The 55,847-nt window shown below is 63.2% G+C and carries 55 protein-coding genes, 1 tRNA gene and 1 pseudogene (2 of these 57 running past the window's edge); 18 read left to right on the forward strand and 39 right to left on the reverse strand.

Going from position 1 to position 55,847, the window contains the following annotated elements; translation table 11 throughout:
• The 3 genes in view from ACU5AY_RS14815 to ACU5AY_RS14825 are tightly spaced (at most 35 nt apart) and all read right to left on the reverse strand, a layout consistent with a single transcriptional unit that may run on beyond the window.
• A protein-coding gene (locus tag ACU5AY_RS14815) for an ATP-binding protein (RefSeq protein WP_446826783.1) crosses the window boundary here: on the reverse strand, window positions 1-456 show its 5' portion. Its footprint begins 1,065 nt before the window's first position; 456 of the gene's 1,521 nt are visible here — the first part of the coding sequence; it begins with the start codon at window positions 454-456; its stop codon lies beyond the left edge, outside the window.
• 7 nt (window positions 457-463) lie between these two features.
• Window positions 464-1,885 (reverse strand): dihydrolipoyl dehydrogenase family protein, encoded by a 1,422-nt coding sequence (locus tag ACU5AY_RS14820; protein ID WP_446826784.1) that lies wholly within the window; start codon window positions 1,883-1,885, stop codon window positions 464-466.
• 35 nt (window positions 1,886-1,920) lie between these two features.
• A complete protein-coding gene (locus ACU5AY_RS14825) occupies window positions 1,921-2,700 on the reverse strand; it encodes a TVP38/TMEM64 family protein (RefSeq protein WP_446826785.1) in 780 nt (259 codons plus the stop codon).
• A gap of 328 nt (window positions 2,701-3,028) precedes the next feature.
• Here ACU5AY_RS14825 and rpmH point away from each other — a divergent pair, with 328 nt between their 5' ends.
• From rpmH to yihA, 5 genes are all read left to right on the forward strand, one after another.
• Window positions 3,029-3,163 (forward strand): 50S ribosomal protein L34, encoded by a 135-nt coding sequence (gene rpmH / locus ACU5AY_RS14830; protein WP_261932001.1) that lies wholly within the window; start codon window positions 3,029-3,031, stop codon window positions 3,161-3,163.
• Window positions 3,164-3,191: 28 nt separating this feature from the next.
• Window positions 3,192-3,578, forward strand: a complete 387-nt coding sequence (gene rnpA, locus ACU5AY_RS14835; RefSeq protein WP_446825468.1) for a ribonuclease P protein component — start codon at window positions 3,192-3,194, stop codon at window positions 3,576-3,578.
• Entirely contained in the window at window positions 3,578-5,389 is a 1,812-nt protein-coding gene (gene yidC / locus ACU5AY_RS14840) for a membrane protein insertase YidC (RefSeq protein ID WP_446826786.1), read from the forward strand. The genes rnpA and yidC overlap by 1 nt, the downstream gene beginning before the upstream one ends.
• Before the next feature lie 131 nt (window positions 5,390-5,520).
• Window positions 5,521-6,471, forward strand: coding sequence for a DMT family transporter (locus ACU5AY_RS14845; protein ID WP_446826787.1), 951 nt, complete (start codon window positions 5,521-5,523; stop codon window positions 6,469-6,471).
• 83 nt (window positions 6,472-6,554) lie between these two features.
• On the forward strand, window positions 6,555-7,208 hold the full coding sequence (gene yihA / locus ACU5AY_RS14850; protein ID WP_446825471.1) for a ribosome biogenesis GTP-binding protein YihA/YsxC: 654 nt from the start codon (window positions 6,555-6,557) through the stop codon (window positions 7,206-7,208).
• A 67-nt stretch (window positions 7,209-7,275) separates the two neighbouring features.
• On the opposite strand, the gene ACU5AY_RS14855 is transcribed toward yihA, so the two are convergent.
• From ACU5AY_RS14855 to ACU5AY_RS14865, 3 genes are all read right to left on the reverse strand, one after another.
• Complete coding sequence (locus tag ACU5AY_RS14855; RefSeq protein WP_446826788.1) at window positions 7,276-7,833, reverse strand: fasciclin domain-containing protein; 558 nt, start codon at window positions 7,831-7,833, stop codon at window positions 7,276-7,278.
• 132 nt (window positions 7,834-7,965) lie between these two features.
• Window positions 7,966-8,688 (reverse strand): anti-sigma factor, encoded by a 723-nt coding sequence (locus tag ACU5AY_RS14860; RefSeq protein ID WP_446825473.1) that lies wholly within the window; start codon window positions 8,686-8,688, stop codon window positions 7,966-7,968.
• A complete protein-coding gene (locus ACU5AY_RS14865; protein ID WP_446826789.1) occupies window positions 8,685-9,224 on the reverse strand; it encodes a sigma-70 family RNA polymerase sigma factor in 540 nt (179 codons plus the stop codon). Before ACU5AY_RS14865 ends, ACU5AY_RS14860 begins: the two co-directional genes overlap by 4 nt.
• A gap of 143 nt (window positions 9,225-9,367) precedes the next feature.
• Between ACU5AY_RS14865 and argB the strand changes: the two genes are divergently transcribed.
• Window positions 9,368-10,255 (forward strand): acetylglutamate kinase, encoded by an 888-nt coding sequence (argB, locus tag ACU5AY_RS14870; protein ID WP_446826790.1) that lies wholly within the window; start codon window positions 9,368-9,370, stop codon window positions 10,253-10,255.
• A gap of 13 nt (window positions 10,256-10,268) precedes the next feature.
• Here argB and ACU5AY_RS14875 read toward each other — a convergent pair whose 3' ends face one another.
• From ACU5AY_RS14875 to ACU5AY_RS14890, 4 genes are all read right to left on the reverse strand, one after another.
• On the reverse strand, window positions 10,269-11,741 hold the full coding sequence (locus ACU5AY_RS14875; RefSeq protein ID WP_446826791.1) for an MFS transporter: 1,473 nt from the start codon (window positions 11,739-11,741) through the stop codon (window positions 10,269-10,271).
• Window positions 11,734-12,357, reverse strand: a complete 624-nt coding sequence (locus ACU5AY_RS14880; RefSeq protein WP_446826792.1) for a TetR/AcrR family transcriptional regulator — start codon at window positions 12,355-12,357, stop codon at window positions 11,734-11,736. Before ACU5AY_RS14880 ends, ACU5AY_RS14875 begins: the two co-directional genes overlap by 8 nt.
• A 78-nt stretch (window positions 12,358-12,435) precedes the next feature.
• Entirely contained in the window at window positions 12,436-13,350 is a 915-nt protein-coding gene (locus ACU5AY_RS14885; protein ID WP_446826793.1) for an EamA family transporter, read from the reverse strand.
• Between the two features lie 84 nt (window positions 13,351-13,434).
• Window positions 13,435-13,557, reverse strand: a complete 123-nt coding sequence (locus tag ACU5AY_RS14890; protein ID WP_446826794.1) for a hypothetical protein — start codon at window positions 13,555-13,557, stop codon at window positions 13,435-13,437.
• Between the two features lie 128 nt (window positions 13,558-13,685).
• On the opposite strand from ACU5AY_RS14890, the gene ACU5AY_RS14895 reads away from it, so the two are divergent.
• Both ACU5AY_RS14895 and ACU5AY_RS14900 read left to right on the forward strand, forming a co-directional pair.
• Window positions 13,686-14,408, forward strand: coding sequence for a pyrimidine 5'-nucleotidase (locus ACU5AY_RS14895; RefSeq protein WP_446826795.1), 723 nt, complete (start codon window positions 13,686-13,688; stop codon window positions 14,406-14,408).
• Between the two features lie 138 nt (window positions 14,409-14,546).
• Complete coding sequence (locus ACU5AY_RS14900; RefSeq protein ID WP_446826796.1) at window positions 14,547-15,281, forward strand: calcium-binding protein; 735 nt, start codon at window positions 14,547-14,549, stop codon at window positions 15,279-15,281.
• 77 nt (window positions 15,282-15,358) lie between these two features.
• On the opposite strand, the gene ACU5AY_RS14905 is transcribed toward ACU5AY_RS14900, so the two are convergent.
• Window positions 15,359-16,222 (reverse strand): LOG family protein, encoded by an 864-nt coding sequence (locus tag ACU5AY_RS14905; RefSeq protein ID WP_446825950.1) that lies wholly within the window; start codon window positions 16,220-16,222, stop codon window positions 15,359-15,361.
• A 160-nt stretch (window positions 16,223-16,382) separates the two neighbouring features.
• Between ACU5AY_RS14905 and dapD the strand changes: the two genes are divergently transcribed.
• The 3 genes from dapD to ACU5AY_RS14920 all read left to right on the forward strand — a co-directional run bounded on the left by dapD (window position 16,383) and on the right by ACU5AY_RS14920 (window position 19,214).
• Window positions 16,383-17,237, forward strand: coding sequence for a 2,3,4,5-tetrahydropyridine-2,6-dicarboxylate N-succinyltransferase (gene dapD, locus ACU5AY_RS14910; RefSeq protein ID WP_261931362.1), 855 nt, complete (start codon window positions 16,383-16,385; stop codon window positions 17,235-17,237).
• Window positions 17,238-17,397: 160 nt separating this feature from the next.
• A complete protein-coding gene (gene dapE, locus ACU5AY_RS14915) occupies window positions 17,398-18,588 on the forward strand; it encodes a succinyl-diaminopimelate desuccinylase (RefSeq protein ID WP_446826797.1) in 1,191 nt (396 codons plus the stop codon).
• Between the two features lie 26 nt (window positions 18,589-18,614).
• Window positions 18,615-19,214 (forward strand): hypothetical protein, encoded by a 600-nt coding sequence (locus ACU5AY_RS14920; RefSeq protein WP_446825483.1) that lies wholly within the window; start codon window positions 18,615-18,617, stop codon window positions 19,212-19,214.
• A gap of 23 nt (window positions 19,215-19,237) precedes the next feature.
• On the opposite strand, the pseudogene ACU5AY_RS14925 reads toward ACU5AY_RS14920, so the two are convergent.
• A pseudogene (locus ACU5AY_RS14925) lies at window positions 19,238-20,140 on the reverse strand (IS1 family transposase).
• Between the two features lie 110 nt (window positions 20,141-20,250).
• A tRNA-Ser gene (locus tag ACU5AY_RS14930) sits at window positions 20,251-20,326 on the reverse strand.
• A 285-nt stretch (window positions 20,327-20,611) separates the two neighbouring features.
• On the opposite strand from ACU5AY_RS14930, the gene ACU5AY_RS14935 reads away from it, so the two are divergent.
• Entirely contained in the window at window positions 20,612-21,457 is an 846-nt protein-coding gene (locus tag ACU5AY_RS14935; RefSeq protein WP_446826798.1) for a hypothetical protein, read from the forward strand.
• Here ACU5AY_RS14935 and ACU5AY_RS14940 read toward each other — a convergent pair.
• From ACU5AY_RS14940 to ACU5AY_RS14965, 6 genes are all read right to left on the reverse strand, one after another.
• Window positions 21,454-21,690: an RNA-binding protein gene (locus ACU5AY_RS14940; protein ID WP_446826799.1), complete on the reverse strand. Its 237-nt coding sequence runs from the start codon at window positions 21,688-21,690 to the stop codon at window positions 21,454-21,456. The two genes, ACU5AY_RS14935 and ACU5AY_RS14940, sit on opposite strands and share 4 nt — an antisense overlap.
• 392 nt (window positions 21,691-22,082) lie before the next feature.
• A complete protein-coding gene (locus ACU5AY_RS14945; RefSeq protein WP_261931369.1) occupies window positions 22,083-22,274 on the reverse strand; it encodes a CsbD family protein in 192 nt (63 codons plus the stop codon).
• A gap of 384 nt (window positions 22,275-22,658) precedes the next feature.
• On the reverse strand, window positions 22,659-23,408 hold the full coding sequence (gene truA, locus ACU5AY_RS14950; protein ID WP_446826800.1) for a tRNA pseudouridine(38-40) synthase TruA: 750 nt from the start codon (window positions 23,406-23,408) through the stop codon (window positions 22,659-22,661).
• Window positions 23,408-24,343: a methionyl-tRNA formyltransferase gene (fmt, locus tag ACU5AY_RS14955; protein ID WP_446826801.1), complete on the reverse strand. Its 936-nt coding sequence runs from the start codon at window positions 24,341-24,343 to the stop codon at window positions 23,408-23,410. Before fmt ends, truA begins: the two co-directional genes overlap by 1 nt.
• Before the next feature lie 66 nt (window positions 24,344-24,409).
• The gene (gene def, locus ACU5AY_RS14960; protein ID WP_446825488.1) at window positions 24,410-24,928 is read right to left on the reverse strand and encodes a peptide deformylase; all 519 of its coding nucleotides are present in this window, start codon (window positions 24,926-24,928) and stop codon (window positions 24,410-24,412) included.
• Window positions 24,929-25,017: 89 nt separating this feature from the next.
• The gene (locus tag ACU5AY_RS14965) at window positions 25,018-26,532 is read right to left on the reverse strand and encodes a methyl-accepting chemotaxis protein (RefSeq protein ID WP_446826802.1); all 1,515 of its coding nucleotides are present in this window, start codon (window positions 26,530-26,532) and stop codon (window positions 25,018-25,020) included.
• A gap of 294 nt (window positions 26,533-26,826) precedes the next feature.
• Between ACU5AY_RS14965 and ACU5AY_RS14970 the strand changes: the two genes are divergently transcribed.
• Together ACU5AY_RS14970 and ACU5AY_RS14975 are read left to right on the forward strand one after the other, a co-directional pair.
• The gene (locus ACU5AY_RS14970; RefSeq protein WP_446826803.1) at window positions 26,827-28,020 is read left to right on the forward strand and encodes a DNA recombination protein RmuC; all 1,194 of its coding nucleotides are present in this window, start codon (window positions 26,827-26,829) and stop codon (window positions 28,018-28,020) included.
• Between the two features lie 46 nt (window positions 28,021-28,066).
• Window positions 28,067-28,966, forward strand: coding sequence for a ribokinase (locus ACU5AY_RS14975; protein WP_446826804.1), 900 nt, complete (start codon window positions 28,067-28,069; stop codon window positions 28,964-28,966).
• 4 nt (window positions 28,967-28,970) lie between these two features.
• Here the strand turns inward: ACU5AY_RS14975 and ACU5AY_RS14980 are convergent, their stop codons facing one another.
• The gene (locus ACU5AY_RS14980; protein ID WP_446826805.1) at window positions 28,971-29,915 is read right to left on the reverse strand and encodes a nucleoside hydrolase; all 945 of its coding nucleotides are present in this window, start codon (window positions 29,913-29,915) and stop codon (window positions 28,971-28,973) included.
• 261 nt (window positions 29,916-30,176) lie between these two features.
• On the opposite strand from ACU5AY_RS14980, the gene ACU5AY_RS14985 reads away from it, so the two are divergent.
• On the forward strand, window positions 30,177-30,608 hold the full coding sequence (locus ACU5AY_RS14985; protein WP_446825493.1) for an Hsp20 family protein: 432 nt from the start codon (window positions 30,177-30,179) through the stop codon (window positions 30,606-30,608).
• A gap of 44 nt (window positions 30,609-30,652) precedes the next feature.
• Entirely contained in the window at window positions 30,653-30,910 is a 258-nt protein-coding gene (locus ACU5AY_RS14990) for a BQ00720 family protein (RefSeq protein WP_446825494.1), read from the forward strand.
• 37 nt (window positions 30,911-30,947) lie between these two features.
• Here the strand turns inward: ACU5AY_RS14990 and trmB are convergent, their stop codons facing one another.
• The 18 genes from trmB to mutS all read right to left on the reverse strand — a co-directional run bounded on the left by trmB (window position 30,948) and on the right by mutS (window position 51,818).
• Complete coding sequence (gene trmB, locus ACU5AY_RS14995; protein WP_446826806.1) at window positions 30,948-31,649, reverse strand: tRNA (guanosine(46)-N7)-methyltransferase TrmB; 702 nt, start codon at window positions 31,647-31,649, stop codon at window positions 30,948-30,950.
• A gap of 5 nt (window positions 31,650-31,654) precedes the next feature.
• Window positions 31,655-32,896, reverse strand: a complete 1,242-nt coding sequence (gene metK, locus ACU5AY_RS15000) for a methionine adenosyltransferase (protein WP_446825496.1) — start codon at window positions 32,894-32,896, stop codon at window positions 31,655-31,657.
• 172 nt (window positions 32,897-33,068) lie between these two features.
• Window positions 33,069-33,488 (reverse strand): helix-turn-helix domain-containing protein, encoded by a 420-nt coding sequence (locus ACU5AY_RS15005; RefSeq protein ID WP_446825497.1) that lies wholly within the window; start codon window positions 33,486-33,488, stop codon window positions 33,069-33,071.
• A 139-nt stretch (window positions 33,489-33,627) separates the two neighbouring features.
• Entirely contained in the window at window positions 33,628-35,217 is a 1,590-nt protein-coding gene (gene lnt / locus ACU5AY_RS15010; RefSeq protein ID WP_446826807.1) for an apolipoprotein N-acyltransferase, read from the reverse strand.
• A 172-nt stretch (window positions 35,218-35,389) separates the two neighbouring features.
• On the reverse strand, window positions 35,390-36,559 hold the full coding sequence (locus ACU5AY_RS15015; RefSeq protein ID WP_446825499.1) for a hemolysin family protein: 1,170 nt from the start codon (window positions 36,557-36,559) through the stop codon (window positions 35,390-35,392).
• Between the two features lie 12 nt (window positions 36,560-36,571).
• Window positions 36,572-37,096: an rRNA maturation RNase YbeY gene (gene ybeY, locus ACU5AY_RS15020; protein ID WP_446826808.1), complete on the reverse strand. Its 525-nt coding sequence runs from the start codon at window positions 37,094-37,096 to the stop codon at window positions 36,572-36,574.
• Window positions 37,096-38,151, reverse strand: coding sequence for a PhoH family protein (locus ACU5AY_RS15025; RefSeq protein ID WP_261931383.1), 1,056 nt, complete (start codon window positions 38,149-38,151; stop codon window positions 37,096-37,098). The genes ybeY and ACU5AY_RS15025 overlap by 1 nt, the downstream gene beginning before the upstream one ends.
• A 27-nt stretch (window positions 38,152-38,178) precedes the next feature.
• Window positions 38,179-39,582, reverse strand: coding sequence for a tRNA (N6-isopentenyl adenosine(37)-C2)-methylthiotransferase MiaB (miaB, locus tag ACU5AY_RS15030; protein WP_446826809.1), 1,404 nt, complete (start codon window positions 39,580-39,582; stop codon window positions 38,179-38,181).
• A gap of 60 nt (window positions 39,583-39,642) precedes the next feature.
• Window positions 39,643-40,440 carry a lysophospholipid acyltransferase family protein gene (locus tag ACU5AY_RS15035; protein WP_446826810.1) on the reverse strand — a complete coding sequence of 266 codons (798 nt, stop codon included), beginning with the start codon at window positions 40,438-40,440 and terminating at the stop codon, window positions 39,643-39,645.
• A 46-nt stretch (window positions 40,441-40,486) separates the two neighbouring features.
• A complete protein-coding gene (rimI, locus tag ACU5AY_RS15040) occupies window positions 40,487-40,981 on the reverse strand; it encodes a ribosomal protein S18-alanine N-acetyltransferase (protein WP_446825503.1) in 495 nt (164 codons plus the stop codon).
• 5 nt (window positions 40,982-40,986) lie between these two features.
• Window positions 40,987-41,646: a tRNA (adenosine(37)-N6)-threonylcarbamoyltransferase complex dimerization subunit type 1 TsaB gene (gene tsaB, locus ACU5AY_RS15045; RefSeq protein ID WP_446826811.1), complete on the reverse strand. Its 660-nt coding sequence runs from the start codon at window positions 41,644-41,646 to the stop codon at window positions 40,987-40,989.
• Between the two features lie 25 nt (window positions 41,647-41,671).
• The gene (locus ACU5AY_RS15050; protein ID WP_446825505.1) at window positions 41,672-42,232 is read right to left on the reverse strand and encodes a NifU family protein; all 561 of its coding nucleotides are present in this window, start codon (window positions 42,230-42,232) and stop codon (window positions 41,672-41,674) included.
• Between the two features lie 175 nt (window positions 42,233-42,407).
• A complete protein-coding gene (locus ACU5AY_RS15055; protein WP_446825506.1) occupies window positions 42,408-42,899 on the reverse strand; it encodes a universal stress protein in 492 nt (163 codons plus the stop codon).
• A 93-nt stretch (window positions 42,900-42,992) separates the two neighbouring features.
• Window positions 42,993-44,054: a tryptophan--tRNA ligase gene (trpS, locus tag ACU5AY_RS15060; protein WP_446826812.1), complete on the reverse strand. Its 1,062-nt coding sequence runs from the start codon at window positions 44,052-44,054 to the stop codon at window positions 42,993-42,995.
• A 164-nt stretch (window positions 44,055-44,218) separates the two neighbouring features.
• Window positions 44,219-44,611, reverse strand: a complete 393-nt coding sequence (locus ACU5AY_RS15065) for a VOC family protein (protein WP_446826813.1) — start codon at window positions 44,609-44,611, stop codon at window positions 44,219-44,221.
• Window positions 44,608-46,209, reverse strand: a complete 1,602-nt coding sequence (murJ, locus tag ACU5AY_RS15070) for a murein biosynthesis integral membrane protein MurJ (RefSeq protein ID WP_446826814.1) — start codon at window positions 46,207-46,209, stop codon at window positions 44,608-44,610. The genes ACU5AY_RS15065 and murJ overlap by 4 nt, the downstream gene beginning before the upstream one ends.
• A 13-nt stretch (window positions 46,210-46,222) precedes the next feature.
• Window positions 46,223-49,054, reverse strand: coding sequence for a [protein-PII] uridylyltransferase (locus tag ACU5AY_RS15075; RefSeq protein ID WP_446829026.1), 2,832 nt, complete (start codon window positions 49,052-49,054; stop codon window positions 46,223-46,225).
• 112 nt (window positions 49,055-49,166) lie between these two features.
• Window positions 49,167-51,818, reverse strand: coding sequence for a DNA mismatch repair protein MutS (mutS, locus tag ACU5AY_RS15080; protein ID WP_446829027.1), 2,652 nt, complete (start codon window positions 51,816-51,818; stop codon window positions 49,167-49,169).
• Window positions 51,819-52,030: 212 nt separating this feature from the next.
• Here mutS and ACU5AY_RS15085 point away from each other — a divergent pair, with 212 nt between their 5' ends.
• Both ACU5AY_RS15085 and ACU5AY_RS15090 read left to right on the forward strand, forming a co-directional pair.
• Entirely contained in the window at window positions 52,031-54,316 is a 2,286-nt protein-coding gene (locus ACU5AY_RS15085; protein ID WP_446826815.1) for an NADP-dependent malic enzyme, read from the forward strand.
• Between the two features lie 186 nt (window positions 54,317-54,502).
• Window positions 54,503-55,516 (forward strand): glutathione S-transferase family protein, encoded by a 1,014-nt coding sequence (locus ACU5AY_RS15090; RefSeq protein ID WP_446829028.1) that lies wholly within the window; start codon window positions 54,503-54,505, stop codon window positions 55,514-55,516.
• Between the two features lie 9 nt (window positions 55,517-55,525).
• On the opposite strand, the gene ACU5AY_RS15095 is transcribed toward ACU5AY_RS15090, so the two are convergent.
• Window positions 55,526-55,847: the final stretch of a GNAT family N-acetyltransferase gene (locus ACU5AY_RS15095; RefSeq protein WP_446826816.1), read on the reverse strand. It continues 557 nt past the right edge of the window; the window shows 322 of its 879 coding nt (coding positions 558-879); its start codon lies off the right edge, out of view; it ends in the stop codon at window positions 55,526-55,528.

Raw genomic sequence — 55,847 nt, forward strand, 5'->3', positions numbered from 1 at the left:
CATCGAACTGTCGCCGATCGGACCCGAGGCGCGGATGATCCGTCCGCCGCCGAAGATCAGCGTGTCGAGCGCGTCGCGAATCGCCACGAAGGCCGAGACGTCGGAGAGATCGTACTGCTTGTCGACCTTCGGCGGCATGTCGGAAATCGCCAGCAGGTTCGACACACCGTCCTTGCGCAGGACGATCGCCTTGGTGCCCGTCGCCATCAGCGCTTCGTCCTGAACGGCACGGGGCAATGTCACGGGCTGCAGGCTGTCGATCACCACGCCGGCGGCAGCCGCCGTGTTCAGCCGGTCGCGCAGCCAGTTCAGCCGCATGTTCGCGACCGACGGCACGAAGATCAGGATTTCGGCCATCATCACGAAGGCCACCGTCAGCAGCAGAAGCTTGCCGGACAATCCCGTCATCAGTCCCGGCATCCGCGGCACGGGCGTCTGGGGTGTGGTGTCGCTCATTTCTTTCTCAGCCGAACCGCGCCAGCAGGCGCACAATGCGCCGGATCAGCGGCTTGCGCGTCAGCGGCTGATAATAGGTGATGGCGGCCCGTTTTCCAATCTCGGAGAAGGTCGGATAGGGAGAGACGAAAGACGCCATGTCCTTGACCTTCAATCCGCGGGCGAGCGCCAGCGACCACATGTTGATCATTTCGCCGGCTTCCGCCCCGACGATCGACGCGCCGAGGATGGTGCCGTCGCGCCGCGCCACGATCTTGATCAGCCCCTCGGTCCGCCCTTCCGCCTGCGCCCGGTCGTTCTCGCTGTAGGGCCATCGGAGCACGTGAATCCTGCCATAACGCTTCGCCGCCGCCACCTCGCCGAGCCCCACATGCGCCAGTTCCGGATCGGTGAAGGTTACGCGCGGAATTATCTCCTCGCGCACCCTGGCGGGAAGCCGGAAGAGTATCTGGCGGACGACCGTTTCGGCATGATGGCCGGCGGCGTGGGTGAACTGCATGCCGCCCGCCGCATCGCCGACGACATAGATGCGCCGGTTGGACGTGCGGTAGCCGGCGGATTTGCGAACCTTGCCGCGGGTCGTTCTTACACCGGCCGCCTGCAGGTCGAGCGATTGCAGCGACGGCGTGCGGCCGGCGGCCACCAGCAGGTTGCTGCCCTCGACGTGGAACGCACCGCCCTTCGCCATGCAGGAGAGCCTGACGCCACCCGGCACCTTCTCGACGCCCGTTGCCGAAGTCGCCTCATGGATGACGATGCCTTCCGCTTTCAGCCGCGCGCGGACGACAGCCGTCAGCTCCGGGTCTTCCTTCGCCAGGATCGACCCGCTTTCGATCAGCGTGACGGCCGAGCCGAGGCGGCGATAGGCCTGGGCCATTTCGACGCCCACCGGACCGCCGCCGATGACCAGCAGGTGCGCCGGCAGGTAGGAGAGATTGAGGAGCGTCTCGTTGGTCAGAAAATTGATGGAAAAGATGCCGGAAATCGACGGCACGAAGGGCGTCGATCCCGTCGCGATCACAAAGCGACGGGCGCGCAGCGTCTCACTGCCGACCTGCAGCGTCTTGCGGTCGATGAACTTTGCCTCTCCGCGGATCACTCTTATGCCGAGTGCCGTCATGCGTTCGACAGAATCGTTCGGCGCGATGGCGGCGATCGTCTCGCGGACATGCTCGCGGACCTTGCCGTAATCGACCACCGGCTCTTCGCCGGCAACACCGAAGCCGCCGTCGCGGACGGTCGCCGCCCTGCGGGCCGCGGCCAGCAGGGCCTTGGAGGGGACGCAGCCGTAGTTCAGGCAGTCGCCGCCCATCCTGCCCTTCTCGACAAGCACCACGGAAGCGCCGAACGCGGCGGCGGCCACCGCCACGGACAATCCGCCCGCCCCTGCCCCGATCACGCAGACATCCGTCTTCATGTGTGCCGCCATGCCCCGAACTTTCTCCAATCCATCCGCATCGATGCTCAGGCCGTTTTCTCACCCTTTATGCGATGCAATACAATCGGTATGGCGGCAAATATCGCCAGACCGGCAAGCGCCAGGGTGATTTGCGGGGTCAGGAAGTCGGACAGTGATGGCGCATGGCCGCTCGCGGCCGCTTTCGCCAGCACCTCATCGAAGCCCGTTCCGAGCCAGGCGTAGATGGCGGTGCCAGGGATGATGCCGATCAACGTCGCCAGGGCGAAGGTCTTGAGACTGATATCGAGGAAGGCCGGCGCGATGGTGACGGCGAAGAAGGGGAAGATCGGCGCCAGGCGCAGGACAAGCAGATAGGCGAAGGCTTCCCGCCTGATGCCGTCGGCCAGATGGCGAACGGCCGGGCCGGCCCTGCGGCGCAGCAGGTCCCCGAAGGCGTAGCGCGCCGCGAGAAACAGAAGGCTCGCGCCCGTCGTCGCCGCCAGCACGGCAAGCGGCACGGCGACGGCAAAGCCGAACAGGAAGCCGGCAACCACCGTCAAGATGGCAGCCGACGGAAAGGACACGGCCACCAGTGTTGCATAGACCAGGAAATACAGCGCGACGGAGGTCACCGGGTGCGCGGCCACAAGTGCCTTCATGTCGCTCCGGTAGGCCACGAGCTCGTCGAAGCTGACATAGCGGTAGGCTCCGGACAGATAGAATGCGGCGAGGCACGCGATGATGACCAGCAAGGGGCCGTACCTTGCAGGCGACCGTCGTCTGGCCATGGGTGCCGTCGGCGGTGTTTCGTCGGTCGCGCTGGCGGGAATGTCGGATTCGTTCATGCCGGCACGCTAACCCGGAGGCCGCAGGCAAGCCAATGACATCTTCTCCCATTTCGCATACATCTGTGTGAACGCGATTTCCGACGGCAGCAATGGACGTCGCTGGAATCGCAAAACCCCGCCTCAAATGCCGGAAACGAAGGCTTTCGGGCCGTTTCCGGCCGGCTTGGCGATTGACTTCCGGAAAACCTGTCCGTATAAGCCGCGCACGTTCGGAGGCCTTTTGCCGCTTTTTGGCGGGGCTTTGCCGTACGAATAAAAACCAAACGCTCCTTGCAAATTGCAAAGCTCAAAGAAGGGCCGCACTCCGCGGTAATTAAATAACATGGTGAAGCGTACCTACCAACCGTCCAAGCTTGTCCGCAAGCGCCGCCACGGCTTCCGTGCCCGCATGGCCACCAAGGGTGGTCGTCTGGTTCTCGGCGCACGTCGCAACCGCGGCCGCAAGCGCCTTTCGGCCTAAAGCCGATGTGCCCGGGAACAAGCGGGCGATGACGTCTGAGACGAAAGATATGACTGTCGGGCGGCTGAAAAGCCGGCCGCAGTTTCTTGCTGTTCGCAACGGAGAGAAGCGCAAGGGCAAATACGTCCTGCTCGAAGTGCTCGACCGCAAGGATAATGACGAGCCGCGCGTCGGCTTCACAGTGACCAAGAAGCACGGCAACGCCGTGGAGCGCAACCGCATGCGGCGGCGTCTGAAGGAAGCCGTGCGACTTTCTGCACGGTTTGCAATGGAGCCCGGGCACGACTATGTGATTGTCGCGCGGCGGGAAGCGCTTTCCGCGCCCTTTATTGAGCTGGCCGACCACCTGCGAACGCGCATCGGTGGCAAGCCGGGGGAAAAACGGACCAAGGGGCCACGCTCCGGGAAAGACTGATGGAAAAAAACCGCAACTATCTGTTGGCAATCGTGCTGTCGGTGGCGATCATCGCCGTCTGGCAGATTTTCTATATGAACCCGCGGCTTGAAGCCCAGCGCGCCGCGCAGGAAGCCCAGCAGGCCCAGATTGCCGAACAGCAGAAGGCAGCCGCCTCCAGCGACGCCACCCCGGCCGCCGGAACGGACAAGCCCGTCGCCGGCGCCCTGCCCGCAGGCGCTGCAGGCAGCGAAAAGCTGAGCCGCGAAGCGGCTCTGACCACCGCGCCCCGCGTCGAAATCGACACGCCGGACCTCAAGGGCTCCATCAATCTCGTCGGCGCCCGCCTCGACGACCTTGAGCTCAAGGGCTACCACGAGACGGTCGACAAGAGCAGCCCGATCATCACGCTCTTGAGCCCCGCCAATACCAAGGACGGCTATTTCGCCGAACTCGGCTACATCGCCGACAGCGCCGCCGGCAAGATGCCCGGCCCGACGACCGAGTGGACGCTTTCCAAGGGCGACAAGCTCACCCCCACCACGCCCGTCGAGCTGACCTACACCAATGACGCCGGGATCACCTTCCTGCGCACCATTTCGGTCGACGACCACTACATGTTCACGGTGAAGGACAAGATCGACAATGCCGGTTCGGCACCTGTCTCGATCGCCGGCTACGGCCGCATCACCCGCAACAACAAGCCGGACGACCACTCGACCTACGTCCTGCACGAAGGCTTCCTCGGCGTCATCGGCACCGATGGCAGCCTTGTCGAGGAAAAGTACACCGCCATCGAGAAGGAAAACTACGTCAATCCGAAGGCGACCGGCGGCTGGATCGGCATCACCGACAAGTACTGGGCGACAGCCATCGTGCCGCCGCAGACGATCGCGTTTGATTCCCGCTTCTCGCATTTCACCGACGGCGAGCCGCGCTTCCAGGCCGACTACAAGGATGACGGCGTCACCATCGCGCCCGGCCAGTCGACCGAAGTCACCAACATGGTGTTTGCCGGCGCCAAGGAAGTGCCCGTCGTCAACTCCTATGCCGACAACCTGCACATCACCAAGTTCGACAAGCTGATCGACTGGGGCTGGTTCTACTTCCTCACCAAGCCGATGTTCGCCGTCATGGACTTCTTCTACAAGTTCTTCGGCAATTTCGGCGTCGCCATCCTGATGACGACCATCGTCGTCAAGGCGCTGTTCTTCCCGCTCGCCTCCAAGCAGTACGCTTCCATGGCCAACATGAAGCGCATGCAGCCGAAGATGGAAGAGCTGAAGAAGAAGTTCGGCGACGACCGCATGGGCCTGCAGCAGGCGACGATGCAGCTCTACAAGGAAGAGAAGATCAACCCGGTGGCCGGCTGCTGGCCGGTTCTCCTGCAGATCCCGGTGTTCTTCTCCCTCTACAAGGTGATCTACGTCACCATCGAGATGCGTCATGCGCCGTTCTTCGGCTGGATCCAGGACCTTTCGGCTCCCGATCCGACGTCCTTCGTCAACCTCTTCGGTCTTCTGCCGTTCGAGGCTCCGACCGCCCTGCATCTCGGCATCTGGCCGATCATCATGGGCATCACCATGTTCCTGCAGATGCGCATGAACCCGACGCCGCCGGATCCGGCACAGAAGATGATCTTCACCTGGATGCCGGTCGTGTTCACCTTCATGCTCGGCAGCTTCCCGGCCGGCCTCGTCATCTACTGGGCCTGGAACAACACGCTCTCGATCATCCAGCAGTCGATCATCATGCGCCGCCACGGCGTGAAGGTCGAACTGTTCGACAACATGAAGTCACTCTTCCGGCGCAAGCCAAAGCCCGCCGAATAAGAGATCAAAGAAGCCCCGGACCTGATCCGGGGCTTCTTTTTTGTGGTCACGATCCGCGACATGCGGACGTCGCTTGCCGGCCTCCAAACTTCCCTCTATTTGGCGCATAGTCGCGCCATCGGGGAGGCCATATGACAAGCAATTCCATCCAGACCGGCGCCGGCGCGACGCCGGAGAACGAACAGGTCACCGGCATCGTCCTCATCATCAGCGCCGCCGTCGCCTGGAGCTTCGCCGGCACCGTCTCGCGCTTCATCCATGTCGAGGATGTCTGGACGATCGTTTTCTGGCGCTCCCTGTTTGCCGCCCTTTTCCTGTTTGCCTTTCTGATCCTGCGCGACGGTCCGCGCGGCACCGTTCGCCTATTCCGCGACATGGGCATTCCCGGCGCCGTCACCGGTCTCTGCCTTGGGGTCACGGCAATCGGCTATGTGGTGGCCCTGCACTACACCACGGTCGCCAAGGTGGTGTTGTTCCTCGCCACCGTGCCGCTGATGACGGCGCTGTTCAGCTGGCTGATCTTCCGCCAGCGCATTTCCGCAACGACATGGGCGGCCATCGCCATCGTCATTCTCGGCGTCACGCTGATGGTCTGGGATTCGCTCTCCGCTCCCGGATCGGCGATCGGGCTCGCCGCCGCCTTCATCATCGCCGTCGCCTTCGCCGCGTCGGCCTTGATGACCCGGCGCTATCCGCATATCCGCATGATGCCGGCCGTCGTCTTCGGCCTCATCGCCGCGACCGCGGTTGCCGCCTTCCCGGCAGGCTATTTCCTCATCCCCGCGCGCGAATACGGGCTGATCGCGATTTTCGGCTGCTTCAACCTGGCGCTCGGCATGGCCTTCTTCGTCACTGGCGCCCGCCGACTTGCACCCGCCCTGACGACCCTGCTCGCCACGCTCGAGACCGTTCTGGCGCCGCTCTGGGTCGCGCTCGTGCACGGCGAAATCCCGAGCCGCAACACCTTCATCGGCGGCGGACTGATCATCGTCGCCCTCGCCTTCCACCTGACGCTTGAATGGCGCGAGCAGCGCAAGGGCCGGCGCATCCCGCCGGGACCGATACCGCCGCCGATGCCGTAAATCCGGCCGCCAAGCCCCCGAGACTTGACTTTACCCGGCAAAACCCGGAAGCAGGCGGCAACAACAGCAGTCAGGACACCCGCATGACCGGCGAAACGCCAATTTCGGACACGCTCATTTTTGCGCGCCCGTGGATCTTCATCCGCGGCGTGCCGTCGATGAAATTCCTGCCGCCGGAAGGTCCGCCGGAAATCGCATTCGCGGGCCGGTCCAATGTCGGCAAGTCGTCGCTGATCAATGCGCTGATTAACCAGAAGGGTCTGGCGCGCACATCGAACACCCCGGGCCGCACCCAGGAACTCAACTACTTCGTTCCCGACGGCTATTCGGGCGAGGCCGGCGACCTGCCGCCGATGGCGCTCGTCGACATGCCGGGCTACGGCTACGCGCAGGCGCCGAAGGAACAGGTGGACGCATGGACGAAGCTCGTCTTCGACTACCTGCGTGGCCGCGCCACACTGAAGCGCGTCTATGTGCTGATCGACGCCCGCCACGGCATCAAGAAGAACGACGAGGAGGTCCTGTCGCTCCTCGACAAGGCTGCCGTTTCCTACCAGATCGTGCTGACCAAGACCGACAAAATCAAGGAAGCCGGCGTGCCGCGCGTGATTGCCGATGCGGAAGCCAAGATCCGCAAGCGGCCGGCCGCCTTCCCGGGCATCGTCGCCACCTCGTCGGAAAAGTTCCGCGGCCTCGACGACCTGCGCACGGCGATCCTCGAAACCATCAACGCATGAAAAACGCCGCCTGCTTCATCAGCAGGCGGCGCCGTCTCCCGGTGTGAACTCGAAGACGAACGAGGGTTTACATCTTCGGCAGGAGAACGTGGTCGACCACGTGGATCACGCCGTTCGACTGCTTGACGTCGGCGATCGTCACATTGGCGACATTGCCGTTTTCGTCGGTGAGCGTCAGCTTGCCCATGTCTTCCTTGGCCTTCAGCACGCATCCGCCAACCGTCTTGACGTCATGCTCGCCGCCATCGTCCTTGATCATCTTCTCGATGGCCGTGGACATGGCATCGGCAGCAACGACGTGGCAGGTCAGGACCTTGACCAGCTGGTCCTTGTTTTCCGGCTTCAGCAGCGTGTCGACCGTACCGGCCGGCAGCGCGTCAAAGGCTTCATTGGTCGGCGCGAAGACCGTGAACGGGCCCTCGCCGGAGAGCGTTTCTACCAGGCCGGCGGCCTTCACCGCGGCGACCAGCGTGGTGTGATCCTTCGAGTTGATGGCGTTTTCGACGATGTTCTTGTTTTCGTACATCGGCGCTCCGCCGACTTCGGGGTTCGCGGCAAATGCCGGCGCTGCAACAGCAGCCATCAGAAGCGCGGAAAGGGTGGTGGTACGAAGGGCCTTGAGCATCTCATTCTCCTCTATGAGTGGCCGGTGCGGTCATGCCGTCCGGCTTGGGTTACAGAGAGAGGTACGGGAGGTGCTTCAGGAAAGTTTCAGGCCGCCGGATCTTTTTTGGAAAGGTTTCCGACGGCGCCGATATCAGAGGCTCTTGAGCTTGCCGAGCGCGAGGACCGGGCCGGTCGCCGTGCCGGTCGGCGAGCCGCCGAACGGTTCCAGGCTGACGGCGAAGATCGCGTCCGGGGCGATCGTCGAGCGAATGCTCTCCGGTACGATCACCTCGCCGCCACCATTCTGCGGCAGCACGCCGAGCGAGACCGGTGCTGCATCGCCCTTGATCAGCCAGAGCTCCAGCGACTTCTTGTCCTCGGCACCGGCCGCGACCGGGGTGATCTTAAGATGACCGTCGCGAGCGTTGTAGTTGGCCAGCAGTGCCAGATTGTTGTCGCCGGTCATCTCGGCGACCAGCAACTTCGGCGGCGCACTGAAAACGTTGGAATCGACAATGGCGTAGGCGCCTGCGGCAAGGAAGAAGACGAAGGCTGCGAGCCGCCAGAAGACGAGTGAATTCCAGACTGCGGCGATCGGCAGCGAAAAACCCTGCCTGCGGCCAAGATCGGGCGAGAACAGCCGCTTCTCGACGCCGGCATAGAGATCGGCCGGCGGCGTCTGCAGGCCGTATTCATCGTTCATGCCGGCCAGATTCTGCGTCCAGCGAAACACGATCGCCGCAAATTCGCGGTCGGACAGCATCCGCGCTTCCACCTTGCGCCTGTCCGAAGCGGACAGCACGCCCAGCACATACTCGCCCGCCAACACCTCATCGCGCGAACGATCGCCCATGCTTCGACCAGACGACGTCATCTTTCCAGACACTCTCTCAAACTGATGAGGCCTCTCCTCAGCCAGGTCCTCATCGTATTAATAGGCACTTCGAATTCCCCGGCAAGCTCCTCGTAGGAAAGCCCCTCCACATAGGCCTTCCTCACTGCCTTTGCCCTCTGAGGTTCCAACGCCTGCATGCAAGTGTCAATCCGCCTGCCTTCGGAGGCGATGACCGCGCATTGCTCGGGGCTATGAGCCTCGTCGTGGAGATCATACGCGGTATCGATTTCGTCCGCCACCGGCTTGCGCTTGCGCATCACGTCGATCGCCTGGTTGCGGGCAATTGCCGCAAGCCAGGTTTCAGGTGTGCCCTGGGCATCGGAAAACTGTGCCGCGCGTTGCCAGATCTTCACGTAAATCTCCTGCAGCGCCTCTTCCGCATCGGCCCTGTCCTTCAAGATACGCAGGGCGATCGCAAAAAGTTTCGGAGCGGTCCTGTCGTAAAGCCTTCGAAATGCGGCCCTGTCGCCGATCGCCGTGCGGCCGATCAGCGTCCCGGTTTCCTCTTCCGTCATTCCTCCTCGCTTTCGGGCTTTGCCTCAACCGGACCCCACGGGTCCGACACATCCGGGCGAAATGCTTCGTCCCCGGCGCTTTGGCTGTTCACACCTATAGGAGTTTACGTTAAAAGGCCGCGATCAGATTACTGGAGAGCCCCATGAGCGTATCGGAAAGTGAAATCCAGGCCCGGCTTCTCGCGCAGGCGCTGCCCTTCATGCAGCGCTACGAGAACAAGACGATCGTCGTGAAATACGGCGGTCACGCCATGGGCGATGCCGAGCTCGGCAAGGCTTTCGCGGCCGATATCGCGCTTTTGAAGCAGTCCGGCGTCAACCCGATCGTCGTGCATGGCGGTGGACCGCAGATCGGCGCGATGCTGACCAAGATGGGCATCGAATCGAAATTCGAGGGCGGCCTTCGCGTCACCGACGAGAAGACCGTCGAGATCGTCGAGATGGTTCTCGCCGGCTCGATCAACAAGGAGATCGTCGCGCTCATCAACCAGACGGGCGAATGGGCGATCGGCCTCTGCGGCAAGGACGGCAACATGGTGTTTGCCGAAAAGGCCCAGAAGAAGGTCGTCGATCCGGATTCCAACATCGAGCGGATCCTCGACCTCGGCTTCGTCGGCGACGTCGTGGAAGTCGACCGCACGCTGCTCGACCTGCTCGCCAAGTCCGAGATGATCCCGGTCATCGCTCCGGTCGCCCCGGGCCGTGACGGCCACACCTACAACATCAACGCCGATACCTTTGCCGGCGCCATTGCCGGCGCGCTGCGCGCCACCCGCCTCCTCTTCCTGACAGACGTTCCGGGCGTTCTCGACAAGGACGGCAAGCTGATCAAGGAACTGTCGGTCTCCGAGGCACGCGCGCTGATCAAGGATGGCACGATTTCCGGCGGCATGATCCCCAAGGTCGAAACCTGCATCGACGCCATCAATGCCGGCGTCCAGGGTGTTGTCATCCTGAACGGCAAGACCGCGCATTCCGTCCTTCTGGAAATCTTCACCGAAGGTGGCGCGGGCACGCTGATCGTTCCCTGACGCCGTCCCGGCGTCAGTCGACCATGACCGGCTGCTGGCGTGCGGCGGAAAGTTCGGGTTTCTTCAAGAGGAACACCATCCCGACCACCAGCACGTAGCAGCCGAGATTGTAGAGCGTCGCCAGTTCGAGGCCCTTCGTATAGGCCTCGTGGGTTGCTGCCCCGGCGGCGGAACTCGCACCGATCACAGCGAAGAAAATACTGCTGATGACGGCGACGCCGAACGCGCCGCCGGCCTGCTGGATTGCCTGCAGCGACCCGGAGCCTGAGCCCGCATCCTTGTCCGGCACGCCGGAGAGGATCGTCTCGAAGAGCGACGATATCGCCAGTCCGAGGCCAAAGCCGGCAAGTGCCAGCGCCGGCGCAAAATTCCAGTGATTGAGGACCTCCGCGGCATTGTCAGCGACGATGCGGACGAGAGCAATGCCGGCGAAAAGCGCGATCACGCCTGCGGCGATGCGCTCGCGGTGCCAGCGAAACCCGACCCTACCCGAAAACACCGACGCCACAAGAACGCCGATCGGAAACGGCATGGTGGTGACGCCCGACTGCAGCGGCGTCAGCCCGTGGCCGGTCTGCAGGTAGATTGCGAAGACGAGGAAGAAGCCCGGAACGGCTGAGAAAAAGAACAGCGAGATCAGCGCGCCGATCGCGAAGTTGCGGTTGCGGATCAAATGCGCCGGCAGGAGCTGCGGGCGCCCGCGCTGTTCCTGACGGTTGACCCAGGCATAAAACACCAGGAACAGGGCAAGCCCGGCGGCGACCATTGCCAGCGTCCACCACGGCCAGCCGAGGCCGTTGCCCTCGATTAAGGGAAAGATCACGCAGAACATTGCGGCCGCGGCAATCAGGATGCCGGGCACGTCGTTCTTCATGCCGGGATGGGCCGGGATGGCGGGAATGTATTTCTGTGCCGCGAAGACGGCGGCGATGCCGATCGGAATGTTGATGAGGAAAATCGGGCGCCATTCGCTGCCGGCGATGTCCGCCGCGATCAGCGCACCGCCTAGCACCGGGCCGGTGACGGATGCCAGGCCCGCCACGAGGCCGATCATCGCGAAGGCCTTGGCCCGCTCGTGCGGCGGGAACATGACCTGGCCGATGGCGATGACCTGCGGCACCATCATCGCGCCACCGACGCCTTGCAGCACGCGGGCAGCAATCAGCAGTCCCATGCCCGGCGCGATGCCACACAGCAGCGAGGCGATCGTGAACAGGGTGACGCCGCCGATAAAGATGCGCTTGCGACCGATCACATCGCCGAGCCGGCCGAACGGCATCAGGCCCAGCGCAAAGGTCATGATATAGCCGGCCACCACCCATTCGATCCCGGCGCTCGTCGCACCAAGGCTCTTCTGCATGCTCGGCAGCGCGACGTTGACGATGGTGACGTCGATGAAATTCATGAAGGACGAAATCAGCAGGATCGTCATGGCGACCCAGCGGTAGGCATAGGGTTCGCTCGGCGAAAAGGTCCTGTCAGCCATTGCCGGCCTGCGTCGCTGCCGGTTGCGCCCGGATCGACCGCACCAGCTCCGTGGTCACCTGATCATAGATCGCCACGTCCAGCGGCTGCCGCCGGCCGGCAAGCAGGGCCAGCGTGCCGACGATGATCAGCGCCGCCGCATCGACATCGATGTCGGCCCGGAAGCTCCCGTCGGCGATCCCCGCCTCCAGGATGGTGGCGAAATGACAGCGCCAGCCGGCGCTCATCGGGTTGATGTAGCGCGCGACCTTGTCATCGTATTCGGAGCGGCGCTTCAACTCGATCATCGCATGCAGCAGGGACGGGTTGTTGACCGCGGTATCCTTGAATTCGGAAAACTCGAGATTCAACTGCTCGAGCGGCGACAGGCCGTCGCGCGGATTGCTCATGTGCTGCGCGGTGAATTCGTCGAGCATGGACTGGGTCAGAAGCTCAATCAGCGCTTCCTTGGTCGGGACGTGATAGTGCAGCGTGGCGACGTTGATGCCGACCCGATCGGCAATCTCGCGGGTGCGCAGCCCTTCGAACCCCTTCTCGACGATAAGCGCCCGTGCGGCCTCGGCGATGGCACGGCGGCGATCTTCCGTCGGGAGATAGGGATGCGGCTGCTTCTTCATAATTCAAGCAATTGATGGGGGGCGGCTGGATGTCAAGGCCGGCAGGCTTCGAAAGGGTACGAAGACAGCCTTTCGCGCTCAAAACAACAGCAGCGCCAGGATGCCGAAAACGATCAGCAGACAGCCGGCAATTTCCAGGCCGTTGATCTTCTCCTTGAAGATGAAGACCGACGAGGCAAAGGTGAACAGCATCTCGATCTGGGCGAGCGCCTTGACGACGGCCGCCTGCTGCAGGGTCATCGCCGAAAACCAGCCGAAGGACGCCGTCGCCCCGACGAAGCCGACGAGGATCGCCGGCCGCCAGGCTTTCATAACCTGTCCCAGTTCCTCGGGCTCGCGCCAGAGCATCCAGCCAAGCATCGCCACCGTCTGGACGACGATGACGACGGCGAGCGTGACGCTTGCCTGCATGGCGTAGTCGGGTGCCGGCAGTGTATGGCCGAGGGCCAGCGAAGCGGAGCGGTAGGATACGGCGGCAATGCCGAAGAAGGTGCCGGAGAGGAGACCGATCAGGGCGGTCCGGCTGGTGACTGAGGTCAGGAGCGAACGGACCGAAAGCGCCGTGCGGGCGACCGAGATCAGCATAACGCCAGCAACCGAGATGGCGATGGCGAGCAGCGTGCTGGCGGTCACCGTCTCGCCGAGGAAGACGAGGGCGAACAGCGCCGCCTGCGCGGGCTCGGTTCGCGAATAGGCCGTGCCGACGGCAAAGTTGCGAAAGGCAAACAGGTGGACGAGCAGGAACTGCGCGGCGATCTGGGTAAAGGCGCCGACCAGCGCCCAGCCCGCGAAGGCGGGGCTCAGCGCCGGCAGGACATGGCCTTCCCGGCTGGCCAGAACGGCGAGGTAGAGCAGCGCGAACGGCACGCCGAAGCCGAAGCGCACGAAGGTCGCCCCGGTCGTGCCGATCCGGCCCTTGAGGTGTTTCTGCAGCGCCGAGCGAATGTTCTGCAGGAAGGCGGCTGCGATGGTGATGACGATCCAGGCTGGCATGGTGGTCTCTTGTCGATGTCGGAAGGTCCGGGAAGCACATCCCGGCTGACGCGATAGTCCGGACCGTCTGGCGGTCCGCAGAGATCAGCGAAGTCGGCTGAGCGCGGTGCCGGAGAGGCTCGCGACGAAGCGCACCGGCAGGCGCATGCGGTCCTGCAGGATCAGGGCAGCGCCCTTGGCGCTCATGTCTCGCTTCGATATCGACATGATGGATCTATAGCAGCTCCCCCGGCCGCCGCCAATCTCCGCCATCGGTGCCGCAGGGTCGCGAAAAGCAGACCCTTTGGCGGGCGGGGGCATTTCCTTGCGCCCCGGCGTCTGCCATAAGAGCCGGCATGAACACGCGAAAATCCCTGCCCGAGAAGCCCGATTTCGACTCCGTCAAAGACTGGGTCTTCGATCTCGACAACACGCTCTACCCGCATCACGTCAATCTGTTCGCGCAGATCGACCGCAACATGACGGCCTTCGTCTCCGAGCTCCTGCAGCTCGAGCCCGAGGAAGCCCGCACGATCCAGAAGCGCTATTATCATGAGCACGGCACGACGCTGCAGGGGCTGATGATCCACCACAAAGTCGATCCGAACGATTTCCTGCAACGGGCGCATGCCATCGATTACTCGATCCTGATGCCGGACCCCAATCTCGGCGCCGCGATCAAGGCTCTGCCCGGCCGCAAGTTCATCTTCACCAATGGCAGCACGGCGCATGCGGAAGCCGTGTCGCGGGCCCTCGGCATCCTTGACCATTTCGATGACATCTTCGACATCGTGGCGGCCGACTACGTGCCGAAGCCGGCCGGCAGCACCTATGACAAGTTCGCCAGCCTGAACCGGATCGATGGGGCGCACGCAGCGATGTTCGAGGACCTGCCGCGAAACCTGTCGGTGCCGAAGTCGCTCGGCATGCGCACGGTGCTGCTCGTGCCGCGCAATCTCGAAGAGGCGTTTCTGGAAAGCTGGGAGCGTCCGGAAGAAGGGCGCGACCATGTCGACTACGTGACCGACGATCTTGCCGGCTTCCTGCGCGCGATCGTCTCCGGGCAGAAAAGTTCCTAACAAAAAGCAAATAACGCCAATCACTTAGATTACCAAGCACATTACCAAAGTTTCATCTACCTTACCGTTGTTTAAGTGGTGAAGGCACGCGGCCGTTCCTACCTTTCTCAGTGTGAATGACGCTGGAAAGGAATGAACATGAACACCAAGATGCTTACGCTTGCGGCAGCCGCCGCAGTTCTGGTTACGGGCGTGTCAGCAGGAGCCGTGTCTGCCCGCGGCTTCGGCGACGGGTTCGGCGGCCGCCATGGCCCCTCGCCCGAAAAGGCCTATGTCCGCATGCTGCAGCTTTTCGACGCCAATGGTGACGGCAAGATCAGCAAGGAAGAAGCGCTCGCCGGCGAGGAGAAGAAATTCGCCGAGATCGACGCCAACAAGGACGGCTCGATCACGCCCGGTGAAATACGTGAATACCACCAGGCCTGGATGAAGGATCATCCGCGCCCCGACCGCATGGGCAAGGGTCCTGGCCCCGAGGGCATGAAGCCCGGCATGATGAAAGAACAGATGCAGGGCAAGAACGCCCCCGCTGGCAAGGGCAAGCCGGAAGGCGGACCGCCGCCGCAGGAAGACGCCATGGGCAATGGCCCGCAGGGCGGACCGCCCGGTGATGGCGATCGCGGTCCGGGCTCGTGGCATCGCTGGATGGACCGGGATGGCGACGGACCGCGCGGCAAAATGGCGCGCGACGATCATGGCCCTCGCTTCGGCGGACCGATGCGCGGCATGATGCTGATCCACATGGCCGACACCGACGAGAACGGTCAGGTCAGCAAGGAAGAGGCGAAAGCCGCGATGACCAAGATGTTCGACCGCATGGACGTCAACAAGGACGGCGTCATCGACATCAAGGACATGCCTCCCGCCGAGTAAACCCCTCTCTCCCTACTCGGACCGACAAAAGGCCGGCCCCGCTGTAAGCAGGGCCGGCCTTTCCTTTGTTCTATTCCTTACGCGTGTCCGTAGAATTCGCAGATGATCCGCCAGGCATCGTCGGCGGTGTCGACGAAACTGATGAGGTCGAGATCCTCCGGCGCGATCGTGCCGAACTCGGCAAGCGCCTCGAAATTGACGATCCGGTGCCAGAATTCCGAGCCGAACAGGATCAGCGGCACGCGGCTCATGCGGCCGGTCTGGATCAGCGTCAGGCACTCGAAGAATTCGTCCAGCGTGCCGAAGCCGCCGGGAAACACGGTGACCGCCTTCGCCCGCATCAGGAAGTGCATCTTGCGGATGGCGAAATAGTGGAAGTTGAAGGAGAGTTCCGGCGTCACATAGGGGTTCGGCGCCTGCTCGTGCGGCAGCACGATGTTGAGGCCGATCGACGGCGCGCCGACTTCGGCCGCGCCGCGGTTGCCGGCTTCCATGACGCCCGGGCCGCCGCCGGTGGTCACCACATATTCGCGGTTTTCATGGTCGCGCGCATGTTGCGAGCAGAGGCGGGCGAATTTCTGCGCCTCGCTGTAATAGACCGAAGCCTCCGACAGGTTGCGGCGCTGCGTCTCGTTTTTCGCCGCCCAGGGCTCGACGCCGGGTGCCGGGATGCGCGCGCCGCCGAACATGACGACCGTCGAGCGGATGCCCTTTTCTTCCAGGATCATCTCGGCCTTCAGAAGCTCGAGCTGGAAGCGGACGGGGCGCAGCTCCTCGCGGCACAGGAAATCCTCGTCGGCATAGGCCAGCCGATAGGACGGCGAGACGGTCTGCGGCGTCTTCGGAATTCCCTCTGCCTTCTGCTTGTCGGCGGAGCTGTTCTTCAGCGGATCCCATGCACCATCTCTGCGTCGGCGGCCCACATGCTTCATGTTCGTCATCATTCCTCTATTCCGGCGCGAGGCCGAATCACATTGACGCTTGCAAGCCCGTCGCTTACAGCATCCGTGATAAATTTGAGCCCCTGCCTAAGGACTTACGTCCGGCAGGCTCATCAGATCACCGACCCAGAGTCTAAACATCGAAGTTTAAGGATTTCCCATGACAGGCATCGATCTCGCTTCCCTGGAGACAAGCATTGAAACGGCGTTCGACAACCGTGACAGCGTCAACACCTCCACGCGCGGCGAAGTTCGCGATGCCGTGGAAACCGCGCTGAACCTGCTCGACAGCGGCAAGGCCCGCGTCGCCACCCGCGGCGAGGACGGCAACTGGACCGTTCACCAGTGGCTGAAGAAGGCCGTGCTCCTGTCCTTCCGCCTGAACGACATGGAAGTCGTCAAGGGCGGTCCGGGCAACTCGACCTGGTGGGACAAGGTGCCGTCGAAGTTCGAGAACTGGGGCGAGAACGCCTTCCGCGAAGCCGGCTTCCGCGCCGTGCCGAACGCCGTCGTCCGCCGCTCCGCCTTCATCGGCAAGAACGTCGTGCTGATGCCGTCCTTCGTCAATCTCGGCGCCTATGTCGACGAGGGCACGATGGTCGACACCTGGGCAACCGTCGGCTCCTGCGCGCAGATCGGCAAGCATGTGCATCTCTCCGGCGGCGTCGGCATCGGCGGCGTGCTGGAGCCGATGCAGGCCGGCCCGACGATCATCGAGGACAATTGCTTCATCGGCGCCCGCTCGGAAGTCGTCGAAGGCTGCATCATCCGCGAGGGCTCGGTCCTCGGCATGGGCGTGTTCATCGGCAAGTCGACCAAGATCGTCGACCGCGCGACCGGCGAAGTGACATACGGCGAAGTGCCGCCCTACTCCGTCGTCGTCGCCGGCACCATGCCGGGCAAGCCGCTTCCGAACGGCGAGCCGGGCCCGAGCCTCTACTGCGCCGTCATCGTCAAGCGCGTCGACGAGAAGACCCGCTCGAAGACCGGCATCAACGAGCTGCTGCGCGACTGATTGCGCCGGACAATCGATGGCATGACAATCGATGGCTTATGGAAGCGGCCCCTGCGGCCGCTTTCTTCGTTTCAGCCCTCCCAGGCATGCTGAGCCAGCCGCCCCGCTGGCGTCAAATCGCCCCGTGACAGGGCCGCGGCAATCGGCTAACCCTTGCCACATGAAAACCACCGATCCCGTCGCCGTTCTCCAGACACTCATCCGCTGCCCCTCCGTCACCCCGGCGGAAGGCGGCGCGCTTTCCGCGCTCGACGCCATGCTGGCGCCGCTCGGCTTTTCGGTCGAGCGTGTCACGGAGCGCGACGAGGGGACGCCGGATGTCGAGAACCTTTATGCCCGCCGCGGCACGTCCGGTCCGCACCTGATGTTTGCCGGCCATACCGACGTCGTGCCGGTCGGCAACGAGGCCTCCTGGACGCATCCGCCCTTTGCCGCCGATATCGAGGACGGCGTCCTCTACGGGCGCGGCGCGGTCGACATGAAGGGCGGCATCGCCTGCTTCGTGGCCGCCGTTGCCCGCCATATCGAGAAGCACGGCGACATTGCCGGTTCGCTCTCCTTCCTGATCACCGGCGACGAGGAAGGCCCGGCGATCAACGGCACCGTCAAGCTCCTGAAGTGGGCGGCGGAGAAGGGCGAGACCTGGGACGCCTGCATCCTCGGCGAACCGACCAATCCCGACCAGCTCGGCGACATGATCAAGAACGGCCGGCGCGGTTCGCTCTCCGGCGAGATCGTCGTCCATGGCGTGCAGGGCCACGCCGCCTATCCGCACCTCGCCGACAATCCGGTGCGCGGCATCCTGCAGCTGACGACGGCGCTGATGCATCCGCCCTTCGACCACGGCAGCGACGATTTCCAGCCGTCGAACCTTGAAGTGACCACGGTCGATACCGGCAATGGTGCCGTCAACGTCGTGCCGGAAACGGCGCGCGCCGCCTTCAACATCCGTTTCAACGACCTGTGGACCGAAAACACCCTGAAGGGCGAGATCATCCGCCGGCTGGATGCGGCGGCCGCCGACGGCAACCTCAGGCATGGCCGCGATCCGGTCCGCTTCGACCTCACCTGGAAGGCCAATACCGCGCAGGTGTTCCTGACCCGCGACAATCGCCTGACCGGCATTCTGTCCGAGGCGATCGAAAAGGTGACCGGCCTGACGCCGAAGCTTTCGACCACTGGCGGAACCTCCGATGCGCGCTACATCAAGGATTATTGCCCGGTCGTGGAATTCGGCCTCGTCGGCCAGACCATGCACATGGTCGACGAGCGCGTGGCGGTTGCCGATCTGGAAAAGCTGACCCGGATCTACGAGACCTTCCTCGACCGCTGGTTCTCCGAGCCGGCCTGACATGAGCGTTTGATCGAGTTTTTTTGATGGTGCCAGGGTTTACCGAGGTCGGTTACTACATGACGGGGCTGCGGCTGCTCATTCGCGGCAAGCGCGAGGGCTTCGGCTATCTCGACATTTCCGACCGCGGCGTCGCCCGCTCCTTCTGGGCGATCCTCTGGTGCATGCCGTCGCTCCTGCTCTCCTGGGGCTGGTGGCACTGGATGTTCATTTCCATCATGCCGGAAGGGATCAAGACCGGCCTGCCCTTCTTCGCCCGCCTCGCCCTCGTCGATGCCGTCGACTGGATGTTGCCGCTTCTGCTTGCCGCCGCCATCTCGCTGCCGCTGAAGCTCGAACGCCAGTTCCCGGCCTTCGTCGTCGTCACCAACTGGATCAGCGTGCCCTTTGCCTTCGCTCACGCGCTGATCATCGCGCCGATCATCTTCTTTCCGCAGATGCTGTCGATCGCCTATCTCGCCTGGCTGGCGCTGCTGCTGATCGCCGTCTTCGTGCTGGCGAGGCTGATGCGCATGGTCTACGGCGCCAACATGGCCCTCGTCGCCGCCTTCGTCGCCCTGCAAATCCTGCCCGGCATGTTCATGGAAGATTATCTGCAGCGGCTGTTGGGTGTTGCGCCGTTTTGAAGGTGGTGATGGTTGGTAGTGTCTCAGTTTGAAATTTCTTCGTTGCGCTTTTTGTAAGGACCGCGCGGACCCGGCTTAGGAGCAGGAATATAAATCAACTCGCCAATCCATTCAAAATCGCGAACCGTGTCAGACAACCCAACTTCCATTGCAGGGGTAACGCGAAGCGTCTTGTAGATTTTGAAGAAGTTATAAAACACCCTGCAGAACGAAACCATGTGAACGTGGTTTTCGAACTTCTTGGAGAATGCATTCATCAGGCGGGTAAACAGGCGCCTGCGTACCCGCACGGTGAGGTTCTGGCGCTCGACATAGGAAGTCGAGACATGTGCAGTATCCGGCTTGCCTTCGATCCGCGTTTTCTTGATACTCGTGCATTCTGCCGACGAATAGCGGCCCTTCATGCCTTCCGGTGCATTACCGAGAGCTTCACAAGCTGAGCATAATCAACGTCGCAATCAAATGCACCTTCCATAGCCTCAAGGTAAGCCTTGTGGCCGTCTGTTGTCATCTGGACACGGTCTGCAAGGCGAGATGCTACGTCGTCCATGAAAGCCATCGGGTATTCGCTGTCGCGGCCACTGACGAGATAGGAGACGATTAGCTTGCTATCTGCATCGAGCGCGGTCCATATCCATGTATCACTAGGCTGTTCCGGCGCAAACTTGCCGTCGCAAACTTGCTGTCTTCACGTTCTTTTACTTGGCATATGTGAAGGACCAGATTTCATCGCAATGGACACGCTTTGCCCGAACGCCGCCAACCGCCTCGTCATGTAAGGCTGTCCGGGCATTGCCCGCATCCACCAGCAACTTCGAAACCGCGTTGATCGATACGCCGGTCATGCGAACTATGGAACGCATGGAAACACCTTCGCAAAGCATATGAAGGATTTGGGCGCGGGTCTTCGTGGGCAATTTGTTCACGCCCATATTATCTGAACTTTTGTGCTTAGCCTCAAGCATGAAATTCATGTAAAACATTGATTCACAAACGGCTGTCACTATGTTAGATAGCGACAGCCGTAGTTATTGGGTGGGGCGCTCGACAGGATTTGAACCTGCGACCGGGAACTTAGTAGGGACCTGCTCTATCCGCTGAGCTACGAGCGCAAAAGCGGACGGACCGAAGGCCGTCCGCCACTGTTGCCGACCTAGAGCCGCTATCCTCCATGCAAGGGCTGGATAGCGGCTTTCTATTTGGAAGGGCCGCAGCCGCCGGTCGGCGTTACGCTTTGGCCAGAAACTCTTCTCGTCATCACGACCTCCGTTGATTCTGGCATGACCATAGCGCCTTTTCGCGTTCGCGCAAGAAAAAAATAAGGTACGCAGGTATGGCTTACCTTGTTTTTCGCAAGGAATGGGCGTATTTATCTGTTCACAAACGGAGAAACGCAAATGAGCGACGACGAGACCACCGGCGGCAAGCCGCGACATCGCAGCCCACCTTACCCATTCGTCAACTTGGCAAAGGCTATCGAGCGAGCAAAAGCGGTCTACGCCAAGGCAATGCATCATCCGGCAGGCGTCCCGGTCCTAGCCGATGCCTGGGGGTATAAAGATAAGAGCAGCGGCCTATGGGCGACGGCCGCCGCGCTCATACATTATGGACTACTGCGCGATGAAGGATCTGGCGCGAAGCGCAAGTTCACCTTGACGGACACCGCGATCAGGATCATCAAAGATGCCGATCCCGACTCTCAGAAGCGTCGTGATGCTATCGCCCGTGCGGCAATGACTCCAGCAATTCATGTGGAACTGCGAGAAAGGTACGGCGCTGACCCTGGGATATCTGATGTCGTGTTGCGTAATTATCTGACATTAGATCGTGGCGACGAAGGGAAGGCGACATTTAGCGATCAAGCAGCCGAGGACGTTATCCGCATCTTTAAGGATACTATGTCCTATGCAGGAATCGTGGATCCTGACACGGAAGCTAACGAAGAACAAGAAAAGGACGGCATCGCAGAAGACCCCTTACCTGGAAGCCTCAACCGAGTTGAGCGCGAAGCCGAGGGGCCTAAGCCGCCGCCGTCCGTAAGGACTAAGGGAGCTATTCTCATGGACGGCGAGCGCATTTTGCAGGATGGCATTCTTTCCCGCGACGCGACGTATCGTGTCATCGTGAGTGGTAAGATTGGCGTGCGGGAAATTGAGCGTCTGATTGCCAAGTTGGAACTAGACAAAGAAATCCTTGCGGAGTCCGACGAAGACGAGTCTGAACACGCAAAGATTTTTGACTAATCTTTTTTAGCCCGTCGTTTTTCAGCTGCCTTCTTCGCAATCTCGGCACGCCGCTCAGACGTCATATTCTCAGCGCGTTTCTTGCCGCCCTTGGCTCCTAGAGCTTTGGCGGCAGGGTCTTTGCCATCGTCAATGATTCTTTCGTCAGCTTCGCCGGCCGCGATCTGCATGACGCGTACAGCGTTGCCGATCACGTCAGCGGGGCGTTTTTGGCCTTTAGGTCCGGTTAGCATCAGCCCCCGTAATCAGTCGGGAGCTCACGACAGCAGCCCCGCTGAAGTGCTCTAGCTCGCCGTCGCACAAATCGCAGGAAAAGTCTTCAATGTCACGCGCCGCGATGCTCATCTCTATTCGTTCGTAGACGGCGCAACACTTGCTGGTTCTTTCGGATTTCCGGGTTCCCATATCTTCCCCTATGCTTTCCGGTAAGCATAGGGAGAAATCGGACTGGCTTCGATAGGGTGAGCGTCAAATTTCAAACTGAGACACAACCCGTTGGTTGTATCTCTGTGAATTTAGGTAGCGAATGGCATAAAGTCGCCGATGAGACTCGAGAGCGTTTCCGCTTTCAACAAATCGTTCATCGCCCCGCACGCCTTTAAGGTGCGGGGCGATGAAGATGACGTCAGGCTTTATCGACGACCTTCTTGACAGCGTCCTTGGCCGCGCCCTTTGCCTGCTGGGCATGACCCTTCACTTCCTGGGCTGCGCCTTTTGCCTTCAGCTTGTCGCTTCCGGTTGCCTTTCCGGCCTCCTGCTTCGCTTTGCCGGCGAGTTCGTTTGCCTTGCCTTTGATCTTGTCTGCTGTGCTACCCATTGCGTTTCTCCTTGTGCAACGTGATTGCTGCCCGCCATGAACGTCGGGAAATGAGAAACGTTCCTTCGGACAAGAAGATCGTGTTGGAAGAGATATGAGCGCTGCGAGAGGCAAGATGCCCCGAATGGGCGTCGTTATCTGTGATGGAACGGGGAAAATTTAGCCGCCGGTGCCCGTAGGGGGGCGGGGGATGGGGAACTCTGAGCATGTCAGCCAAGCCAAGGAACACAAAGCTTGGCGCTCTCAGGTCTCCCGGGCACCGGCGGTAGAGGCTTCATTGTCCATTGACGCTATTCACGGACGCTGCTGCCGACACCCACATTATTCAATCGCATGATTTAATCAAGCGATTTATGGAGGGGTGGTCAAATTTGTCGCAGGTGCCTATTCGGGATAGTCGACCTGCATGAAATAGAGGCCGTCCGGCGGCGCCACCTGGCCGCAGGCCCGCCGGTCGCGCGCCTCCAGCGCGGCGCGGACGTCGTCCGTCGTCATCTTGCCTTCGCCGGCGAGCTTCAGCGTTCCGGCAAACGAGCGGATCTGGTTGTGCAGGAAGCTCTGGGCGGTGGCGCGGATCTCGATCACGTCGCCATCGCGGGTCACATCCAGCCGGTCGAGCGTCCTCACCGGGCTCGCCGCCTGGCATTGCGAGGCGCGGAAGGTGGTGAAATCGTGCTTGCCGACCAGCGTCTGCGCCGCCTCGTGCATGGCCAGATGGTCGAGCGGTTTGGGCACCCACCAGGCGCGGCCGGCATCGAGCGCGAGGCGCGCCTTGCGGTTGACGATGCGGTAGAGATAGTGCCGGCGCAGCGCCGAGAAGCGGGCGTCGAACGTGTCGGGCACCTGGCAAGCATCGACGACGGCGACGCGCTCGCCGGCCATCGCCAGATGGGCGTTCAGCGCATTGATGAGCTGGTGCTCGCTCCAGTCGCGCGTGAGATCCACATGGATCACCTGCCCGACCGCATGCACGCCCGAATCCGTACGGCCGGCACCGCGGATGCTGACCGTCTCGCCGGTCAGGGACAGGACGGCGTCTTCCAGCGCGCCCTGCACCGACTGGCCGTTTTCCTGCCGCTGCCAGCCGACATAGGGCCCGCCGTCATATTCGACGGTCATGCGGAACCGCGGCATCAGCCGATCCTCGCGCCGGTGGATAAGCTGTTGCCGCGCTGGAAATCCTCCGCATCCATCGGCTTGCCGCCGGCCTTCTGCAGCCGGGTCAGGCGAACGGCGCCCATGCCGCAGGCGATGTTCAGCCTGTCGTCCAGCACGGTGCCGGGTTCGCCGTTGCCGTCACCGAGAATGGAGCCCAGCACCTTGACGCGTTCATGCTTGCCACCAAAATCCGCCTCGAACCAGGCACCGGGAAAGGGCGCCAGACCGCGGATATGGCAATCGACCTCGCGAGCGCTACGGGAAAAATCGATGCGGGCCTCTTCCTTGGCGATCTTGGCGGCGTAGAGGACGCCCTCTTCGGCCTGCGGGGTCAGCGGCAGGTCGCCATCCTCGAGCTTCCCCATCGCCTCGGCCATCAGCTTCGCGCCCGCATGCATCAGCCGGTCGTGGAGTTCGCCGGCCGTCGTCTCCGGGCCGATCGCGACTTTCGCGGTCAAGGCGACCGGGCCGGTATCGAGCCCCTTCTCCATCTTCATGACCATCATGCCGGTCTCTTCGTCGCCGGCCATGATCGCCCGCTGGATCGGTGCCGCCCCCCGCCAGCGCGGCAGCAGCGAGGCATGGCCGTTGTAGCAGCCGAGCCGCGTGCCGGTCAGGATCGCCTCGGGCAGCAGCAGGCCATAGGCGACGACGACGGCGACGTCGGCGTCGAGATCGCGGAACCGCCGGCGCTCGTCTTCATCCTTGAAATTGACGGGGGTGGCGACCGGAATACCCAGAAGCTCGGCGGCCTGATGCACGGGCGACTTGGTGAGATCGAGCCCGCGGCGGCCGGCCGGGCGCGGCGGCTGGGTGTAGACGGCGACGATCTCGTGGCCGGCATCCTTCAGCGCCCTCAGCGTCGGCACCGAGAAATCGGGCGTACCCATGAAAATGATGCGAAGAGACATGTTCGAACCGCCTGTTGTCGTTCAGGCTCCTTCAAACGGACTTATCGGCCGCAAATCAAGCCCTTTTCAGAGCTTGCCGCCGCTCTTGGCCGCCTTGGTGAACTTGCGGATCACCATATCGCGCTTCAGCTTGGAGATGTGATCGATGAACAGGATGCCGTTCAGGTGATCGATCTCGTGCTGCAGGCAGGTCGCCAGCAGGCCGTCGGCATCCATGGTCTGCTGTTTGCCATCGCGGTCGACATAGCGCACGGTCAGCGATGCCGGGCGTTCCACCTCGGCATAGTAGTTCGGGATGGAAAGGCACCCCTCCTCGTAGACCGAACGGTCATCGGACGTGGCGAGGATTTCCGGATTGATGAAAACCTGCGGCGCCTTGTCCTCGTCGTCGCGCGACACGTCGATCACCAGCATGCGCTTCGGCACGCCGATCTGGATCGCGGCCAGGCCGATGCCGGGGGCGTCATACATGGTTTCCAGCATGTCGTCGGCCAGCTTGCGCACGTCGTCGCCCACCTGTTCGATGGGGGCGGAGAGCTGACGCAGCACCGGATCCGGCAGTATGATAAGTGGTTTGATCGTCATGGCGTCGTCCCTTACCCCATCTTTTGCGCGGAGTGAATGCGGACAAACAAAGCCGGCGAAACTTTTTTCGCCGGCACACGCCCTGTTCGTCAGGCGCTGCGGCGCAACGGCTGGAAATGCCCGGCGTCGTTCGACTGCCGTTCGCCACCATGGGTGCGGAAGCGGCGCAGTGCCATCGTCAGCCGCTCGACTTCGTCGCGCAGTGCGCGCGTCTGGCCGGAGGTGCGTTCCACCATGCCGGCGTTCTGCTGGGTGATCTGGTCCATGGCGGCGATCGCCTGGTTGACCTCGCGCAGGCCACCGGACTGATCGGAGGCAGCGCCGGCGATGCCGGAAACCGTCGCGTCGATCTCGCCGATGCGGTGGATGATGCTTTCCAGCGCCTCGCCCGTGCTGTTGACCAGTCCGACACCGGATTGCACCTGGCTAGAACTCTGCGAGATCAGGCCCTTGATTTCCTTGGCCGCGCCGGCGCAGCGCTGCGCCAGTTCGCGCACTTCCTGGGCGACGACGGCAAAGCCGCGGCCGGCTTCACCGGCACGCGCCGCCTCGACGCCGGCATTGAGCGCCAGCAGGTTGGTCTGGAAGGCGATCTCGTCGATGACGCCGATGATCTTGGAGATTTCCTCCGACGATTTCTCGATCTCGCCCATCGCGGTCACCGCCTGGCGCACCACGGCGCCGGAGGTTTCCGCCTCGCCGAGGGCCGCCTTGACCGCTCCGGATGCCTTCGCGGCGCCCTCGGCAGTCGTCGTCACGTTCTGTGTGAGCTCGTGCAGCGCGGCGGTGCTTTCCTCAAGGCCTGCGGCCTGCTGCTCCGTGCGATGCGCCAGGTCGTCGGCCGATTCGGAAATGCCGGTCGTCTCGCTGAGGATGCGCTCGGCGGCGCTTCCCACGGTGCCGATCGTCTCGCGCAGGCCGTCCATGGCCTGGTTGTAGTCGGCGACCATCTTGGCGAAATTGCCCGGCATGTCCTGCGGCAGCCGTGCCTCCAGGTCTCCCTCGGACAGCGCGTCGAGCGCCTTGGTGAGTTCGGCGAGAGCTGCGGCCTGCTCGGCCTCGGCGATCCGCTTGGCCTCCTCGGCCTCGGCGCGTTCGCGGGCGAGGATGTCGAGGTAGACGGAAATCGAGTAGTCCATGTCCAGCAGCGCCGCCTTGACGACCGCGCCGATCTCGTCGGCCAGCCGGGCAGACTTGCCCTTGCCGAAGCGGCTTGGCCAGCGCTTGTCGACCAGCGCCCTGACGAGCTGGTCCATGAGGACGGCATAGCCGCCGATGTACCAGCGCGGCTCCAGGCCGATGCGGGCATGGGCGCGGCCCACCGCCGTCACGCCATCCACATAGCTTTCGTCATATTTCGCGGCGCTGACGATGGCCCAGTGTTCCATCTGGCGCTTCTTGGCGCCGGCGACATGATCGTCATTGCGGAAGAACGCGGCGGTATGCGGGGTCTTTTTGACCTTGGCGTAGAAAGTGTCCAGCGCAGGGCCGATCGATTCGCGAATGACATCGCTGACGTCCTGCAGGCTCTTCCTGGCATCGTGGTCGAGACCCACGAAGTCCAGGCGATCTGCAAGATCTGACTTACCTTGTTGCGCTGTCATGCTTATCCCCCGGTTCCGCGATCGTGACCATCAGGCCACCCTTCGCTGCTGCATAACTTTCACTATTCTAACGGTTTATTTAAAATCCGCTAAAATATAAAAACACTATGTGGAATATCCTTACATCTTGGGGTGGAATTCTAACCCAAGCTGCATCCCCTCTAGTTCTGCACCCTTAACGATTGGTTGAGCATCCGGGCAACATATGGCCACGCCAATTTTGTTCCCTATTTGATCTCTCTCGACCGTCGTGCCATACTGCCGTCCAGACCACCAAAAGCCCCCTGGAGCGCCATGCCGCATCTCCCTTCCCTTGTCGAACTGGCCAATATGCCCGCCTTTCCGGCAGCCGCCGTCGCCGCTTTTGTGATCATGTTGCTGGTTCTGCTTGTCGTGCTGCGCCTGCGCGGCAAGGCCGTCCGGGAGCAGCAGGCGGCCCGCGCCCAGATGATGGAACTGCTGCGCAGCCAGACCGAGATGCAGGGCCGGCTTGCCGCCATGGCGGACGTGTTCGGCGCGCGCCAGCAGGAACTGAACCATGCCATCGGCCATCGGCTCGACGGCATGGCGCACCGGCTCGGCAGCTCGATCAACGAGCAGACGCGGGCGACCGGCGACAATCTGCGCAAGCTGCAGGAGCGGCTCGCCGTCATCGACGCCGCGCAGAACAACATCCAGACGCTCGCCAAGGATGTCGTCGGGCTGCAGGCGATCCTCTCCAACAAGCAGACACGCGGCGCCTTCGGTCAGGCGCGCATGGAAGCGATCATCGCCGACGGCCTGCCGATGGGCGGCTATCATTTCCAGGCGACGCTTTCCAACGGCTCCCGTCCGGACTGCACCGTGACGATGCCGAACGGCGCGCCGTCGCTCGTCATCGACGCGAAATTTCCACTCGAAGGCTGGAATGCGATGCGCGACGCCGCCACTGCCGACGACCGCAAGTCGCGTGCCTCACAATTCCGGCGGGATCTTGAAACGCATATCCGCGACATCGCGGAGAAATACCTGATCGCCGGCGAAACGCAGGAGATGGCCTTCCTGTTCGTGCCGTCCGAATCGATCTTCGCCAGCATTCACGAGGAATTCGAGGCGGTCGTCCAGAAGGCGCAGCGCAGCCGGGTGATCATCGTCTCGCCGTCGCTCCTGATGCTGTCGATCCAGGTCATCCAGGCGATGCTGAAAGACCAGCGCATGCGCGAACAGGCGCACCTGATCCAGGGCGAAGTCGCAATCCTCATGGACGACCTCGGGCGTCTGGACGACCGGGTGCGCAAGCTGCAGGCGCATTTCAACATGGCGGAGAAGGATGTCGAGCAGATCCTGACCTCGACGGCGAAACTCACGCGGCGCGGCGACAAGATCGCGGCGCTGGAGCTGCAGCAGGCGCCGTTGGCGCCCGCGCCGTCTGCAACGACCGCACGCCCCGATCGCACGGTCGAAAGCAGGACCGGGCATTTGACGCTGAGACTGGTTGACGAGGAGTGATCCCGTCGGGCAGTGTCGCGCCAAATTTCAGACAGGACTTACCTTCATGATCACCATTCTCGGCTCCATCAATCTCGACCTCATTGCAACGGTGGGCCATCTGCCGAAGCCGGGCGAAACGGTGTCCGGCAACGGATTTTCCACCGCCGCCGGCGGCAAGGGCTCCAACCAGGCGCTCGCCGCACGGCGGGCTGGCTCCAAGGTCGAGATGGCCGGCGCGATCGGCAGGGACGAATTTGCCGGTTCGGCAATCGCCATGCTGAGAGAAGCCGGCACCGGTCTCTCCATGATCAAGGAGACGGACGAGCCGACGGGAACCGCCCTCATCCTGGTGGGTTCGGACGGCGAGAACATGATCGCCGTGGTGCCGGGCGCCAACGGCACGGTCACCACAGAGGACGCGGACGCGGCGCTCGCGGCCATGTCGAAGGGCGACTACCTGCTGCTGCAGATGGAAATTCCCGCCGGCACGGTCGAACATGCGCTCGACGCGGCCAAGGCGCGCGGCGTCATCACCGTGTTCAATACCGCGCCGATGAGCGCCGAGGCGGCGCGTCTCGCCGAGCGCGCCGACATCGTCATTGCCAACGAGACGGAGTTCGCCCAACGGGCCGGCGTCGAAAGCCAGACGGCGGACGAGCGTGTCGCCGAGTTGAAGCGCCTGCATGCGGCCACCGGCCAGACCCTGATCGTCACGCTTGGCGGCGACGGCGTCATCGCCATGCATGACGGCGCATTCCACAGCACCAAGGGCCTCGTCATCGAGCCGGTCGATACGGTCGGCGCGGGCGACACCTTCTGCGGCTACTTCGCCGCCAGCCTCGACCAGGGCCTCGACTTCGCCGCAGCACTCCGCCGGGCGGCAGCGGCCGGATCGCTTGCCTGCCTGAAGCCGGGCGCGCAACCGTCCATCCCCATGGCCGAGGAAGTGGCCGCTCGCCTCTAGGTCGTCAGAGGCGGGACAGCCGCTCCGTCAGCAGGTCGAAGAAGCCTTCCGCATCCGCATCGCCGATCACCTTGGCGTTCACCTTGCGGTCCGTCACCTTCCACCAGTCGACGACGGTCATGCCGAGCGTCAGCTCCGACTGCGTCTCGATCTCGACATTGCAGTCGCGTCCGGTGAAAAGCTCCGGCCTGATCAGATAGGCGATGACTGACGGATCGTGCAGCGGTCCGCCGTCGGAGCCGTATTTCTCGATATCGAAGCGCTCGAAGAATTCCAGCATCTCGACCATGACCTTCGCCGCCTTCGTGCCGATCTCCGCCATCCTGGCGACCCGGCGCTTCAGTGTCAGCAGCTTGTGGGTGACATCGAGCGGCATCATCACGATCGGAATGCCGGCGCGGAAGACGACGGCGGCGGCTTCCGGATCGACATAGATGTTGAATTCCGCCGCCGGCGTGATGTTGCCGACCTCGAAATAGGCGCCGCCCATCATCACCAGCTCCTTCACGCGCGGCGCGATGTCCGGCGCCTTCTGAAGGGCGAGCGCGATGTTCGTCAGCGGCCCGAGCGTGCAGAGCGTGACCGTGCCTTCCGGCTCGCGGCGCAGCGTGTCGATGATGAAGTCGACGGCATGCCCCTCCTGCAGCGGCATTGTCGGTTCCCACCATTCCGGGCCGTCGAGCCCGGTCTTGCCGTGCACGTGCTCGGCCGTCACGAGCGGCCTTGCGATCGGCTTGTCGGCGCCGGCAAACACCTTGGTGTCCGTCCGGCCGCAGACTTCGCAGAGCAGGCGGACATTGCGGCTGGTCAGTGCCAGCGGCACGTTTCCGGCCACCGCCGTGATGCCCAGAACCTCGATTTCGTCCGGGCTGCCGAAGGCAAGCATGATGGCGGCGGCGTCATCCTGCCCGGGGTCCGTGTCGATGATGATCTTTCTGGGAGAGGCCATGATGTCGTCCTGTATGAGGGAATGTGCGGCCGGAAGCGGCCTGTCGGGAGCCGGATTGAAAAGGACAGTCGGGCCGAAAGTCAAGGCGACATGGCGGTCCGTCGGCGGGAAGCGATATGCGATACACCATGTCTTGCAAAACTTCGCCAAAAGGTGCGGCCTGTGAGTTGCGCGGCGCGCGCGTCATCCCCATATTGGCCGGTAACGGACGCCGTCTTGCGGGTCCGGCATAGTCGCTTGAAAGCAAGGACTTGAAGAACAATGAGCCGCATGCCCCCCTTCGCCAGCCCGCTTCTCCTGGGCTTTGACGCCATGGAAAAGACGCTGGAGCGCATCTCCAAGGCGAGCGACGGCTATCCGCCCTACAATATCGAGCGCATCAGCGCCGACCGACGGTCCGGCGATCCGGAGAAGCTGCGCATCACGCTCGCCGTCGCCGGTTTTTCCGAGGACGACCTTGATGTCACGACGGAGGAAAACCAGCTGATCATCCGTGGCCGACAGATCGAGCAGGAAGAGCGCGACTATCTCTACCGCGGCATCGCCGCCCGCCAGTTCCAGCGGATGTTCGTGCTCGCCGAGGGCATGCATGTGCTCGGCGCGACGCTGCGCAACGGCCTGCTCTGCGTCGACCTTATTCGCCCGGAGCCGGCGCGTATGGTAAAGAAAATTAATATTTCGGTTTCACAGTAGCACAACGGACACAGGTCCGGTCTCCTGGCTGTGGAGGAACTGAAATGCTGATGAAAACCGCCAATTCGAAACTCACGCTGACCGAATTCGCGCATCTGGGCGAAGGCGAAGTGGGCTATATCCGCAAGATGCGTCACGAGGATATTTCGCGCTGCTTCCCGGAAGCGCCCGAAATCGACCCGACACTGGATCTCTGGGCGCTGTTCGGCGCCGACGGCACGCCGATCCTGCTCACCGACAACCGTTCCAGCACCTTCTTCAAGGCAGCAGAAGACGAGCTGACGCCCGTCAGCCTGCACTGAGGCAAATCGCAGCCGGCCGACGGTCAATTGCCGTCGGTCAGACCCGCCGGAACGTGAGATAGGCGGAAGACCGGCCTTCGCGCTTGGCCTTGGCCTCGTAGCGCGTGCCCGGCCAGCCGGCATACGGCGTCAGCCAGTCGGACGCATTGCGCGCGGTCCATTCGAAGCCGCCATGATCACGGCAATGGGTGAGCGTCCAGTTCACATAGGTATCGATATCCGAGGCGAAGCAGAACAGGCCGCCGGGCTTCAGCACCCGGTGGAAGCGGTCGAGGTTCACCTGCGAGACGAAACGGCGCTTCCAGTGCTTCTTCTTCGGCCAGGGATCGGGATAGAGCAGGTCGATGTGATCGACCGAGGCCTCCGGCATCCAGTCCAGAAGCTGAGTCGCGTCGTCGTCATAGACGCGGATATTGTCCAGCCCCTTTTCCTCGCGGACGATCAGCAGCTTGGCCATGGAATTGACGAACGGCTCGACGCCGATGAAACCGGTCTCGGGCTTCTCGGCGGCACGATGGGCCAGATGCTCGCCGCCGCCGAAGCCGATCTCGAGGCGGATGGTCTCGACCGGCCGCGAAAACAGCAAGCGCAGATCCGACGGCGCCGCCGCCGTCAGGTCGATCCTGGCGTCCGGCAGCGCGCCTTCCAGCACATCCTGCTGATGGCGACGCAAGGGCTTGCCCTTGCGCCGTCCGAAGAAGGCTTCCGTTGCCCGGGAGCGGCGCCCGTCATTTTCCATGTCGATCAGGCCTTGATGGCTTCCTTCAGCGGCTTGACGAGGTCGAGCCGCTCCCAGGAGAACGATCCGTCACGACCGGCCTTGCGGCCGAAGTGGCCGTAGGCCGAGGTGCGGGCGTAGATCGGCTTGTTGAGGTCAAGATGACGACGGATGCCCGACGGCGACAGGTCGATCACCTTGCGGATCGCGTGTTCCACCTGGTCTTCCGTCACGTTCTTGCCGGTGCCGTGCAGGTCGACATAGATCGACAGCGGCTGCGCCACGCCGATGGCGTAGGACAGCTGGATCGTGCAACGCTCGGCGAGGTTCGCCGCCACGACGTTCTTGGCGAGATAGCGCGCGACATAGGCCGCCGAGCGGTCGACTTTGGTCGTGTCCTTGCCCGAGAAGGCGCCGCCGCCATGCGGTGCGGCTCCGCCATAGGTGTCGACGATGATCTTGCGGCCGGTCAGGCCGGCGTCGCCGTCTGGACCGCCGATGACGAACTTGCCGGTCGGGTTGATGTACCAGACGCAATCGTCGGCGATCTTCAGGTCACCCAGCGCTTCGCGGATATAGGGCTCGACGACGGAGCGCACCTTCTTGGAATCCCAGGAGGCATCGAGATGCTGGGTCGACAGCACGATCGACGCTGCCTCGGCGGCCTTGCCGTCGATGTAGCGAACAGTGACCTGGCTCTTGGCGTCAGGGCCGAGCTTGGCGGCCTCGCCCTCGCCCTTCTTGCGCGCATCGGCAAGCAGCTGGAGGATCCGGTGCGAATAATAGATCGGCGCCGGCATGAGGTCCGGGGTCTCGCGGCAGGCGTAGCCGAACATGATGCCCTGGTCGCCCGCGCCCTCGTCGCCCTGACGGTCGGAGGCGTTGTCGACGCCCTGCGCGATGTCTGCCGACTGCGAGTGCAGGAGCACGTCGATCTTGACCGTCTTCCAGTGGAAGCCGTCCTGCTCGTAGCCGATCGAGCGGATCGCCTTGCGCGCTGCGGACTTGAACTTCGACGGGTTGATCACGTCGTTGCCGTTCTTGTCCTTCTTCATCAGGCTCGGCGGCAGGCGCACCTCACCGGCGATGACCACCCGGTTGGTGGTCGCCAGCGTTTCGCAGGCGATTCGGACGCCCCAGGGATCGACGCCGGTCTTGGCGGCTTCGCGATAGACGAGATCGACGATCTCGTCCGAAATGCGGTCACAAACCTTGTCGGGATGGCCTTCGGAAACGGACTCGCTGGTAAACAGATAGTTAGCGCGCATGCGGGATTTCCCTCAGTGAATCTAGGCGCAAACTGTGTAGTCATTCCCGCGCCCGATGACAAGCGCAGAAGGACATAAATATATCTTTATATGAACGAATTATGGCCTCAGAGCACAAAAAAAGCGGCCAAATGCCGCTTTTTCTGAAGGTTCCGTATGCGACAAAGGCCGCTCACTCGCTTTCGGCTTCGGCAGCCAATGCCTTGACCAGGTCGACGAGCTTGCGGCGCACCTTGGCATCGTTGATCTTCACGAAGGCGCGGTTGAGCTGAAGTCCTTCGGACGAGGACAGGAAGTCCACCACGTAGTTGGAACTGGACGCCTCGGCCATGCCGGACGGGCCGACCGACTGATCACCGGGTGCGTCCTCGAAGAAGAAGGAGACCGGAACATTCAGAATACCGGAGATATTCTGCAGGCGGCTGGCGCCGACCCGGTTCGTGCCCTTCTCGTATTTCTGGATCTGCTGGAACGTAATGCCCAGGGCTTCACCCAGTTTTTCCTGACTCATCCCCAGCATGGTACGACGCAACCTTATGCGGCTGCCGACGTGCACATCGATCGGGTTCGGCTTTTTCTTGTTTTCTACCATAGTTTGTTCCAGTTGCCTTCATCGCTTTAGCCCGGTGCCCATCAAGTTCCCTATATGGTGATCGGCCTAAACGCGACTGTCACCACAGAGCTTATCTGGACTGCCAATTTTCGCACTATGCAATTTTAGGGGTTTTTGGTCAATTCTTGTTAGAAACAAAACTTACACGGGAAAGCGCCGCAATTGTGATTGAAAGTATCAGAAGCGCAAAAAAAGCATAATGCCGAATTTGGGCATCGGATGCTGTTGCTGAACTTCTAGTTAAACTTGTATCTATAAATCCTCTTTTGCCAGACCCCAGACCGGCGACGACGCGGCCGTAAGGATCGACTAGCGCCGAGATGCCGTTGTTGGCCGCGCGGATCAGAGGCATGCCCAGTTCGACCGCCCGCACCCGCGCCTGCAGAAAATGCTGGTAGGGTCCGGGCGTATCGCCGAACCATGCGTCATTGGTGACGTTGAGCAACGCGTCGGCGGCTCCTTCCGCGCCCTCCATCTCTCCCGGAAAGATGATTTCGTAGCAGACCAGCGGATAGAAGGTCATGTCGTCGGGCAGGGTCAGGAGCGTCCGGATGCTGCCGGAGGAAAAGCCGCCAGGCATCTCCGAGACGTTGGCGATGCCGTAGTCGTCGAGAACATCCTCGAAGGGCACATATTCGCCGAAAGGTACGAGGTGCACCTTGTCGGCGGCCGAGACGATCTGCCCGTTGTCGTCGATGACGTAGATGGAATTGTAGTAGCGCGGCGGCGTGCCCGGCAGCATGTCCTCGGAGCGAACCGCACCGGCGATCAGGATCTGCCCCGGCTTCAGGACGTCGGCGATCCGTGTCAGCGCATCGGGGTTCTGGGTCAGGATGAAGGGAATGGAGGTCTCGGGCCAGACGATGATCTTCGGCTCGGGCTTGCCGTCTGCGGGCGGAGCGGCCGACAGCGCCAGATGCTCCTCGAAGATCGAGGCGCGCTCCTTGTCGTCGAGCTTCTTCGATTGGTCTATATCGGGCTGCACTAGACGGATGGCGACCGCGTCGCCCTTGGCGCCCGGCGCGCTTTCAAGCCGGTATGCGCCGTAGCCGATGTGCAGCAGTCCGATCAGGCAGGCGATGACGATGCCGGTGCGCCGCGACCCCGGCGATCCGAGCAGCGCCGACGCCGAGAAGACGAAGACGGCAAGCAGCGTCACGCCGAACAGGCCGATCACATGGACCGACTGCATCATCACCGGGATCGGCATGGCGCCGTAGCCGATCGCGTTCCAGGGAAAACCGGTCAGGAGAATGCTTCTCAGCCATTCGGCGAGGCCAAAGGCCGCGGCAAGGGCTGCGAGCCGGCCCCAGCCTTCCGACCAGAGAAGGCCGGCCGCCGCGGTTGCCAGCCCGTAATAGATCGCAAGCACCGCGGGCAGGCCGAGCACGGCGAAGGGGATCGCCCAGGCAAAACCCTCCGCATCGACGAGCAGCGCATTGCCGAGCCACCACAGGCCGGCCACGAAATAGCCGAGGCCGAACAGCCAGCCGGTGGCAAAATCGGCACGCAGGCGACCCCATACGCCGCCATATTCGCCGCCGGCATTGCCGTCCATCAGCCATGTCAGGATCGTGAAGGAGACGAAGAGAGCGGCGAAGAAGCCGAAGGGCGGCAGCGCCAGGACACCGACCGCTCCCGCCAGAACGGCGACCAGCGCCCGCCGAAATCCCCACAGGAGCATGATCCTGTTCGCGAGCCCTTGCATGCCTGGTCCCCACTTCCCTGATACCGGTCCCAGCCTTTGCTGGCCAGGACCCGGTAAAGTCACCGCCGAATCACTCCGGCAGTCTTCCAAAAAAAGCAGGACTTGTCGCGCAATCCGGCCGTTCGGCGACCTTTGATCGCTGCCGATGCACGGTCGTTGGCTGCAAAGCAGCTCAGACGTCTGCCTTCGCGGTATCGATGCCGTCGGCGGTTGCCTCCGGCTTCATCGCGACCGGCTCCGGTTCGCCCTTCACGATGCGGCGGCGGACGGCCTGGCGCTTGCGCAGGATCCGCACGCGCTTGACCCGTCGCGGGTCGGCGTCGAGGATCTGGAACTCGAAGCCGGGCAAGGCCTGCACCACCTCGCCGCGGACCGGAATGCGGCCGAGCGCGGAGAAGATCAGGCCGCCGAGCGTATCGATTTCCTCGGTATGCTGCTTGACGTCGAAATCAGGGCCCAACTCATCGGCGAGATCTTCAAGCTCGACGCGGGCATCGGCGATCATCACGTCGGCGGAGACGCGGGTGAACATCGCCTCCTCGTCGTCATGCTCGTCGTCGATGTCGCCGACCACGACCTCGACGATGTCCTCGTGCGAGACGAGGCCGTCGGTGCCGCCATATTCGTCGATCACCAGCGCCATCTGCGTGCGGTTCGCCTGCATGCGCGTCAAAAGGTCGGACGCGAGCATGGATGGCGGCACGAACAGGATCTTGCGGATGATGCCGGCTTCGACGACGGTCTTCTCGAGATCGACGCGTCCGAGATCGAAATTCGGCTTCGGCACCCGCGACGACTTTTCCGTCGCCGGCTTGTCGCCGTTCGTGGCGGCCGCCGTTGCTGCAGAGCCGTTGCGCGATCCGTTGCGCCGCTTGTTGCGCGCCTGCTTGGTCAGATAGGACAGGAGGTCGCGGATGTGGACCATGCCGCGCGGGTCGTCCAGCGTGTCGCAATAGACCGGCATGCGCGAGCGGCCGCTTTCCTCGAACAGCACGATGAGCTCGCCGATAGTGATCGACTGGTCCACGGCCTCGATGTCGGCGCGCGGGATCATGATGTCCTCGACCCGCACTTCGCGGAAGCGGAGGATGTTGTGCAGCATGGCGCGCTCTTCCGGGGAGAAATCGTCATCCCCCTCGGCATAGGTCATCAGCGCGTCGGCTAGGTTCTCTCGCAGGCCGGAGCTTTGCTGGCCCTTCAGGAAACGCGCGGCGCGCGTCCAGAACGAGGTGGGGGATTTCGCACCAGTTTCGGTCCTGTGCGGACTGCTTCCCTCTTCCGAGGAAGAAGGCTCGGTGCCTTCGCCGGCGTTAGTGCCGGTGTCTGTCGGGTAGTCGTTCATCGTTCCTTACTGTCAAACCGGGTCCTGGCCCTGATAGGGGTCAGATAGGCCTAGGACCGCCAGAATGCGAGTCTCCAGCTCTTCCATTTCTTCCGCTTCGGATATTTCGATGTGATCGTATCCGAAAAGGTGCAAAAATCCATGAACCAACAAATGCGTCAAATGTTCGTCGAACGTCTTGTCCAGCTCGCTGGCCTCACGCTCGACGGTCTCCTTCGCGATGATGATATCACCAAGCATCGGTCCGGGCATACCCCCTGGTTCGAGGGGAAATGCGGGAAAGGACAGGACATTGGTCGCCTTGTCCTTGCCGCGCCATTCGGCATTGATGCCACGGATCATCTCGTCATCGGCGAAAACCAGCGACAGTTCAACCGGCATCTGTGGAAAAGGCTGTTCTTCCTCGCGGGCCAGAAAGCCGGCTGCGGCGGAAAGTACGCGGTCGCCAAGCGCTTCAAGCTCATCCTCGGATGGCCAGTCGCCCGCTTCCACCGATATCTGGATATCGAGGTCGGGGCCGATGTCGGCCGTCGTCATCAGCGCTCCACGCTCTCGCTTTCGTCCGGCACCGCGGTCTGGCTTTCATAGGCCCGGACAATGCGGGCGACGAGCGGGTGGCGCACGACGTCGACGTCCTTGAAGCGGATGGTCGATACGCCTTCCACACCCTTCAGGATCTGCAGGGCTTCGACAAGACCCGACTTGACGCCACGCGGCAAGTCGACCTGGCTCGGGTCGCCGGTGATGATCATCCGGGCGTTTTCGCCAAGACGCGTCAGGAACATCTTCATCTGCATCGAGGTGGTGTTCTGCGCCTCGTCGAGGATGACGGCGGCGTTCGCCAGCGTACGGCCACGCATGAAGGCAAGCGGCGCGATTTCGATGACGCCGGCGGTGATCGCCCGCTCCACCTTGTCGCCGGGCATCATGTCGTAAAGCGCGTCATACAGCGGTCGCAGGTAGGGATCGACCTTTTCCTTCATGTCGCCGGGCAGGAAGCCCAGGCGCTCGCCGGCTTCGACGGCCGGACGCGACAGGATGATGCGGTCGACCTGGCCGCGCTCGAGCAGCTGTGCGGCATGGGCGACGGCGAGATAGGTCTTGCCGGTACCGGCCGGGCCGACGCCGAAGACAAGCTCGGTGCGGTCGAGCGCCCGGATATAGGCGTCCTGCGTCGGCGTGCGGGCGGCAATCGTCTTCTTGCGGGTGGAAATCTGCGCCATCGTCAGCTTGGCCTTGCGCTCCATGGTGGGCAGGCTCAGCTGGTCGTCGGCGGCCACCGCCATGCGGATCGCGCCCTCGACGTCGGAGGTTTCCACCGAAGCGCCGCTCTGCAGCCGGTCGTAGAGATAATCGAGGGCCCGGCGGGCCTGATTGGTCGCCTGAAGCTCTCCGCTGATCGAGACCGAGTTGCCGCGGGCGCGCGCATCAATGTGCAGGCGCTCCTCGAGCAGCTTCAGGTTCTGGTCGAATTGTCCGAAGAGATCGCTGGCCAGCCGGTTGTTTTCGAACGTCAAGACAAAGTGGTTGGCGTCGGCCGCTGCAGTTTTGCTGGTACGCGAAGAAGTAGCTACCAATTCCTGTCCGTTCAAGCGGGTCTGGCTCCTGTAGGGTCGGCCCTAATTCTGCGCCACCGCGGCAATCAGACTGTTCGGGCCCGTTCCGGTGATTCGTACCTTAACAATGTCACCGATTTGCAAAGCTTTTGCATCAACTATTACTGACTGCAGCCAGGGCGAGCGACCGATCAACTGGCCGTCATATCGACCCGGTTTTTCCAGAAGGACGTCCACCTCGCGGCCGACGCATTCTTCCGCAAACTCGTGCTGCTGCCTGATCAGCAGCGCCTGAAGCCGCTCCAGACGCTCTGCCTTGACGGCTTCCGGCACCTGATCCTTCAGATCCGCGCCGGGCGTTCCCGGCCTTGTCGAATATTTAAACGAGTAAGCCTGTGCGTATCTGACCTCGCCAACGATCTTCATCGTGTCTTCGAAGTCGGCATCGGTCTCCCCCGGGAAACCGACAATAAAGTCCCCGGAAATGGCGATATCAGGGCGGGCTTCGCGGATTTTGCCGATGAGCCGCACATAGTCGTCCGCCGTATGGCGGCGGTTCATGGCCTTCAATATGCGGTCCGAACCCGACTGCACCGGCAGGTGCAGATAGGGCATCAACGCGCGCAGGTCGCGATGGGCGTCGATCAGCCGGTCGTCCATGTCGCGTGGGTGGCTGGTCGTGTAGCGCAGCCGGGCGAGACCCGGAATTTCGGCAAGCCGGTAGAGCAGATCGCCGAGCGTCATCTCGCGGCCGGCGGCATCGAGGCCGTGCCAGGCGTTGACGTTCTGGCCGAGAAGGGTGATTTCGCGCACCCCGCCATCCACAAGTTTCTGCGCTTCCTCAACGATCTGAGCGAGCGGACGCGACACTTCCGCACCGCGCGTATAGGGCACGACGCAGAATGTGCAGAACTTGTCGCAGCCTTCCTGCACCGTCAGGAAGGCGGTGACGCCGCGGGCGCGGATGGTCGCCTTGCCGGTTGCCGGCAGGTGCTCGAACTTGTCCTCGATCGCATATTCGGTATCGATGACGCGCTCGCCGGACTTGGCGCGCTTCAGCGCTTCCGGCAGGCGATGATAGGTCTGCGGACCGATGACGACATCGACGGCCGGCGCCCGGCGCAGGATTTCCTCGCCCTCGGCCTGTGCGACGCAGCCGGCGACGCCGATCATGAATTCGCGGCCCTCGGCCTCGCGCGCCTTCTTCATGTCGCGCAGGCGGCCGAGCTGCGAGTAGACCTTCTCGGCGGCCTTCTCGCGGATGTGGCAGGTGTTGATCAGCACCAGGTCGGCCTCGCCGAGATCTTGCGTCTGGTCGTATCCGTCGCGGTCGAGCGCATCGCTCATCCGGCCGGAATCGTAGACATTCATCTGGCAGCCATAGGTCTTGATGAAAACCTTGCGCCGGTTCGAGCCTTCGCGAAGGGGCTCCTTCGGGGCGTCGAGAACAGTAATATCCTGGGTCATGGCCGCTATTTAGTGCTTTTCAGTCCGCGATGAAATCAAAAAATGCGGACCCCAGGGGCCTCAGTCGATGTCGCGGCCGTGCAGATGCCTCTGCAGCATGGTGCGCACGCGGTCCTCCAGATAGGCGGCCGCGTCCTTGCGCTTCGTTTCGGCGGTAAATGCCAAGGGCTCGCCGAAGCTGACATCGACCTCGAATGCGCCGGCGCGCAGGATGCCCACCAGATGCGGCAGCAGTTCGGCGTCGCCCACCCAGGCAGCGACCGGGCGATGATATCGGCCCATCGGCGCGCCATGATAGCCGGTGAACGCGATCGCCACCGGCTGGATGTGGACCACGCCCTCGGGTGCAGAAGCAAGCGCGGAGGTGGCCGCCCCGAACAGCGACGTCTTGAACGGTAGCACGCGGTTTCCGTCGCCGGTCGTGCCTTCCGCAAAAAGCACCATGACTTCACCCTTGGCCATGCGCAGCGCGATCTCGCTCACCTGCTTGCCGGTGGCGCGTTTCTGCTCGCGCTCGATGAAGACGGAGTTCTGCCAGCGGGCAAGCTGGCCGAAGACCGGCCAGCCCTTGACCTCCGACTTGGCGATGAAGGCGACGTCGGCAATCGATCCGAGCACGAGAATGTCGAGCCAGGAGGCGTGGTTGGGAGCCAGCATGAGCGGCCGGCGGGTCTCCAGCCGGCCATGGACGCGCACCCGGATGCCCAGCATCCGGCAGGCGACCCAGTGCCACCAGCGCGGAATACGCCGCGCGATCGGCAGGTCGAATTTCAGGCCGACGAGCTGGAACGGCAAGAGGACAAGCGTCGTCACCGTGAGGACGACCGCCACGATTGCGGCACGCAACCAGACCATCAACGGCTGCTCTCCATCATCCCATGTCCTGAGACAAGATCCGCCAAGGCTAGCGGAGATCCCGCCGCATGACGAGCGCGGAGGTCTTGCCAATTTTGGGATCGGAATAATAGGCCGGACGTTCGCCGACCTTTTCGAACCCCATCTTGCGATAGAGGGCGAGGGCTGCGGTGTTGGTGTCATCGACCTCCAGGAAAATCGCCTCGCCGCCGCGGCGGTTCGCCTCGTGCAGGGCCGCCAGCATCAGCCGCCAGCCGAGGCCGAAGCGGCCGTACTTGCTGCCGACGGCAATCGTCAGGATTTCGGCTTCACCGGCCACTTCGCGGGCGAGCACGAAGCCAGCCACCGGCTTGCCGAACACCGTATTGCGCTGGCGGGCGACGTAGCCGAAGACGTTTTCCTGCGTCAGCAGGCTTTCGAACTCGCCGTCGTTCCACGGCCGGGAAAAGCGTTCGGCATGCACCTCGGCCACCCGGCGGCAATCGGACGCATCCATTGCCAGAATTTCGAATTCCGGTTTGAAGGAGAGAAAGGAAGCCAGCATGTCGTTCATTTCCGTGCGAGAGCGAATCCGCTTTGCGGCTTGGCATCCGGGCCCCTCAGATAGAGCGGCTTCGGTCGCACCATACTGGCGTCTTCGGCTGATGCCAGCCTTGCCAGTGTCCTGATCGGGTAATGATCCACGTCCGCTTCCCTCCCCTCGCCGGCCAGCAGCGCGGCTCCGGATCCGATGATCCTGCCTTCAAACGCCGCCGCAGTCGCTCTTGCGTCCTCCACGCTCACGACCACTGCCTCAGTCGATGCTACGCCCCGAGAGTTAAAAGCCTGCAAATAGATTTCGCCGCGCTTGGCATCAATCGCGGCCATGACGGCATCGCCGCAGCCGGCCTCGATTTCCTTCGCAGCCAGCACCGCCAGTGTCGACACGCCAACGGCCGGAACGCCGAGCGCCAGCGCAAACCCGCGGGCCGCGGCAACGCCGACGCGGATGCCGGTAAACGAGCCCGGGCCGATGGTCACGGCGATCCGATCGACATGATCGAGCGTCAGACCGGACTGCTCGACGCAAGCCTCGACGAAGGACATCAGGCGTTCGGCATGGCCGCGCCCGATCGTCTCGCTCACCTCGGCAAGAATTTCATCCGTATCGCTGTCGTAGAGCGCGGCGGAGCAATCGACCCCCGCCGTATCCAGTGCCAGGACGATCATCGCCGTCCGCCGTTTATCTTCACTGTCAGACGGCCTCGACTTCCTGTACTTCCGGCACGAAGTGGCGGAGCAGGTTCTGGACGCCGTGCTTCAGCGTCGCCGTCGAGGACGGGCAACCGGAGCAGGCGCCCTTCATGTTGAGATAGACCTTGCCATCGCGGAAGCCGCGGAAGGTGATGTCGCCGCCATCCTGGGCAACCGCCGGGCGGACGCGGGTTTCCAGGAGTTCCTTGATGGTTGCGACGATCGTTTCGTCGCCCTTCTCGAAGAACTCGCCGTCCAGATCGGCATCATCCTGCGCGGCGTTGCCGATGACGGGCGCGCCGGTCATGAAATGCTCCATGATCGCGCCGAGGATCGCCGGCTTCAGGTGCTGCCATTCCTGATCCTGCTTGGTCACGGTGATGAAATCGTAGCCGAAGAATACGCCGGTCACGCCCGGCACCGCGAAGATGCGCGAGGCGAGCGGCGAGGCTTCCGCTTCCGTCGCAGAGCGGAATTCCGCCGTTCCGGTTTCCAGCACCACCTTGCCCGGCAGGAACTTCAGGGTCGCCGGGTTCGGCGTGGCTTCGGTCTGAATGAACATCGTATCTCTCCGCATGCCGGAACATGCGCCGGCATTCTTTAGAATCTTTCAAAAGAAAATAGGCCGAATGTCATGCCAGTTCAAGGACGGAGTCGGCGCTTGCGCGGCTTATAGCACGAAAACATGATCGCACCATGCAGGATTTCCGGAACAGAATTCCGCGAAGGCCTGGCGATCAGCAGAGCGCGTCGATTTCCTCATCCGAAAGCGTGTCGGGCAGGACGGTGACCGGGATCGGGAAGGTGGCGCTGCGGCCGGCGATCGAGGCCACCAGCGGGCCGGGCCCTTCCTTGGCGGAGCTTGCGGCCAGAACGAGGATGGCGATGTCGCGGTCGTCCTCGATCAGCTTGTTGATCTCCTCGGTGGCGCTTCCCTCGCGGATGACGATCTCCGGCTCGATGCCGATCGTCTCGCGCACCTTCTGCGCCGCCTTGGCGACGATCGATTCCGCCTCCTCGCGCGCTTCGGCGCGCATGATCTCCTCGACCCCCAGCCATTGCTGGAAGTCGCCCTCCGGGATGACGAAGAGCAGGACGAGACCGCCGGTGGAGTTCTTCGCCCGGCGCCCTGCGTAATGCACAGCGCGCTCGCATTCGGGCGTATTGTCGATCACCGCCATGAATTTGCGGCGGTGACCCTCAAGCCGTGAAAGACGTTTTGATACCATGGCGCGGACTTTGCCACCGCGCCCCCCGCTTCGCAAGCCCCCTCCCCGACACGGCTGAGAAGGCCTCGAAACGGCAGGCGCAAGGCGCTCAGATCACAGGAAGCCGACGATGTCGCGGACTTCCTTCATGGTGACTTCGGCGCGGGCATTGGCGCGCTCGGCGCCGTCCTTCAGGATCGCGTCGATATGCGCCGTGTCGTCCATCAGCCGGCGCATTTCCCCGGTGATCGGCGACAGCACCTCGACGGCGAGATCGGCCAGCGCCGGCTTGAAGGCGGAGAACTGCTGGCCGCCGAAGTCGGCAAGCACGTCGGCCTTGGACTTGTCGGAGAGCGCCGCATAGATGCCGACGAGGTTGTCGGCTTCCGGGCGTCCGGCAAGACCCGCAGTCTCGCTCGGCAGGCCGTCGGCATCGGTCTTGGCCTTGCGGACCTTCTTGGCGATCGTGTCGGCATCGTCCATCAGGTTGATGCGCGAAAGGTCCGAGGCGTCCGATTTCGACATCTTCTTCGTGCCGTCGCGCAGGCTCATGACGCGCGGCGCCGGGCCGTCGATCAGCGGCTCGACCATCGGGAAATAGGCATGCACCGGCTCGTCGCCGACCTTGATGTCGATGCCCTTGCCGATGGCGCGGATCTTAGCCGCAAAATCGAGGTTGAACTTCTGGGCGATGTCACGGGTCAGTTCCAGATGCTGCTTCTGGTCGTCGCCGACCGGCACATGGGTGGCGCGGTAGAGCAGAATGTCGGCGGCCATCAGCGACGGATAGGCGTAAAGGCCGAGCGAAGCCTTCTCGGCATCCTTGCCGGCCTTGTCCTTGAACTGGGTCATGCGATTCATCCAGCCGATGCGGGCGACACAGTTGAAGATCCAGGCAAGCTCGGCATGGCCGGACACGGCGGACTGGTTGAAGACGATGTGCTTCGTCGGGTCGATGCCGGAGGCGATGAAGGCTGCGGCAATCGAGCGCGTCTGCTCCTTCAGGTCCTCATGCACGAGCTGCGCGGTCAGCGCATGCATGTCGACGACGCAGTAGATGCAGTCGTTGGTTGCCTGCAGGGCGACGAACTTGCGGATGGCGCCGAGATAATTGCCGAGATGGAGATTGCCGGTGGGCTGGACCCCGGAAAAGACGAGCGGCTGGAACTGGTTCATGTACGTCCTCGAAAGAGCTGGTGGAGGGCCTCGATTATCGTCATGCCGTGACCGCAAGATGTCGCCTGCGATGGGCTCGACATGCCGTAGGACAAAGGTTCCCGTGGTTGATGCTACTGGCGCGGGCTTATGCACAGATGAAAGCCGGCAATCAAGGGGATCGCCTAACTTTCCTTCGGCTCGATCAGGTCCCAGCGGTTGCCGTAGATGTCCTCGAACACCGCGACGCTGCCATAGGCCTCGTGTCGCGGCTCTTCCAGGAAGCGGACGCCACGCTCGCACAGGCGCCGGTGATCGGCGGCGAAGTCGCCGGTCTGCAGAAAGAAGCCCACCCTGCCGCCGGCCTGGTTGCCGACCGCCATGCGTTGGCGTTCGTCGACGGCTTCCGCCAGCAGCAGCGCCGCGCCGTCGGCGCCCGGGCGGATCACCACCCAGCGCTTGCCGTCCGGCAAGGCCGTATCTTCGACGCGTTCAAAGCCCAGGACGTCGCAGTAATAGGCCAGCGCTTGATCATAGTTGCGCACGACCAGCGTGATCAGCCCGAGCAGTCGCTTCATGGCTGGATGTCTCCGTCCGCCTTATCCGAAGCCGCGGGCTTGGCGCGGCCGCGCTTCAGGCTGCGGCGGATCATGCCGATATCCGCGCCGCCGATGGCGAAGACGATGACCAGATAGAGCACGAACGCGGCGGCGATCAGCGGCAACAGGACCGCCGCCTGCTCCAGCGACGTCGCATTGGATGCGAGGCTGGCGGAGAAATAGTTCGCACCATAGCGCGCGGCGGCGGCCATGATCACCGAGGCGATCATCATGCGGATGACCCGCGAGACGAGTGAGCGCTCGATCGTCAGATGCCCCCGCTTGCGCAGGGTGTAGAACAAGAGCACGACGGTCAGCCAGCCGGCCAGCGTCTCGGCGAGCGCGATGCCGCGTTCGGCGAGGATCGGGAACAGGCTGACGGACAGCACCGTATTGAAGACCACCGACATCATCGTGAAACGCATCGGCGTCTTCGTATCCTCGCGGGCGAAGAAGCCGGGGGTGAGCGCCTTGTTGAGGACGAAGCCCGGCAGGCCGAAGCCGAAGAGGGTGAGCACGGCGGCAACGGTTGCCGTGGCTTCCGGCCGGAAGGCGCCACGTTCGTAGACGAGGCGGATGATGTCCGGCGCCAGCGCGAAGATGCCGGCGGCGGCGGGCAGTGTCAGGAACAGCGCGAACTCGATCGACCGGTTCTGCAGGTTGTCCGCTTCCGCCTTGTGGCCACCCTTCAGCGCCCGCGCCAGCTCCGGCAGCAGGACGACGCCAACGGCGACGCCGACCACGCCGAGCGGCAGCTGGTAAATCCGGTCGGCATATTGCAGCGAGGCGATCGCGCCTTCCTTCAGCGAGGCGATGGCTTGGCCGATGATCAGGTTGATCTGCTGCACACCGCCCGTGACGGCCGCCGGAAAGGCGAGCAGCAGCAGCCGCTTCACTCCCGGCGTCAGGTGCGGACGGCGGAAACCGATGGACATGCCGGCAAAGCGCACGCCGATATAGAGAACGAGGATCTGCAGCACGCCCGCGACCAGCACCGCCCAGGCCAGATAATAGGCGATGGTGACGGCATCGGAGTCCATCCACAGGCCGTAGACCAGCGCGCCGATCATGGCGATGTTGAAGAAGATCGGCGCAATGGCGGCGGCGAAATAGTGATGCAGGGAATTCAGCATGCCCGACAGCATCGCCGTCAGCGACATGCAGGCGAGATAGGGAAACATGATGACGGCGAGCCGCACCGTCACGTCATACTTGTCGCCGGAAAAGCCTGGCGCGATGATCGTGCGCATCAGGAGCGGCATGGCGAGCTCCATCAGCACCGTCAGGCCGAGCAGCACGGTGAAGAGCACGCCGAAGACTTCCTCGGAGAAGCGCTTGGCGCCTTCCATGCCGCCCGCCTCGATCTCCTTGGCGAAGAGCGGCACGAAGGCGGCGTTGAACGCGCCCTCGGCAAACAGCCGGCGGAACAGGTTCGGGAACTTGAAGGCGGCCATGAAGGCTTCCGCCATCGGACCCGTGCCAAGGGCTGCCGCCATCAGCATTTCGCGGCCGAAGCCCATCAGGCGGCTGCCGAGCGTGCCGCCACCGACCGTGACGAATTTCTTGACGAGGCTCATCGTGCGGCCGGGCTCACGAGGCGCGCACCTTCGCCTTTTGGGCGGGCGTTGCGACCGGCGCCGGTGCGATGATGCCGTTCGGCATCTTGTCGCGCAGGTCGTCCTGCTGGCCGGCGAGAACCGCCTTCAGCCGGGCAACGATGTTCGACTGCCGATTGTCGCTGGTGATCTTGGCGCCGACGAGGTCGGTCACGTAGAAACTGTCGATGATCTTTTCCCCGAAGGTGGTGATGCGGGCCGAATGGATATCGAGCGACAGGTCAGACAGCACGGCGGCGATATCGGCCAGAAGACCGGTTCGGTCCAGGCACTCCACCTCGATGACGGTGAACTTGTTCGACAGACCGTTTGAAACAGTGACGTGCGGCGGAATTGTGAAGGCCTTGGGGCGCCTGCGGCTCTTCGCCTTGCTGGCGATCACTTCCGGCAGGCGCTTCTTTCCGGCCAGCACGCTTTCGATCAGCGCGCTGATCGCCGCGGCGCGGCGAAGCTCGTCCTCGTCATTGGTGAATTCGCGGTTGATGACGATGGTGTCGAGTGCGCGCCCGTCCGAGGTCGTGAAGATGTGCGCGTCGGCGATATTGGCGCCGGCCGCGGCGCAGGCGCCGGCGATGATCGTCAGCAGGCGCGGATGGTCGGGCGCCAGCACGGTGATTTCGGTGATCGCGTGGAAGGAATGGGTGCGCACCATGGTGGCGAGCACCTTGTTGGCCTTGCCGGCGTCGCGGATGAAATTCGCGTGGCGGATCTGGTCCTCCAGCGTCACCGACAGAAGATAGGGCTGGTAGTGGAGCTTGACGTAGGCCTTGCGCTCCTTCTCGCTCCAGCCTTCCAGCGCGCCCTGCAGCTTGTTGGCGGCGTGCGCGGCGCGTTCCTTGCGGGACACCTCGGAGAAGCCGCCGGCAATCAGCAGTTCGGTCTCGTAGTAGAGCGTGCGGATCAACTGGCCCTTCCAGCCGTTCCAGACCCCCGGCCCGACGGCGCGGATGTCGCAGACGGTCAGGATCATCAGAAGCTTGAGGCGTTCCAGCGACTGCACCTTCTCGGCAAAATCGACGATCGTCTTGCGGTCGCCGAGGTCGCGGGTCTGGGCGGTCATCGACATGACGAGATGCTCGTCGATCAGCCATGCCACGAGTTCGGTCTGCATCGGCGTCAGCCCGAGCCGCGGGCAAAGCTTGCGAGCCACCTTGGCGCCGGCGATCGAATGATCCTCCTTGCGGCCCTTGGCGATATCGTGCAGCAGCACGGCCGTGTAGAGAACCGTGCGGTCCTCAAGGCTGGCGATCACCTTGGTGGCGAGCGGATGGGCATCCTTCTCCAGCCCGCGCTCGATGCGCGAGAGCGCGTCGACGGTGCGCAGCAGGTGCTCGTCGACGGTGTAGTGATGATACATGTTGAACTGCATCATCGAGACGATCTTGCCGAAGTCGGGGATGAACTTGCCGAGCACGCCGGCCTCGTTCATGCGCCGCAGGATCAGCGCCGGATCCTTGCGCGAGGTCAGGATCGAGAGGAACAGGCGGTTGGCCTCCTCGTCCTCGCGCAGCTTGTTGTCGATCAGCTTCAGCGAGCGGGTGACGCCCTTCAGCGCGTCCGGGTGCAGTTCGAGGCCCTGGACGTCGGCCATGTGGAACAGGCGGATGATGTTGACCGGATCGCGCTTCAACACCTCGGGGTCGGCGAGCCCGATGCGGCCACGCTCCTGCACGAAATCGAGCGTGCCGGGGATCTTGCGGGCGCGCTTGGTAAAGCGCGTGAAGGCGCCCGTCAGGCCGGGAATGGACTTCGCCTGTTCGTCTTCGAGCGCCGCGCAGAAGATCCGCGTCAGGTCACCGACATCCTTGGCGACGAGGAAATAGTGCTTCATGAAGCGCTCAACGGCAGAAAGTCCGGGACGCGGCTGGTAGTCGAGATTTTCGGCAATCTCGCGCTGGACGTCGAAGGACAGCCGTTCCTCTTCCTTGCCGGTGAGGAAATGCAGGTGGCAGCGCACCGCCCAGAGGAAATCCTCCGACTTGTTGAACAGCTTCAATTCGGCGCGCGACAAGACGCCGAGCTTGACGAGGTCCTGCGTGTCGCGGACGTGGTAGTAGTATTTCGAGATCCAGTAGAGCGTGTGAAGGTCTCGGAGACCGCCCTTGCCTTCCTTGACGTTCGGCTCGACCAGATAGCGCGTGTCGCCGCTCTTGGAATGCCGGGCATCGCGCTCGGCGAGCTTGGCGGCGATGAATTCCGGCCCGGTATCGTGGGCGACTTCGTTTTCGAAGCGGCTTTCGAGTTCGCTGACCAGCACCGGCGCGCCGCAGAGATAGCGCACTTCGAGGACGGCGGTGCGGATCGTCATGTCGCTCTTCGACAGCGAGATGCACTCGTTGATCGTGCGCGTCGCGTGGCCGACGGTGAAGCCCATGTCCCAGAGGATGTAGAGGATGTATTCGACGACCTGCTTCATCCACGGCTTCTGGCTCGCAGGAAACAGGAAGAGAAGGTCGATGTCGGAGCCGGGCGCCAGCGTACCGCGGCCATAGCCGCCGACGGCGCAGACCGCCATCGCGTCCTTCTTCTCGTCATGCACGTGGGTCAGCACGAATTCGTAGAGGATCGAGATCAGGTTGTCCTGCAGCCAGGAAATCCGCCTGGCGCAGGCGAGTCCGCCGCCATCCTCGAACAGCAGTTCACGGGCCTTTTCACGGCCGGCCTGGCTGGCCTTGCGCAGCTCGGTGAGCAGCGCCATGCGCATCGCGCCGGCATCGGACTTGTGCGCGGTGGCGATCTTGTTGCAGGCCGCCTTCAGGGCGTCCACGTCAAGAATGTTCGAAAGTTCGCTGTCGTTCCTGGCCATGGTTTGCCGGTCTTCGTTCTTTGTTTCGCTTCTGACCAGCCCGTTGCCGGAATGTCTCGCCTGCATTGGCCCTCAAACTCCCTGTCGCGCATCCGCGTCGCGACTATAGGTATCAAGGATTTCCAAGTCGTTTCTTCAAGGCATAGAGCGCGTCGAGCGCGTCACGCGGTGTCATATCGTCCGGATTGATCGCCTTCAAGGCCTCCTCGACGGCGGACGTCTTCGCTTTTGACTGCTCGTCGCGCCGGACCGCCACCTGGAAAAGCGGCAGGTCGTCGATCAACTGATGGGCAGGGTTCTTGCGGTCGGCGTCCTCCAGCATGGTCAGCACCTCTCGGGCCCGCGAGACGACGGCCGCCGGCAGCCCGGCGAGGCGGGCGACCTGGATGCCGTAGGAACGGTCCGCGGCTCCGGGGCCGACCTCGTGCAGGAAGATCACGTCGCCGTCCCATTCCTTCACCCGCATCGTCGCATTCGACAGCCGCCCGAGCTTTTCCGACAGCACCGTCAGCTCGTGGAAATGCGTGGCGAACAGGCCGCGGCAGCGATTGACCTCATGCAGGTGCTCGACCGCCGCCCAGGCGATCGACAGGCCGTCGAAGGTCGCCGTGCCGCGGCCGATCTCGTCGAGGATGACCAGCGAGCGGTCGGTCGCCTGGTTGAGGATCGCCGCCGTCTCGACCATCTCGACCATGAAGGTGGAACGTCCGCGGGCGAGATCGTCGGAGGCGCCGACGCGCGAGAACAGTCGGTCGACGACGCCGATCGAGGCGGAACCGGCCGGCACGAAGGAACCCATCTGGGCCATGACGGCGATCAGCGCGTTCTGGCGCAGGAAGGTCGATTTACCGCCCATGTTAGGGCCGGTCAGAAGCCAGATCGCGCCGAAATCGCCGCCGCTTTCCGGCGACAGGTCGCAATTGTTGGCCACGAAGGGATGCTCGGACTGGCGGCGCAATGCCTGCTCGACGACCGGATGGCGGCCGGCGACGATGGCGAACTCCTTCGAGCCGTCGACATGCGGCCGGCAATAGCCCTGCTCTTCGGCCAGCACGGCAAGAGCGGCCGCGACGTCGAGAACGGAAAGCGCCCGTGCGCCGGCCTTGATCGCCTCGGCCTGCGCCACGACGGCGGCCTTCATCCTGTCGAAGGCTTCGAGTTCGATCTCCAGCGCCCGGCCGGCGGCGTTCGCAATGCGGCTTTCGAGATCGGAGAGCTCCGTCGTCGTGAACCGCATGGCGCTCGCCATCGTCTGGCGGTGGATGAAGCGGCCCTTCGCCTCGTCGGTGCCGGTCATCGTCCCGGAATTGCCGGCGGTGACCTCGATGAAATAGCCGAGCACGTTGTTGTGCTTGATCTTCAGCGATTTGATGCCGGTCTCTTCCGCATATTGCAGCTGCAGGCCGGCGATCACGCGGCGGCTCTCGTCGCGCAGCGCGCGGACCTCGTCGAGTTCGGCATTGGCGCCGGCGCTCAGGAAGCCGCCGTCGCGCTTCAGGAGCGGCAGTTCGTCGGAAAGGGTCGCACCCAGCATGCTCTCTAGCTCGGTCGGCAGTGCCTTCAGCCCATCGAGCGCCGCCGAAAGCTCCTCCGTCAGCGGGAGGTCGGCGGCAAGGCGCAGGGCAATCGTGCGGGCGGCTTCAATGCCCTGGCGCACGGCGCCGAGATCACGCGGCCCGCCGCGGTCGAGCGCCAGGCGGGAGAGCGCGCGCGGCATGTCCGGCACGTGCTTCAGCGCCATACGGATATCGTCGGTCAAAGCCTGCCGGCCGAGCAGGTAGGAGATCGAATCGAGCCGCCGGTTGATCGCGTCGGGATCGGTCAGCGGCGACATCAGCCGTTCTGCGATCATGCGCGCGCCGCCGCCGGTGACGGTGCGGTCGATGGCTTTCAGGAGCGAGCCGTTGCGGTCGCCCGACAGCGTCTTCGCAAGCTCGAGATTGGCGCGGGTGGCCGGATCGATGAACAGCGTCGAGGCGGCGGCCTCCCGCTCCGGGATGCCGAGCGCCGGCCGTTCGGAGATCTGCGTCTTCTCGACATAGGCGACGGCAGCGGCAGCGGCAGCCATTTCGGCGCGCGAGAAACCGCCGAAGCCATCCAGCGTCTTGACGCCGAAATAGCGGGCGATGCGGCCTTCCGCCGTCGCGCTGTCGAACAGCACCGGCGGCTGCGGCACCGCGACCTTGCCGAGCACGTCGAACACCGAGCGAAGCTCCGGATCATGGAACAGCGTGTCGGGCAGGATCAGCTCGCGCGGATCGATGCGCAGGATATCGGCAAGCAGCCGCGCGGCATCGGTCTCGGCCAGCCGGAACACGCCCGTCGAAATGTCGATCCAGGCCAGCGCCATCTCGCCGCCCGCGCCGCGAATGCGGGTAAGCGCCATCAGGTAGTTCGATTCCGATGGCGACAGCAGCTTTTCTTCCGTCAGCGTGCCGGGCGTGACGAGGCGCACGACATCGCGGCGCACGACGGATTTCGACCCGCGCTTCTTGGCCTCTGCCGGATCTTCGACCTGCTCGCAGACGGCAACGCGGAACCCCTTGGAGATCAGCTTCTGCAGATAGTCGTCGGCAGCATGCACCGGCACGCCGCACATGGGAATGTCGACGCCCATATGCTGGCCGCGCTTGGTGAGCGTAATGCCGAGCGCGCGCGACGCCTCCTCCGCGTCCTGGAAGAACAGCTCGTAGAAATCGCCCATGCGGTAGAACAGCAGCGAGTCCGGATTGTTGGCCTTGATCTCGATATACTGTTCCATCATCGGCGTCGCCGATGCGCGGCTCTCGTCCGACACAAGAACCTCGGCCGACAATTTCTCAACTTCAGATATGCGGATGCCCGTCACGTTGTTCGCTTTAAAACAGAATTTGCGTTCTTGCGGGAAAAGTGGAGTGACATTAGCTTTGCCGGAAACGGGAAGACAATAACAAACCGCCCTAACCCGGTGGCTGCCCACAACAAGCTGGAGGAAACATGCCCGCAACCGACAAGGCCAATCGACCGATGTCCTCGATCACCGAGCAGGAGGCGCTCGATTTCCATTCGCAGGGCCGCCCCGGCAAGCTGGAAATCACGCCGACGAAGGCGATGGCGACACAGCGCGACCTGTCGCTCGCCTACTCGCCGGGCGTCGCCGTACCGGTGAAGGCGATCGCGGAAAATCCGGCAACCGCCTACGACTACACGACGCGCGGCAACATGGTGGCGGTCATCACCAACGGCACGGCCATTCTCGGCCTCGGCAATCTCGGCGCGCTCGCCGCCAAGCCGGTGATGGAAGGCAAGTCGGTTCTCTTCAAGCGCTTCGCCGACGTCGATTCCATCGACCTCGAGGTCGATACCGAGAACCCGGAGGAATTCATCAACTGCGTGCGCTTCCTCGGCCCCTCCTTCGGCGGCATCAACCTGGAGGACATCAAGGCGCCGGAGTGCTTCATCATCGAGCAGCGCCTGCGGGAAGTCATGGACATCCCCGTCTTCCACGACGACCAGCACGGCACCGCGATCATCGCTGCGGCCGGCCTCATCAATGCGATCGAACTGACCGGCCGAGACTTCAAGACCACCAGGCTGGTCTGCAACGGCGCGGGTGCCGCGGCGATCGCCTGCGTCGAGCTCATCAAGTCGATGGGCTTCAACCCGGCCAATGTCATCCTCTGCGACACCAAGGGCGTGATCTACCAGGGCCGCGAAGAGGGCATGAACCAGTGGAAGTCGGCGCATGCGGTCAAGACCGACCGGCGCACGCTGGCGGAAGCCATGGAAGGCGCCGACGTGGTGTTAGGCCTGTCGCAGAAGGGCGCGTTCACCGCCGACATGATCCGCTCGATGGCCCCGAAGCCGATCATTTTCGCCATGGCCAATCCGGATCCGGAAATCACGCCGGAAGAGGTCGCCCGCATCCGCGACGACGCGATCATGGCGACCGGCCGCTCGGACTATCCCAACCAGGTCAACAACGTCCTCGGCTTCCCCTACATCTTCCGCGGCGCGCTCGATGTCAGGGCCTCGACGATCAACGACCACATGAAGATCGCCGCCGCCCAGGCGATCGCCGAGCTTGCCCGTGAGGACGTGCCGGACGATGTCGCCGCCGCCTATCAGGGCAGCCGTCCGCGCTTCGGCTCGCAATACATCATCCCCGTCCCCTTCGACCCGCGCCTGATCTCGACCATCCCCGTGGCTGTCGCCAAGGCAGCGATGGAATCCGGCGTCGCCGGCCGTGAGATCACCGATCTCGAAGCCTATGCCCAGGAACTGTCGGCGCGGCGCAATCCGATCGCCTCGACGCTGCAGTCGCTCTACGAGCGGGTCAAGCGCCGGCCGAAGCGCGTCGTCTTCGCCGAGGGCGAGGAAGAGCAGGTCATGCGCGCCGCCGTCTCCTACGCCAACCAGGAACTCGGCACCGCCATCCTGCTCGGCCGCGATGAGCAGATGCGCGAGACGGCCGAAAAGGCCGGCATCGAGCTCAACCGCGCAGGGATCGAGATCGTCAACGCCCGCCTCTCGGATCGGGTCGAGGCCTATACCGAATATCTCTACCAGCGCCTGCAGCGCCAGGGCTTCCTGCACCGCGACTGCCAGCGGCTGATCAACAACGACCGCAACCACTTCGCCTCGTGCATGGTGGCGCTCGGCGATGCCGACGCGATGGTTACCGGCACGACGCGCAACTACTACACGGCCTTCGAGGATGTCCGCCGCTGCATCGACCCTAAGCCCGGCCACCGGGTGATCGGCGTCAGCGTCGCCGTCTGCCGCGGCCGCACGGTCTTCGTCGCCGATACGGCCGTCCACGACATGCCGACCTCGGAGGAGCTTGCCGACATCGCCATCGAGGCCGCCAACATGGCGCGCCGCATGGGCTACACCCCGCGCGTCGCCTTCCTCGCCTATTCGACCTTCGGCCATCCGACCGGCGAGCGTGCCGAACGGGTGCGCGAGGCGGTCAAGCTTCTCGACAAGCGTCGCGTCGATTTCGAATATGACGGGGAAATGGCCGCCGACGTCGCGCTCAATCCGCGCATCCAGGAGCAGTATCCATTCTGCCGCCTGTCCGGCACCGCCAACGTCCTGATCATGCCGGCGTTCCACTCGGCGTCGATCTCGACCAAGATGCTGCAGGAACTCGGCGGCTCGACCGTCATCGGCCCGATCCTCACCGGCCTCGACAAGTCGGTGCAGATCACCTCCATGGGCGCCAAGGACTCCGACATCGTCAACATGGCGGCGATCGCGGCCTATACGTCCGGGACCTGAGACATTCGTCCCTGATCCGGAATGCGAAGGGGAGGCCCAGCGCCTCCCCTTTTTCGTTGCGCCGCCGTCAGCCTCGGCCCAGCCGACGCAGACGGTAAACGCTCTGTCGAACATTCAGCGGGCTGCCAGAGCGCGCGTGAGGGTCTATCTTCCGACCAGCAAACGAGACCGAAGGATGTGATGACCATGCCGCAGCTGATCGATGGCAAATGGGTGAACGACGACGTTGCCGCCAATGAAATGAAGAATGGCAGCTTCCACCGCGAGCCGACGAAGTTCCGCAACTGGATCACCGCCGACGGCGCTTCCGGTCCGGATGGGCAGCTCGGCCTTATCGCCGAGCCCGGCCGCTACCAGCTGTTCGTCTCCTATCTCTGCCCCTGGGCGTCGCGCACGCTGATGATGCGCAGCCTGAAGGGCCTGAAGGACATTATCCGCCTTTCCGTCGCCGAGCCGCGCATCGGCGACAATGGCTGGGAATTCACCGAACCGCAGGACGCAGGCCCGACATTGCAACCGATCCGTTTCCTGCATCAGCTCTACACGGCCAGCGACCAACACTATTCGGGCAAGGTTTCGGTTCCGGTCCTCTGGGACCGCAAGAACGGCGTGATCGTCAACAACGAATCCGCGGACATCATCCGCATTCTCAACACCGCCTTCGACGGGATGACCGGCGACCGCCAGGATTTCTATCCGGAACCGCTCCGCCCCGAGATCGACCGCTGGAACGCGCTGATCTACGACACGCTGAACAACGGCGTCTACCGGGCGGGCTTTGCGAAGACGCAGGCCGCCTACGAGGCCGCTGTCAGGGATGTGTTCGGGACGCTCGACACGCTGGAGGCCCATCTCGGCAAGAATCGCTACGTCGCCGGAGAATGGCTGACGGAAGCCGATATCCGGCTGTTCGTAACCCTGATCCGCTTCGACGCCGCCTATCACGGCGCCTTCAAGTGCAACATCCGCCGGCTGGCCGATTATCCTGCCCTTTCGGGATATGTGCGGGAAATCTATCAGTGGCCCGGCGTCGCCGAAACCGTGCGGGTCGATCACATCAAGGCCGGCTACTACGGCATCCGCCACATCAATCCGACCGGCATCGTGCCGCTCGGACCGCAGCAGTCCTTCGACGGACCGCATGGACGGGACGCACTGGTCGGGAACGGCATCTGGCGGCACGCGCCAAAGGCCGCGTAACGGTTCGTCTTAGCTGGCGAAGCGGCCGGCGTCGGCGCCGTAATAGTTGATGTAGCGATCGGAGATCGAGGAAATCGGCAGAACGATCAGCACGTCGGTGGTGTTGAACGCCTGGTCGACGACGGCGCCGGAACCGGTCATGGCACCGAGCCGCAGATAGCCCTTGATCAGCGGCGGCAGCGCCATCATCGCCCGGCGGGCATTGACGGCTTCCGCCGGCATCAGGTCCATGTCGCGCTTCAAATGCGGCAGGGCCTCGACATGCCATTCGCCGGTGGCGCTGACATTGTGATGCAGGAAGGAGAGCGCCAGTGCATGCGCCTCCGGATGG

This window comes from Rhizobium sp. PAMB 3174, assembly GCF_052908375.1.

Bases quoted from the DNA above. Each gene is read 5' to 3' on its own strand.
- ACU5AY_RS14820 (WP_446826784.1), bottom strand. From the start codon at position 1,885: ATGGCGGCACACATGAAGACGGATGTCTGCGTGATCGGGGCAGGGGCG.
- ACU5AY_RS14825 (WP_446826785.1), bottom strand. From the start codon at position 2,700: ATGAACGAATCCGACATTCCCGCCAGCGCGACCGACGAAACACCGCCG.
- rnpA (WP_446825468.1), top strand. From the start codon at position 3,192: ATGACGTCTGAGACGAAAGATATGACTGTCGGGCGGCTGAAAAGCCGG.
- yidC (WP_446826786.1), top strand. From the start codon at position 3,578: ATGGAAAAAAACCGCAACTATCTGTTGGCAATCGTGCTGTCGGTGGCG.
- ACU5AY_RS14845 (WP_446826787.1), top strand. From the start codon at position 5,521: ATGACAAGCAATTCCATCCAGACCGGCGCCGGCGCGACGCCGGAGAAC.
- yihA (WP_446825471.1), top strand. From the start codon at position 6,555: ATGACCGGCGAAACGCCAATTTCGGACACGCTCATTTTTGCGCGCCCG.
- ACU5AY_RS14855 (WP_446826788.1), bottom strand. From the start codon at position 7,833: ATGCTCAAGGCCCTTCGTACCACCACCCTTTCCGCGCTTCTGATGGCT.
- ACU5AY_RS14860 (WP_446825473.1), bottom strand. From the start codon at position 8,688: ATGACGTCGTCTGGTCGAAGCATGGGCGATCGTTCGCGCGATGAGGTG.
- ACU5AY_RS14865 (WP_446826789.1), bottom strand. From the start codon at position 9,224: ATGACGGAAGAGGAAACCGGGACGCTGATCGGCCGCACGGCGATCGGC.
- argB (WP_446826790.1), top strand. From the start codon at position 9,368: ATGAGCGTATCGGAAAGTGAAATCCAGGCCCGGCTTCTCGCGCAGGCG.
- ACU5AY_RS14875 (WP_446826791.1), bottom strand. From the start codon at position 11,741: ATGGCTGACAGGACCTTTTCGCCGAGCGAACCCTATGCCTACCGCTGG.
- ACU5AY_RS14880 (WP_446826792.1), bottom strand. From the start codon at position 12,357: ATGAAGAAGCAGCCGCATCCCTATCTCCCGACGGAAGATCGCCGCCGT.
- ACU5AY_RS14885 (WP_446826793.1), bottom strand. From the start codon at position 13,350: ATGCCAGCCTGGATCGTCATCACCATCGCAGCCGCCTTCCTGCAGAAC.
- ACU5AY_RS14890 (WP_446826794.1), bottom strand. From the start codon at position 13,557: ATGTCGATATCGAAGCGAGACATGAGCGCCAAGGGCGCTGCCCTGATC.
- ACU5AY_RS14895 (WP_446826795.1), top strand. From the start codon at position 13,686: ATGAACACGCGAAAATCCCTGCCCGAGAAGCCCGATTTCGACTCCGTC.
- ACU5AY_RS14900 (WP_446826796.1), top strand. From the start codon at position 14,547: ATGAACACCAAGATGCTTACGCTTGCGGCAGCCGCCGCAGTTCTGGTT.
- ACU5AY_RS14905 (WP_446825950.1), bottom strand. From the start codon at position 16,222: ATGACGAACATGAAGCATGTGGGCCGCCGACGCAGAGATGGTGCATGG.
- dapD (WP_261931362.1), top strand. From the start codon at position 16,383: ATGACAGGCATCGATCTCGCTTCCCTGGAGACAAGCATTGAAACGGCG.
- dapE (WP_446826797.1), top strand. From the start codon at position 17,398: ATGAAAACCACCGATCCCGTCGCCGTTCTCCAGACACTCATCCGCTGC.
- ACU5AY_RS14920 (WP_446825483.1), top strand. From the start codon at position 18,615: ATGGTGCCAGGGTTTACCGAGGTCGGTTACTACATGACGGGGCTGCGG.
- ACU5AY_RS14935 (WP_446826798.1), top strand. From the start codon at position 20,612: ATGAGCGACGACGAGACCACCGGCGGCAAGCCGCGACATCGCAGCCCA.
- ACU5AY_RS14940 (WP_446826799.1), bottom strand. From the start codon at position 21,690: ATGCTAACCGGACCTAAAGGCCAAAAACGCCCCGCTGACGTGATCGGC.
- ACU5AY_RS14945 (WP_261931369.1), bottom strand. From the start codon at position 22,274: ATGGGTAGCACAGCAGACAAGATCAAAGGCAAGGCAAACGAACTCGCC.
- truA (WP_446826800.1), bottom strand. From the start codon at position 23,408: ATGCCGCGGTTCCGCATGACCGTCGAATATGACGGCGGGCCCTATGTC.
- fmt (WP_446826801.1), bottom strand. From the start codon at position 24,343: ATGTCTCTTCGCATCATTTTCATGGGTACGCCCGATTTCTCGGTGCCG.
- def (WP_446825488.1), bottom strand. From the start codon at position 24,928: ATGACGATCAAACCACTTATCATACTGCCGGATCCGGTGCTGCGTCAG.
- ACU5AY_RS14965 (WP_446826802.1), bottom strand. From the start codon at position 26,532: ATGACAGCGCAACAAGGTAAGTCAGATCTTGCAGATCGCCTGGACTTC.
- ACU5AY_RS14970 (WP_446826803.1), top strand. From the start codon at position 26,827: ATGCCGCATCTCCCTTCCCTTGTCGAACTGGCCAATATGCCCGCCTTT.
- ACU5AY_RS14975 (WP_446826804.1), top strand. From the start codon at position 28,067: ATGATCACCATTCTCGGCTCCATCAATCTCGACCTCATTGCAACGGTG.
- ACU5AY_RS14980 (WP_446826805.1), bottom strand. From the start codon at position 29,915: ATGGCCTCTCCCAGAAAGATCATCATCGACACGGACCCCGGGCAGGAT.
- ACU5AY_RS14985 (WP_446825493.1), top strand. From the start codon at position 30,177: ATGAGCCGCATGCCCCCCTTCGCCAGCCCGCTTCTCCTGGGCTTTGAC.
- ACU5AY_RS14990 (WP_446825494.1), top strand. From the start codon at position 30,653: ATGCTGATGAAAACCGCCAATTCGAAACTCACGCTGACCGAATTCGCG.
- trmB (WP_446826806.1), bottom strand. From the start codon at position 31,649: ATGGAAAATGACGGGCGCCGCTCCCGGGCAACGGAAGCCTTCTTCGGA.
- metK (WP_446825496.1), bottom strand. From the start codon at position 32,896: ATGCGCGCTAACTATCTGTTTACCAGCGAGTCCGTTTCCGAAGGCCAT.
- ACU5AY_RS15005 (WP_446825497.1), bottom strand. From the start codon at position 33,488: ATGGTAGAAAACAAGAAAAAGCCGAACCCGATCGATGTGCACGTCGGC.
- lnt (WP_446826807.1), bottom strand. From the start codon at position 35,217: ATGCAAGGGCTCGCGAACAGGATCATGCTCCTGTGGGGATTTCGGCGG.
- ACU5AY_RS15015 (WP_446825499.1), bottom strand. From the start codon at position 36,559: ATGAACGACTACCCGACAGACACCGGCACTAACGCCGGCGAAGGCACC.
- ybeY (WP_446826808.1), bottom strand. From the start codon at position 37,096: ATGACGACGGCCGACATCGGCCCCGACCTCGATATCCAGATATCGGTG.
- miaB (WP_446826809.1), bottom strand. From the start codon at position 39,582: ATGACCCAGGATATTACTGTTCTCGACGCCCCGAAGGAGCCCCTTCGC.
- rimI (WP_446825503.1), bottom strand. From the start codon at position 40,981: ATGCTGGCTTCCTTTCTCTCCTTCAAACCGGAATTCGAAATTCTGGCA.
- tsaB (WP_446826811.1), bottom strand. From the start codon at position 41,646: ATGATCGTCCTGGCACTGGATACGGCGGGGGTCGATTGCTCCGCCGCG.
- ACU5AY_RS15050 (WP_446825505.1), bottom strand. From the start codon at position 42,232: ATGTTCATTCAGACCGAAGCCACGCCGAACCCGGCGACCCTGAAGTTC.
- ACU5AY_RS15055 (WP_446825506.1), bottom strand. From the start codon at position 42,899: ATGGTATCAAAACGTCTTTCACGGCTTGAGGGTCACCGCCGCAAATTC.
- trpS (WP_446826812.1), bottom strand. From the start codon at position 44,054: ATGAACCAGTTCCAGCCGCTCGTCTTTTCCGGGGTCCAGCCCACCGGC.
- ACU5AY_RS15065 (WP_446826813.1), bottom strand. From the start codon at position 44,611: ATGAAGCGACTGCTCGGGCTGATCACGCTGGTCGTGCGCAACTATGAT.
- murJ (WP_446826814.1), bottom strand. From the start codon at position 46,209: ATGAGCCTCGTCAAGAAATTCGTCACGGTCGGTGGCGGCACGCTCGGC.
- ACU5AY_RS15075 (WP_446829026.1), bottom strand. From the start codon at position 49,054: ATGGCCAGGAACGACAGCGAACTTTCGAACATTCTTGACGTGGACGCC.
- mutS (WP_446829027.1), bottom strand. From the start codon at position 51,818: ATGATGGAACAGTATATCGAGATCAAGGCCAACAATCCGGACTCGCTG.
- ACU5AY_RS15085 (WP_446826815.1), top strand. From the start codon at position 52,031: ATGCCCGCAACCGACAAGGCCAATCGACCGATGTCCTCGATCACCGAG.
- ACU5AY_RS15090 (WP_446829028.1), top strand. From the start codon at position 54,503: ATGCCGCAGCTGATCGATGGCAAATGGGTGAACGACGACGTTGCCGCC.